General features: G+C 45.4%; 57 protein-coding genes (1 of these 57 running past the window's edge). 35 read left to right on the forward strand and 22 right to left on the reverse strand.

Translation table 11 applies throughout. The features are described from left to right. Positions 1–52 precede the first annotated feature (52 nt). Positions 53–466, reverse strand: coding sequence for a metallothiol transferase FosB (gene fosB / locus N288_RS07835; RefSeq protein ID WP_022543648.1), 414 nt, complete (start codon positions 464–466; stop codon positions 53–55). A 338-nt stretch (positions 467–804) separates the two neighbouring features. On the opposite strand from fosB, the gene N288_RS07840 reads away from it, so the two are divergent. Then, the gene (locus N288_RS07840; protein WP_022543649.1) at positions 805–1,041 is read left to right on the forward strand and encodes an aspartyl-phosphate phosphatase Spo0E family protein; all 237 of its coding nucleotides are present in this window, start codon (positions 805–807) and stop codon (positions 1,039–1,041) included. Between the two features lie 251 nt (positions 1,042–1,292). Here N288_RS07840 and N288_RS07845 read toward each other — a convergent pair whose 3' ends face one another. Beyond that, the gene (locus tag N288_RS07845) at positions 1,293–2,024 is read right to left on the reverse strand and encodes a ZIP family metal transporter (protein ID WP_009794266.1); all 732 of its coding nucleotides are present in this window, start codon (positions 2,022–2,024) and stop codon (positions 1,293–1,295) included. Between the two features lie 203 nt (positions 2,025–2,227). Further along, positions 2,228–3,466: an MFS transporter gene (locus N288_RS07850; protein WP_009794267.1), complete on the reverse strand. Its 1,239-nt coding sequence runs from the start codon at positions 3,464–3,466 to the stop codon at positions 2,228–2,230. A 140-nt stretch (positions 3,467–3,606) separates the two neighbouring features. Here N288_RS07850 and N288_RS07855 point away from each other — a divergent pair, with 140 nt between their 5' ends. After that, complete coding sequence (locus tag N288_RS07855) at positions 3,607–4,602, forward strand: phosphotransferase enzyme family protein (RefSeq protein ID WP_035402786.1); 996 nt, start codon at positions 3,607–3,609, stop codon at positions 4,600–4,602. 61 nt (positions 4,603–4,663) lie between these two features. On the opposite strand, the gene N288_RS07860 is transcribed toward N288_RS07855, so the two are convergent. After that, positions 4,664–6,157 carry an ATP-binding protein gene (locus N288_RS07860; RefSeq protein WP_009794269.1) on the reverse strand — a complete coding sequence of 498 codons (1,494 nt, stop codon included), beginning with the start codon at positions 6,155–6,157 and terminating at the stop codon, positions 4,664–4,666. A gap of 143 nt (positions 6,158–6,300) precedes the next feature. Here N288_RS07860 and N288_RS07865 point away from each other — a divergent pair, with 143 nt between their 5' ends. The 3 genes from N288_RS07865 (at position 6,301) to N288_RS07875 (ending at position 10,217) form a co-directional block, all read left to right on the forward strand. Beyond that, positions 6,301–7,899, forward strand: coding sequence for a bifunctional metallophosphatase/5'-nucleotidase (locus tag N288_RS07865; protein WP_009794270.1), 1,599 nt, complete (start codon positions 6,301–6,303; stop codon positions 7,897–7,899). A gap of 72 nt (positions 7,900–7,971) precedes the next feature. Continuing rightward, a complete protein-coding gene (locus N288_RS07870) occupies positions 7,972–8,412 on the forward strand; it encodes a MarR family winged helix-turn-helix transcriptional regulator (protein WP_009794271.1) in 441 nt (146 codons plus the stop codon). A 110-nt stretch (positions 8,413–8,522) separates the two neighbouring features. After that, positions 8,523–10,217, forward strand: coding sequence for a M3 family oligoendopeptidase (locus N288_RS07875; RefSeq protein WP_009794272.1), 1,695 nt, complete (start codon positions 8,523–8,525; stop codon positions 10,215–10,217). 269 nt (positions 10,218–10,486) lie between these two features. Here N288_RS07875 and N288_RS07880 read toward each other — a convergent pair whose 3' ends face one another. Both N288_RS07880 and N288_RS07885 read right to left on the reverse strand, forming a co-directional pair. Next, a complete protein-coding gene (locus tag N288_RS07880) occupies positions 10,487–12,076 on the reverse strand; it encodes a two-component system sensor histidine kinase NtrB (protein ID WP_009794273.1) in 1,590 nt (529 codons plus the stop codon). Between the two features lie 145 nt (positions 12,077–12,221). Continuing rightward, entirely contained in the window at positions 12,222–14,348 is a 2,127-nt protein-coding gene (locus tag N288_RS07885; RefSeq protein WP_009794274.1) for an ATP-dependent Clp protease ATP-binding subunit, read from the reverse strand. A gap of 185 nt (positions 14,349–14,533) precedes the next feature. Here N288_RS07885 and N288_RS07890 point away from each other — a divergent pair, with 185 nt between their 5' ends. Then, positions 14,534–15,577 (forward strand): YkvI family membrane protein, encoded by a 1,044-nt coding sequence (locus tag N288_RS07890; RefSeq protein WP_009794275.1) that lies wholly within the window; start codon positions 14,534–14,536, stop codon positions 15,575–15,577. Positions 15,578–15,618: 41 nt separating this feature from the next. Here N288_RS07890 and N288_RS07895 read toward each other — a convergent pair whose 3' ends face one another. Together N288_RS07895 and N288_RS07900 are read right to left on the reverse strand one after the other, a co-directional pair. After that, positions 15,619–16,314 carry a hypothetical protein gene (locus N288_RS07895; protein WP_022543651.1) on the reverse strand — a complete coding sequence of 232 codons (696 nt, stop codon included), beginning with the start codon at positions 16,312–16,314 and terminating at the stop codon, positions 15,619–15,621. Between the two features lie 85 nt (positions 16,315–16,399). Further along, on the reverse strand, positions 16,400–17,011 hold the full coding sequence (locus N288_RS07900) for a CPBP family intramembrane glutamic endopeptidase (RefSeq protein ID WP_009794277.1): 612 nt from the start codon (positions 17,009–17,011) through the stop codon (positions 16,400–16,402). A gap of 208 nt (positions 17,012–17,219) precedes the next feature. Here N288_RS07900 and N288_RS07905 point away from each other — a divergent pair, with 208 nt between their 5' ends. Further along, a complete protein-coding gene (locus tag N288_RS07905; RefSeq protein ID WP_009794278.1) occupies positions 17,220–17,888 on the forward strand; it encodes an NAD(P)H-binding protein in 669 nt (222 codons plus the stop codon). A gap of 64 nt (positions 17,889–17,952) precedes the next feature. On the opposite strand, the gene N288_RS07910 is transcribed toward N288_RS07905, so the two are convergent. Continuing rightward, the gene (locus N288_RS07910; RefSeq protein WP_009794279.1) at positions 17,953–18,141 is read right to left on the reverse strand and encodes a YkvS family protein; all 189 of its coding nucleotides are present in this window, start codon (positions 18,139–18,141) and stop codon (positions 17,953–17,955) included. Between the two features lie 220 nt (positions 18,142–18,361). Between N288_RS07910 and N288_RS07915 the strand changes: the two genes are divergently transcribed. Together N288_RS07915 and N288_RS07920 are read left to right on the forward strand one after the other, a co-directional pair. Continuing rightward, entirely contained in the window at positions 18,362–18,556 is a 195-nt protein-coding gene (locus N288_RS07915; RefSeq protein WP_022543652.1) for a hypothetical protein, read from the forward strand. A 55-nt stretch (positions 18,557–18,611) separates the two neighbouring features. After that, positions 18,612–19,352, forward strand: a complete 741-nt coding sequence (locus N288_RS07920) for an SDR family NAD(P)-dependent oxidoreductase (RefSeq protein WP_009794281.1) — start codon at positions 18,612–18,614, stop codon at positions 19,350–19,352. Between the two features lie 203 nt (positions 19,353–19,555). Here the strand turns inward: N288_RS07920 and N288_RS07925 are convergent, their stop codons facing one another. Then, positions 19,556–19,936 carry a PilZ domain-containing protein gene (locus tag N288_RS07925; RefSeq protein WP_009794283.1) on the reverse strand — a complete coding sequence of 127 codons (381 nt, stop codon included), beginning with the start codon at positions 19,934–19,936 and terminating at the stop codon, positions 19,556–19,558. A 174-nt stretch (positions 19,937–20,110) separates the two neighbouring features. Between N288_RS07925 and N288_RS07930 the strand changes: the two genes are divergently transcribed. The 9 genes from N288_RS07930 (at position 20,111) to N288_RS07970 (ending at position 29,123) form a co-directional block, all read left to right on the forward strand. Further along, positions 20,111–21,046 (forward strand): AAA family ATPase, encoded by a 936-nt coding sequence (locus N288_RS07930; RefSeq protein ID WP_009794284.1) that lies wholly within the window; start codon positions 20,111–20,113, stop codon positions 21,044–21,046. Between the two features lies 1 nt (position 21,047). Then, positions 21,048–22,241: a DUF58 domain-containing protein gene (locus N288_RS07935; RefSeq protein WP_009794285.1), complete on the forward strand. Its 1,194-nt coding sequence runs from the start codon at positions 21,048–21,050 to the stop codon at positions 22,239–22,241. After that, the gene (locus N288_RS07940; RefSeq protein WP_009794286.1) at positions 22,242–23,528 is read left to right on the forward strand and encodes a hypothetical protein; all 1,287 of its coding nucleotides are present in this window, start codon (positions 22,242–22,244) and stop codon (positions 23,526–23,528) included. Between the two features lie 54 nt (positions 23,529–23,582). After that, the gene (locus N288_RS07945) at positions 23,583–23,864 is read left to right on the forward strand and encodes a hypothetical protein (RefSeq protein ID WP_009794287.1); all 282 of its coding nucleotides are present in this window, start codon (positions 23,583–23,585) and stop codon (positions 23,862–23,864) included. 360 nt (positions 23,865–24,224) lie between these two features. Continuing rightward, positions 24,225–24,491, forward strand: coding sequence for a phosphocarrier protein HPr (locus N288_RS07950; protein ID WP_009794289.1), 267 nt, complete (start codon positions 24,225–24,227; stop codon positions 24,489–24,491). Beyond that, positions 24,491–26,206: a phosphoenolpyruvate--protein phosphotransferase gene (gene ptsP, locus N288_RS07955; protein WP_009794290.1), complete on the forward strand. Its 1,716-nt coding sequence runs from the start codon at positions 24,491–24,493 to the stop codon at positions 26,204–26,206. The genes N288_RS07950 and ptsP overlap by 1 nt, the downstream gene beginning before the upstream one ends. 491 nt (positions 26,207–26,697) lie before the next feature. Then, entirely contained in the window at positions 26,698–27,480 is a 783-nt protein-coding gene (locus N288_RS07960; RefSeq protein WP_009794292.1) for an SDR family oxidoreductase, read from the forward strand. A 123-nt stretch (positions 27,481–27,603) separates the two neighbouring features. Continuing rightward, entirely contained in the window at positions 27,604–28,062 is a 459-nt protein-coding gene (locus N288_RS07965; RefSeq protein WP_022543654.1) for a hypothetical protein, read from the forward strand. Between the two features lie 182 nt (positions 28,063–28,244). After that, positions 28,245–29,123 (forward strand): NAD(P)-dependent oxidoreductase, encoded by an 879-nt coding sequence (locus N288_RS07970; protein ID WP_022543655.1) that lies wholly within the window; start codon positions 28,245–28,247, stop codon positions 29,121–29,123. 66 nt (positions 29,124–29,189) lie between these two features. Here the strand turns inward: N288_RS07970 and N288_RS07975 are convergent, their stop codons facing one another. Further along, positions 29,190–30,344 (reverse strand): aminotransferase A, encoded by a 1,155-nt coding sequence (locus N288_RS07975; RefSeq protein ID WP_009794295.1) that lies wholly within the window; start codon positions 30,342–30,344, stop codon positions 29,190–29,192. Positions 30,345–30,584: 240 nt separating this feature from the next. Here N288_RS07975 and N288_RS07980 point away from each other — a divergent pair, with 240 nt between their 5' ends. Next, positions 30,585–31,118, forward strand: coding sequence for an RDD family protein (locus tag N288_RS07980; protein WP_022543656.1), 534 nt, complete (start codon positions 30,585–30,587; stop codon positions 31,116–31,118). A 122-nt stretch (positions 31,119–31,240) separates the two neighbouring features. Next, entirely contained in the window at positions 31,241–31,711 is a 471-nt protein-coding gene (locus N288_RS07985; protein WP_009794297.1) for a DinB family protein, read from the forward strand. 34 nt (positions 31,712–31,745) lie between these two features. Here N288_RS07985 and N288_RS24260 read toward each other — a convergent pair whose 3' ends face one another. Then, a complete protein-coding gene (locus N288_RS24260) occupies positions 31,746–32,342 on the reverse strand; it encodes a TetR/AcrR family transcriptional regulator (RefSeq protein ID WP_009794298.1) in 597 nt (198 codons plus the stop codon). 272 nt (positions 32,343–32,614) lie between these two features. On the opposite strand from N288_RS24260, the gene N288_RS07995 reads away from it, so the two are divergent. After that, entirely contained in the window at positions 32,615–33,952 is a 1,338-nt protein-coding gene (locus N288_RS07995) for an MFS transporter (protein ID WP_009794300.1), read from the forward strand. 81 nt (positions 33,953–34,033) lie between these two features. Continuing rightward, positions 34,034–34,939: a chemotaxis protein gene (locus N288_RS08000; RefSeq protein ID WP_009794301.1), complete on the forward strand. Its 906-nt coding sequence runs from the start codon at positions 34,034–34,036 to the stop codon at positions 34,937–34,939. A gap of 342 nt (positions 34,940–35,281) precedes the next feature. Here the strand turns inward: N288_RS08000 and N288_RS08005 are convergent, their stop codons facing one another. From N288_RS08005 to N288_RS08025, 5 genes are all read right to left on the reverse strand, one after another. Continuing rightward, a complete protein-coding gene (locus N288_RS08005; protein ID WP_009794302.1) occupies positions 35,282–35,749 on the reverse strand; it encodes a YkyB family protein in 468 nt (155 codons plus the stop codon). 146 nt (positions 35,750–35,895) lie between these two features. After that, positions 35,896–37,170: an MFS transporter gene (locus tag N288_RS08010; protein WP_009794303.1), complete on the reverse strand. Its 1,275-nt coding sequence runs from the start codon at positions 37,168–37,170 to the stop codon at positions 35,896–35,898. Next, complete coding sequence (locus tag N288_RS08015; protein ID WP_022543658.1) at positions 37,171–37,782, reverse strand: PadR family transcriptional regulator; 612 nt, start codon at positions 37,780–37,782, stop codon at positions 37,171–37,173. Positions 37,783–38,168: 386 nt separating this feature from the next. Further along, positions 38,169–38,681, reverse strand: a complete 513-nt coding sequence (locus tag N288_RS08020; protein WP_009794306.1) for a L,D-transpeptidase family protein — start codon at positions 38,679–38,681, stop codon at positions 38,169–38,171. A 66-nt stretch (positions 38,682–38,747) separates the two neighbouring features. After that, positions 38,748–39,614 (reverse strand): metallophosphoesterase, encoded by an 867-nt coding sequence (locus tag N288_RS08025; protein WP_009794307.1) that lies wholly within the window; start codon positions 39,612–39,614, stop codon positions 38,748–38,750. Positions 39,615–39,850: 236 nt separating this feature from the next. Here N288_RS08025 and fadH point away from each other — a divergent pair, with 236 nt between their 5' ends. Then, the gene (fadH, locus tag N288_RS08030; RefSeq protein WP_009794308.1) at positions 39,851–40,612 is read left to right on the forward strand and encodes a 2,4-dienoyl-CoA reductase; all 762 of its coding nucleotides are present in this window, start codon (positions 39,851–39,853) and stop codon (positions 40,610–40,612) included. 40 nt (positions 40,613–40,652) lie between these two features. Here the strand turns inward: fadH and N288_RS08035 are convergent, their stop codons facing one another. Further along, positions 40,653–41,411, reverse strand: a complete 759-nt coding sequence (locus N288_RS08035; protein WP_009794309.1) for a C39 family peptidase — start codon at positions 41,409–41,411, stop codon at positions 40,653–40,655. Positions 41,412–41,604: 193 nt separating this feature from the next. Here N288_RS08035 and N288_RS08045 point away from each other — a divergent pair, with 193 nt between their 5' ends. The 3 genes from N288_RS08045 to N288_RS08055 all read left to right on the forward strand — a co-directional run bounded on the left by N288_RS08045 (position 41,605) and on the right by N288_RS08055 (position 44,252). After that, positions 41,605–42,819, forward strand: a complete 1,215-nt coding sequence (locus tag N288_RS08045) for an EAL domain-containing protein (RefSeq protein ID WP_009794312.1) — start codon at positions 41,605–41,607, stop codon at positions 42,817–42,819. A gap of 69 nt (positions 42,820–42,888) precedes the next feature. Next, entirely contained in the window at positions 42,889–43,128 is a 240-nt protein-coding gene (locus tag N288_RS08050) for a hypothetical protein (protein WP_009794313.1), read from the forward strand. A 464-nt stretch (positions 43,129–43,592) separates the two neighbouring features. Then, positions 43,593–44,252 carry a DUF3993 domain-containing protein gene (locus N288_RS08055; protein WP_022543661.1) on the forward strand — a complete coding sequence of 220 codons (660 nt, stop codon included), beginning with the start codon at positions 43,593–43,595 and terminating at the stop codon, positions 44,250–44,252. Between the two features lie 32 nt (positions 44,253–44,284). On the opposite strand, the gene N288_RS08060 is transcribed toward N288_RS08055, so the two are convergent. Together N288_RS08060 and N288_RS08065 are read right to left on the reverse strand one after the other, a co-directional pair. After that, positions 44,285–44,521, reverse strand: a complete 237-nt coding sequence (locus tag N288_RS08060) for a glutaredoxin family protein (protein ID WP_009794315.1) — start codon at positions 44,519–44,521, stop codon at positions 44,285–44,287. A 69-nt stretch (positions 44,522–44,590) separates the two neighbouring features. Next, on the reverse strand, positions 44,591–45,559 hold the full coding sequence (locus tag N288_RS08065) for an MBL fold metallo-hydrolase (protein WP_035402799.1): 969 nt from the start codon (positions 45,557–45,559) through the stop codon (positions 44,591–44,593). Positions 45,560–45,879: 320 nt separating this feature from the next. Here N288_RS08065 and N288_RS08070 point away from each other — a divergent pair, with 320 nt between their 5' ends. Together N288_RS08070 and cbpB are read left to right on the forward strand one after the other, a co-directional pair. Beyond that, positions 45,880–46,116, forward strand: a complete 237-nt coding sequence (locus N288_RS08070; protein ID WP_009794317.1) for a YkuJ family protein — start codon at positions 45,880–45,882, stop codon at positions 46,114–46,116. A gap of 333 nt (positions 46,117–46,449) precedes the next feature. After that, positions 46,450–46,896 carry a cyclic-di-AMP-binding protein CbpB gene (gene cbpB, locus N288_RS08075; RefSeq protein WP_009794318.1) on the forward strand — a complete coding sequence of 149 codons (447 nt, stop codon included), beginning with the start codon at positions 46,450–46,452 and terminating at the stop codon, positions 46,894–46,896. 53 nt (positions 46,897–46,949) lie between these two features. Here cbpB and N288_RS08080 read toward each other — a convergent pair whose 3' ends face one another. After that, positions 46,950–47,681, reverse strand: coding sequence for a sulfite exporter TauE/SafE family protein (locus N288_RS08080; protein WP_009794319.1), 732 nt, complete (start codon positions 47,679–47,681; stop codon positions 46,950–46,952). 110 nt (positions 47,682–47,791) lie between these two features. Between N288_RS08080 and N288_RS08085 the strand changes: the two genes are divergently transcribed. The 3 genes from N288_RS08085 (at position 47,792) to N288_RS08095 (ending at position 50,674) form a co-directional block, all read left to right on the forward strand. Next, positions 47,792–48,676 (forward strand): LysR family transcriptional regulator, encoded by an 885-nt coding sequence (locus N288_RS08085; RefSeq protein WP_009794320.1) that lies wholly within the window; start codon positions 47,792–47,794, stop codon positions 48,674–48,676. Positions 48,677–48,746: 70 nt separating this feature from the next. Continuing rightward, on the forward strand, positions 48,747–49,457 hold the full coding sequence (gene dapD, locus N288_RS08090) for a 2,3,4,5-tetrahydropyridine-2,6-dicarboxylate N-acetyltransferase (protein WP_009794321.1): 711 nt from the start codon (positions 48,747–48,749) through the stop codon (positions 49,455–49,457). 95 nt (positions 49,458–49,552) lie between these two features. Next, on the forward strand, positions 49,553–50,674 hold the full coding sequence (locus tag N288_RS08095) for an N-acetyldiaminopimelate deacetylase (protein WP_022543663.1): 1,122 nt from the start codon (positions 49,553–49,555) through the stop codon (positions 50,672–50,674). 91 nt (positions 50,675–50,765) lie between these two features. Here N288_RS08095 and N288_RS08100 read toward each other — a convergent pair whose 3' ends face one another. Further along, positions 50,766–51,650 carry a mechanosensitive ion channel family protein gene (locus N288_RS08100; RefSeq protein WP_009794323.1) on the reverse strand — a complete coding sequence of 295 codons (885 nt, stop codon included), beginning with the start codon at positions 51,648–51,650 and terminating at the stop codon, positions 50,766–50,768. Between the two features lie 197 nt (positions 51,651–51,847). Here N288_RS08100 and N288_RS08105 point away from each other — a divergent pair, with 197 nt between their 5' ends. The 4 genes from N288_RS08105 to N288_RS08120 all read left to right on the forward strand — a co-directional run. Further along, positions 51,848–53,602, forward strand: coding sequence for an ABC transporter ATP-binding protein (locus tag N288_RS08105; protein ID WP_022543664.1), 1,755 nt, complete (start codon positions 51,848–51,850; stop codon positions 53,600–53,602). Between the two features lie 12 nt (positions 53,603–53,614). After that, positions 53,615–55,432: an ABC transporter ATP-binding protein gene (locus N288_RS08110; RefSeq protein ID WP_009794325.1), complete on the forward strand. Its 1,818-nt coding sequence runs from the start codon at positions 53,615–53,617 to the stop codon at positions 55,430–55,432. Between the two features lie 460 nt (positions 55,433–55,892). Then, positions 55,893–56,798 carry a DUF4349 domain-containing protein gene (locus tag N288_RS08115; protein ID WP_022543666.1) on the forward strand — a complete coding sequence of 302 codons (906 nt, stop codon included), beginning with the start codon at positions 55,893–55,895 and terminating at the stop codon, positions 56,796–56,798. Positions 56,799–57,026: 228 nt separating this feature from the next. After that, positions 57,027–57,671 carry the start of a cytochrome ubiquinol oxidase subunit I gene (locus tag N288_RS08120; protein WP_022543667.1) on the forward strand. The gene runs 702 nt beyond the window's last position, so only the first 645 of its 1,347 coding nucleotides appear in the window; it begins with the start codon at positions 57,027–57,029; its stop codon lies off the right edge, out of view.

A 57,671-nucleotide genomic window follows, 5' to 3' on the forward strand; every position in this document is an offset into this window, starting at 1 on the left:
AAACTATGTACGAAACTAAATGCTAATCGTAATTATGGTCTCTTGAGTTCCCTCAATAAAAAGTCATATAGGGTTTTTCCTTGCGGTAATAATCAAGACGATCCTGCAGGGTTCCGGTGTGATATTCGAATTTATGCCCATCCGGATCCTCAAAATAGATCGACCGGCCGTCTTTTTCATGCCTGCTTCTGCCTGAAAGAATGACAGCCCCGGCTTTTATAAGCCTTTTTTCCAGCCCTGCCAATTCTCCTTCTTCTGCATGAAATGCAATGTGAGTATAAGAATCCTTTATTTCTCCTCTTGGTATATCTTTTTCTTCATTTAAAGCTATCCACAGCCCATCTAAATCAAAGTAGGCAGTTGTCCTGCCGGAAATCAGCAATTTTGCGTTGAATGCTTCCTGATAGAAAGAAATGGATCTCTCAAGATTTGAAACAGAAAAACAAAAATGGTTAATTAGCTGCATTCCTTTTCCCGCTTTCTTTACTTTACCGTCAGAATAAAATCTGCAAAATAAAAAGAAATTTGTCGAAACGATATATTTCGGATTGTGAAACAACATTTTTTCTTGAAGAATTTGTCTAATATTGCGAATCTATTTACTTTTATAGAAATTCTTGTAATAATGCTTCAAGTGGCCTATTATTCCTTGGCATTCCGCAGATGATGTCAAATAGAGAAGGGAAGCTGGGGAAATCGCCTCTGTTTTTATTATTATATAAAGAGAGACATAATTAAAGAGGGAAGATAGAATGATTGGATTATAAAAAAAGGAATGGGACACGGATTAGGAGGAAAAGAAAGTTGTGCCAGTCAAATGAATATTTAATGAAAGAAATCCAGGTGAAAAGGGAAGCGATGATTAAGATTGCAGAGAGAGAAGGAATTTCAAGTGCGGCGACGATCCGCTGCAGCCAGGAGCTTGACAAGCTGATTCTGGAGTTTCAGCAAAGCATGAAGAAAGAGAGCAGAAATCATGAAACTGTTAAGGGACCCTATAAAGAGATGATCCTTTGGCCGAGGGAGCTTGCTAAAGTCTAAGCGGCAGATTTGACAGTTGTCAGCTCTAAAAAGGATTATCCGGGTTCTGCCCAAACATTATTGCGTATCTTATTACTTCAGCCAAAATACTCGCAAATTACACTTCACAGCTATTCTCCTCATAGAAGAAAACAGCACAGCATAAACATTTGGAAAAGCATAGGCTCTGCGGCGGGATCTCCCGGGGCTGATCAAAATCCGTTGAAGAGGGGCCTGTTTTATAAGAGCCCCTCTTCATTTTTACCCTGCAGTTAAAAAATATTGATCAGAAAGATCATGAAGAGCAAGCCTATGATGAAGGAATAAGTGGCAGTGCGTTCGTTTCCGTCTCCATGGCTCTCAGGGATCAGCTCTTTATAAATAATGAACAGCATGGCGCCTGCGGCGAAAGCAAGGCCATAGGGAACAAGAATGCTGATAAATGATGTAAGATAGAATCCGAGAAGCCCGGTGACGATCTCTATCGCACCTGTCAGGGTGGCAATAATAAATGCCTTGAATTTGTTTATTTTCTGGTTTACCAGAAATAAAGCCACAAGGAATCCTTCAGGGGCATTTTGCAATCCAATGGCAAAGGCGATCAAATTGCCTGTATCTTCTGTGCTCGAAGCATAGCTGACCCCTACGGATAACCCCTCAGGAATATTATGCAGTGTGATGGCTGCGATGATCAGCATTGCCTTTTCATCAAATTCGAGCCCTTTCTTCGAATGCTGAAGATCAATATGAGGGATATTCTTCTCCAGCAGCGTCAAGGAGAGAACACCGAGGAAAACACCCGCAGCCAGCGGCAGAAATCCACCCGCAGCCAGCGCTTCCGGAATAAGCCCCATCATGGAGGCTGCCATCATGATGCCTGCTGTGAAAGCCAATAGGATGTCTCTCCAGCTGTGGGTGATGCTCCCGTGCATAAACAGTATGATCAAAGCCCCAAGTCCTGTTGAAAGGGCAGACAGTACGCTCCCGATAATTACCTCGCTCATGGTATAAAGCTCCCCGCCTTTCCTTTAAAGCATGATGAGCACCATGCAATCTGGTCTAACCGTATTTATGGGCTTAACGCGCAATACTAATATATACAGCAGAAAGAAAAAAGTTCCCCGTAAAATAATTGTGCAGCTAAAGAATATGAAAAAGGCTGTCCAAACCGGTACCAGGGTTCGGACAGCCTGCATAATAGCTGATCTTATATATCTTCGGCCTGCATTTCTGCAAGCTGGCGGTCTGATGGAAGCACAGCCGATAAAAGGCCTAATAGAGGAAGGAAGCCGGTGACAGCCAAAGTCAGGGGAAGGCCGATCATATCTGCGAGCCATCCGAGCGCAACCGAACCGATTGCTCCCATGCCGAAGGCCAGGCCCACTGTGAGACCGGACATGGTGCCGATTTTTCCAGGCACCAGCTCCTGCGCATACACTACAGTAACCGAAAAGCTTGCCATCAGAATAAAGCCGGTTAACAGCAAAAAAATAAAAGCAAGTTCTTTTGGCATATACGGCAGCAGAATTGAAAATGGTGCAGATGCAGCCATTGAGACAAAAATGATTCTCTTTTTTCCAAACCGGTCAGATAATGGGCCGCCAAAGAATGTTCCTGCAGCGCCTGCTGCCAGGAATGCAAATAAAAATACTTGTGCCTGCGTAATCGTGAAGGAATACTCCGTTATCGCGTAAAAAGCGTAGAAATTGGTGATGGCTGATATATACCAGGAACGAGCAAATATCAGGAAAAGGATGACGGCCAGTGAAAGTACTATTTTGTTTTTTAGGGCAGTTTGCCGTTTTTTGCCGGCCCTGGATTTTTTCAGCCCCAGCTGCTTTTCCTCCTTCAGTCTTCCTGAATACCAGAAGGCGATATAAACAAGAAGGCCGGAAGCGAGGGCTGCAGCCAATGTAAACCAGGAAGCTCCTCTTTGCCCCAGAGGCACAAGAATGAGGGCTGTAATGAGCGGTGCAAGTGCCTGTCCTGTATTGCCTCCCACCTGATAAATTGACTGTGCCAGTCCCCTTTTTGTCCCTGCAGCCATATAAGCGACGCGCGATCCTTCAGGATGGAAAATGGCTGAACCAAGGCCAATCAGCACAACAGACAATACTATTGAAAGAAAATTCCCGGCCAAAGCGAGGCCGAGCACCCCGGCCAGTGAAATGGCCAGCCCAATTGGAAGAGCGAATGGCATCGGCTTACGGTCAGTCAGTATGCCAGTAACCGGCTGGAGGAGCGAAGACACGATGTTAAGGGAAAAAGCAATGAATCCAAGCTCCGTATAAGTCAGCCCCATTGACTTTTCGAGGATGGGAAACATGGCAGGCACTACAGCCTGGATCGTATCGTTCAACAGATGGCAGAGCCCGATGATGAATAAAACTTTATAGGCTGTACCTTCGTTATATTTTTGCTTTTGGACTGCTGCAGGGTGTCCCATTGATTTCCCTCCTGGTGTTTATTTGCCGATAGAGTTCTTGATTGAAATAACACATAATAAAATAGCATAATATATTTTAGTAGATTTATCCATGATTCATTTACAATGGATCTGGGAGGATGTCATTTTTGGAGGCAAATATGGAAAAATATATTCAGGAATTGCTGGATGGCAGCTCCATCCTTAAAGACATGAAGAATACTTATGGACTTGAAGAGGATTGCAGACTTCTTGGGGATTTTGAGAATTTTGTTTATGAAGTAAATAAGGGTGGAACGCCCTACATTCTCAGGCTGACTCATCAATCGCATCGGTCTTTTCACAATATTGCAGCCGAGATTGACTGGCTAAATCATTTATTCTCTGAGGGTATTCAAGTTCCTGAGGTGATGATGGCTTCAGGAGAAAGGATCATAACCGCCGGGTGCAGGGATGGCAGCAGTTTCTACGCCTGTCTGTTTTCGAAAGCTCCGGGCAGGCCAATCAAAGTAACTGATAGAGAGTTTGACAAAGATCTTTTCAGGTCATGGGGCAGGATCATTGCCCAGATGCATGAAGCAACAGCCAATTATAAGGCAAATGCTGAAATTGGAGCAAGGCCGGGCTGGGATGAGGAAGATGTCCTTTTCCCTGAAAGGTATGTTCCCGCAGAAGGGCATGCAAGAATCATTGCGAACAGCAGGGAGCTCATCAGCAGGATTAAAACGCTGCCTGCAGGAAAAGACAGCTTTGGGCTTGTACATACAGATCTTCATTCAGGCAACTTCTTTTTTGATGGAAAAAAGGTCTATCCGTTTGACTTTGATGACTGTGCCTATCACTGGTTTGCCTCAGATATAGCCATCCCGGTGTATTACTCGGTCCTTTACCGCTGCAAAAACGGAACACAGCAGGAGAAAAATGCTTTTGCAGCAGGATTTCTGAAGGAATTTGCTTCAGGATATGAGGAAATCAGGCAGCTTCCTCCCGGGTGGCTTGATCAGCTCCCGCTGTTTCTGAAGCTTAGGGATGTTGTCCTCTATACTGTCCTCCATAAAAAGATTGCGCCTGAGGATAGAAGCACTGGACTGCTTTCAATGATGGCTGATTTGAAGGGCAGGATCGAGGACAAACAGCCGATTTTCACCCTTGAATGAGTAAAGCAGAGCACCGTATGGTGCTCTGCTTTACACGTGTTGATAAATTGGGCCTGACACCTTAGTCTTTTACAGGCAGCAGGATCTCAGCTTTTGTGCCTTCATTCACTCTGCTTGAGATGGTGATGCTGCCTCCAAAGGACTCAATGATCCTTTGGCATACAACAAGGCCTAGCCCAGTTCCCATATCCTTTGAAGTGAAAAATGGCGTGAATACCTTCTCAAGGTCTTCCTCACGGATGCCGGAGCCTGTGTCTTCCAGTATGATACTGTGCCATTTGCCGCCGGTGTGCAGGGAGATGGAGAGCCGTCCCCCGTCCGGCATTGCTTCAAAAGCGTTCTTTGCAAGATTGAGAAGTACCTGCTTCAGCTGATCCTGGGTACCCTCGGCAATCGCCGGGTTATCCGGCAGATGGTAGGTGCACTGTACATCTGCCAGGGACGCTTCTGATTCGAAAAGGGGAATCAGGTCAGAAATGATTTCTTTCAGATTGATTTTCTCCAATTTCAGGGCAGCAGGTTTTCCCAGGATCAGAAACTCACTCACAATTTCATTGATTCTGCTTATCTCCGTGTCAATCACTTTAAAGAAGTACTGATCGTCGGAATGTGTGTATTTTTCACTGAGAAGCTGGACAAGCCCTTTTATTCCGGTCAAAGGATTCCGGATTTCGTGGGCTGTACTTGCTGCAAGGGTGCCGACCAGCTCAAGCTTCTGCAATTCGTTTTTCTTCTTTTCCTCTGCCGCCTGCTTTTTAAGCATGAAATATTTGATAAAAAAGAAGATGATATGGAAGATGATCAGCAGTCTTGCAATAAATCCCGCAGCCTCTTTAAAGATTGCTGCGTTATCTCTGTCAGGGACTGCTGTTTTGATCGTCCAGGGGAGTCTCTCGATCGGGATCATGACTGTCTGCTTATTGCCAAATGAATCGGAACCGGCCATATTAAAGCTCATGATCGGCGCATCCTCCTGGTTGTAGACGACCAGCCTGGCATCGGGCGTCAGCATGGTCAATATATTTTCAATGTGGTCTACCCTGATCTGTGCTATGGCAATTCCGGCGATCTCCCGGTTCTCTTTAAGCACCGGCGCTGCCAGGCCAATAACCTTCTGGCCGTTTTCGAGCGTTTCCTGCCTGGAGGAAATGACGATATCCTTAGCATCCATCGCTTCCTGTATATAATTTTTTTCGAGCATATTTTTGTTGTCAAACAGAGAGTTTGATCCTGCGATGACTTCTCCGCCGGCATTGGCTACATATAATCCCCCATAGCGTGAATCCATCAGATGGATGCGCTGAAGCAGCGGTGAGATTTTTGCAGGATCCTGCATTTCCGCAGAGGCCGCAATAGAAAGGACCTCAAGGGTAGAAACGGTTTCCGAGATAAAGTCATCCCAATGCCGCTGGTGGATGGCTGCCGTCCACCTGGCAGCTTCCTGGCGGTCGCTGATATTCTGATCCAGCAGCTTGTTCATATAAAAGAGGCTGGAAATGACAGCAGGGATCATAACGGCTGCGAGATACAGAATATAGTTCTTTGGTTTTTTCATTTGTATGTACCTCAATAGATATTTGTATAATTGAGAAGAGCGCCTCGTATCCGGGCGGGCTTATTTGTTATTATACCACTTATGAACAATTCAAGTTTAACAGCAGCCAAGAATGATAAATAGGTACTAAAGGGAGGAGTTAGATGAAAAATAAAGAGATAGTATCGTTCCTGATTACATCTGATTTGCATGGCAGCATCTATCCTTATGATTACAGCACGGGAAAAGAACAAGCAGCGGGGCTTGCCAAACTGGCATCAGTGATCAGGCAGGAGAAGGCGAAGGCAGACCATACACTCCTTCTGGACAATGGCGACCTGATCCAGGGCACGCCGCTTATGTACCATTATTCCCGGTTCTTAAAGCACCGTGTCAATCCCATGGTCCAGGTCCTGAATAAGCTGGAATATGATGCTGCTGTAATCGGCAACCATGAATTCAATTATGGCATCGAAATGATCAAGAGTGCAGCCAGCGAATCCAATTTCCCCTGGCTGAGCGCCAATGTGCTGCACCGGACAACGAAGGAGCCGTATTTCGGAGTGCCCTATATGATTAAGGAAATGAATGAGCTTAAGATTGCGGTCCTGGGGATTACAACAAGCCATATCCCGAATTGGGAAAGGCCTGACTATATCCAGGAACTTTTCTTCGATTCTGCAATTGAGACCCTTGCACGCTGGATTCCTTATGTAGAAGAAACTGAAAAGCCCGACTTCCTGGCGGTCGCTTATCATGGAGGCTTTGAACGGGATATGGAAACAGGCGCCAAAGCGGAGGAGGAAACAGGAGAAAATGAAGCTTACAGGATCTGCATGGAATTTCCGGAAATCGATCTGCTGATTACCGGCCATCAGCATAGGAGGCTGTCTGGCAAAGAGGTGAACGGGGTGCCGGTCATCATGCCGGGAGCCCATGGAAGCCATTTGGGCAAAGTAGAAGTGACTTTTGAAAAGGTCCGCCATGAATGGACAATCGCCGGCCTCGATTCATCTTTGATCAGCAATGAAGGTGAGTGTGATAAGGAAATCATCCACGATGCAAGCTTTTACGAGAATGAAACGCAAAAGTGGCTTGATGAAGAAATCGGCTCTCTGACAGAAAGTATGCTGATCACAGATCCACTGGAAGCCAGGATCAGGGAGCATCCATTGATTGAACTGGTTAACCGCGTCCAGATGGATGCTTCCGGGGCAAAGATATCCTGTACAGCCCTGTTCAATGAAGGAGCACCCGGGTTCAGCAGCACGGTGACCATGAGAGATATCATGACCAATTATATTTATCCAAACACACTTGCTGTATTGCAGATAACAGGCCAGGACATTAAAGATGCACTGGAAAGGTCTGCCTCCTACTTCAGGGTCGGTGAAGATGGGGAAATTGCGGTCAATCCGTCATTTTCAAAGCCTAAGCCGCAGCATTATAATTATGATATGTGGGAAGGGATCAAATATGAACTGAATCTATCCCAGCCTGAAGGAAGCCGTGTCACTGTTTTGGAGCACAGAGGAGAGGCCATGAAAATGGATGAAGTGTTTGAGGTGGTCATGAACCACTACCGTGCAGGTGGAGGAGGCGGCTACTGGATGTTTAAGAACAAACCTGTTATCCGGGAAATCCATAAGGACATGACAGAACTGCTGGCTGAATATATCAGGAAAGAACAGCCTGTAAAGGCAGAAGTGAATGCAAACTGGAAGGTTACAGCCAATTCTCATTTATTGCAGCCCAAAAATTGACACAAGAGGCAAGCTTCCTTATAATAATGCTGAATTTGAGATAAAATAACGTGTTAAAGGATCTGTTTAAAAATGGGGAATGAACAGGTAAATCAATCATTAAAGCTTTTTATCGTTTTATCAAGGGCCTGCAGGGCTGTTAATGAGAATGTCAATAAGCTGATTCAGACATACGGATTGAATCCGACTGAATTTGCGGTGCTTGAGCTGCTCTATCACAAAGGAGACCAGCCGCTGCAGCAAATCGGCGGCAAAATCCTGCTCGCAAGCGGCAGTATTACTTATGTTGTGGACAAGCTTGAGGAAAAAGGGTACCTCCGCCGGGTGGCCTGCCCGACAGACCGGCGCGTGACATTTGCCCAGATTACAGAAAAAGGCAAAGCGTTCATTGAGGAGATCTTTCCGTCTCATGAGCAGTTCATCCATGAACTGATGTCAGAGCTATCTAATGAAGAAAAGCAGACAGCGATCGATCTTTTAAAGAAGCTCGGCTTATCTGTCGGAAGATTTTAAAGCAAAGCACAGTGATCTTGCTGTGTTTTTTGTTTTTTAGGAGGATTTTCCTGCTGGATGTCGAATCTTTAGTATGGTTTTTTAAAATAAAGCTATTCGGGGGGAAAAGAATGAAATTCAGTGAATATACATATGTCCGTCCAGACATGGACGAAGCAGGAAGGAAATTTGAAGCTGCACTGGAGAGGTTCAGGGGGGCAGCAAGTGCCGATGAACAGAATGAAGCGATGAAAGAGATCAATCAGATTCGCAACGATATCGGAACAATGTTCAACTTATGCTATATCCGCCATTCAATTGATACTAATGATGAATTTTATAAAAATGAACAAGACTATATGGATGAAGTACAGCCGCAGCTGGAAGGGTTTGTAACAGATTACTATAAAGAACTGGTAGATTCCAAGTTTCGTTCAGAACTTGAAGGAAAATGGGGTAAGCAGCTTTTTGCGCTGGCAGATGCCCAGCTGAAGGTATTCAAGCCGGAAATCCTGCCACTTATGCAGAAGGAGAATAAGCTATCTTCTGAATATACGAAGCTGATGGCCTCCGCCAAGATCGATTTTGAAGGGGAAGAGCGTACACTGGCCCAAATGGAGCCATTTACTGAGTCGACCGACAGGGAAATGAGAAAGAGGGCTCAGGAGGCACGTTTCGGATTCCTTGCTGACAATGAAGAGGAGCTTGACCGTATCTATGACGACCTTGTAAAAGTCAGGACAGAAATCGCACATAAGCTTGGCTATAATAACTTTGTAGAGCTGGCTTACTACAGAATGTACCGGACGGATTATAATGCAGAAATGGTCGCCAAATTCCGCGGACAGGTCAAAGAGCATATAGTCCCGATCGCGACAAAGCTAAAGCAGCGCCAGCAGGAAAGAATCGGACTTGATGAATTAAAATACTATGATGAGCCTTTCCAATATAAGACGGGCAATGCAGCACCGAAGGGAAGCCCTGAGTGGATCATTGAAAACGGCCAGAAAATGTATGACGAACTCTCAGAAGAAACAGGCAGATTCTTTTCTTTTATGAATGAAAATCAGCTGATGGATCTTGTGGCGAAGAAGGGGAAAGCAGGAGGCGGCTACTGCACCTATATTGAAAACCATAAAGCACCTTTCATCTTTTCCAATTTCAATGGCACTTCAGGTGATATCGATGTGCTGACACATGAAGCCGGCCATGCTTTCCAGGTATATTCCAGCAGCCATTTTGAAATTCCTGAATACAACTGGCCGACATATGAAGCAGCGGAAATACATTCCATGAGCATGGAGTTCTTTACATGGCCATGGATGGAAAATTTCTTTAAGGAAGATACAGATAAGTATAAGTTTTCCCATCTGAGCTCTGCATTGCTTTTCCTTCCTTATGGCGTAAGCGTAGACGAATTCCAGCATTGGGTATACGAAAACCACACTGCTACTCCACAGGAACGTAAGCAGGCCTGGAGGGAAATTGAGCGGAAATATCAGCCGCATAAAGACTATGAAGGAAATGAGTATTTGGAGAATGGCGGTTTCTGGCAGCGCCAGGGGCATATCTTTAATTCTCCTTTCTATTATATCGATTATACACTTGCACAGATTTGCGCTTTCCAGTTCTGGAAGCGTTCAAGGGAAAACCAGGAAGAGGCATGGAGTGATTATGTCAAGCTGTGCGGATTAGGCGGAAGCCTTCCTTTCACAGAGCTGGTCAAGGAAGCCAATCTTCTTTCGCCATTCGAGGAAGGCTGTGTAGAATCCGTGATTGGTGAAATTGAAAGCTGGCTGAATTCTGTAGATGACAAAAGCCTGTAAAATTAGATGAGCCGGGGATTCCCCGGCTCTTTCTTGCTGTTCAGGAAATTTTAAATCGTATATCCTGGGGATTATTTTCAATTCCTGATCAATGTCCGGCAGCTGCGCCGGGATCACAAACCAAGCCTCCCAAAAAGTCAAAGAATTCCTTTCCGTGAGGCACCCAGGAAGCTGGCCATGCCGACGTTGCCACAGGACTTGGCGTTCTTAGTCTGCGTTCCTAAAGGTGATCAAGGCTCTTGCGCTTTTGTCCTGCAGATATTACTATTTTACTGGTTGCTGTCCAGATCTTCTTTAAAAAGGGGGAGATGGATTTCGGCTGTTGTGCCGGAGCCCATCCTGCTTGTAATCGAGAGCCTGCCTTTATGCTGCTGGATAATCTGCTCTGTAATCATCAGACCGAGGCCAGTACCTGATTCCTTTGTGGTAAAAAAAGGTTTTTTGATATTTTGCAAAAGTTCTTCGGGCATTCCGCATCCGCTGTCTTCGATTAAAATTCTTGCTTCACCAGTGCTGGTCTGTCTGCATGAGATCTTTACAACACCGCCCTCCGGCATAGCGTCGATGCTGTTTTGGACAAGATTGATGCATGCCTGCTTCAGCTTGCCGGTGTCGCAAAGGACAGTTCCGCATCCAGGAAGAATATCCTTCAAAAGGTGCACATTTTTATAATGTGCCTCAGATTCAAACAGGAGCGCTGTTTCATTTAGCAGCGGTTCCAGCGGCTGAGGCTTCATGTTTGGTGTGTGCGGTTTGGACAGATATAGAAATTCATTAATAATTCCGTTCATCCGCTCCAGTTCTGAATGGATGATTGAAATATATTGCCTATAGTCATTCTCCTTTTCACCAATCATTTGTATAAATCCTGATATAACGGTTAATGGATTTTTAATTTCATGGGCGACGCTCGCTGCCATTTCACCGGTGACCTTCAGTTTTTCAGAATTCCGCAGATACTCTTCCAGCTTTTTCTTCTCAATAACATCCCTTATGACCATCGATACTGCAAAAATTTTATGCTGAGCATTATAGACAGGGGATACGGTCGCCTCTAGCACGCTCGGCTCATCACTGACACCCGGAAAGGAAAGTTCAGCTCCGGAAATACTGCGGCCAAGAAGCGCCGAATCCAGCATATCCGAGATTTTACCATTTTCATCCGCTATGATGGTTTCAAGGCTGTCCCCAGGCTCTGGAGCTGTGGAGTGAAACAGCAGGGAGAAACTGTTATTCATTCTTAGAATCCTTTTTTCTGCATCTGCAATTACAATGGAATCGCTGGTATTGTCAAAAAAAGCGTCGATATAGGATCTGGTCGATTCCAGGTCTTTCCTTGCAGCCATTTCGCTTCTCTCTGCTTTTTCCCACAGCCTGTTCGCGTGTTTGATCATGAAAAACAGCAGAATGCTTGTGAGCAGGGCAAAAAGGAGGATATAAGGCAGGTCCTCAGGGCCGGACATTTCTGCAATTAAATGTCCATTTGCTGCATTCAGGATGATAAGGGCTGCAGCAGCCAGCGAGGTGGAAATGCCAAGCGCAAGATAACTCTGATAAAAGGCTGATAAAATGATCCCGAACACCAGAAAAATATAATTGACCAGATAAGGAAGCTGCAGGTTCAGGTAAAACAGATAACTGTATATACTGGCCAGGATTACAATCATCATGAAGTGAGGCTTTGGCTTAAGATAATAGAGGCCGGTGAGCAGCAGGCAAAAGCCAAGGCCGACAGGCGGCCACAGCAAATCATAGCGCTGATCGACCAATGTGTAAAAAGCTGTATCGATTATGTAAAACAGCCAGAGCAGCTGTATCAAAAGCAGATTCCGGCTTTCTATCAGGCTTGTTTTGTTCATGCTTAGGGTGCCTTTCGGTTAGTATATTAACCAATTTTATCACAATTTGTCAGATTTTGTTGAGCGACTTTCATGTCTAACAGAAAAAGACATACAGTAAGCCTGTATTAAGCTTCTGTATGCCTTTCGCAATTGATTTGTATCTTTATTTTCCAGTAACCACAATATTTCCATCCAAAAGGTCTGCATGCAGCTGTGTGCATGATGGATCTTCCAGAATAAAGTCCGCAATTTTGTCTTCCAGCTGCTCCTGGATTGCCCTTCTAAGCGGACGGGCTCCAAACGCCGGATGATAGCCAAGCTCGGCCAGTTTTTCAACTGCTTCATCAGTAAAAGTCAGCAGCATATCCTGTTCTTTGAGTGCTGTATTCAGCTCTTCCAGCATCAGCTGCACAATTTTCAGCAGGCTGTCTTTTTCAAGCTGTTTGAACTCTATGATGCTGTCGAATCTGTTCAGGAACTCAGGCTTGAAGAAACTGCCCAGAGAATCAAGAATTCCTGATTCCTTGACAGCTTCGCTGCTGCCGAAACCGACCTTGATTTCCCTGTGTCCTGCACCGGCGTTGCTTGTCATGATGATAACAGAATCCTTAAAGCTGACGGTCCTTCCCTGGCTGTCTGTCAGGCGGCCGTCTTCGAGAATCTGGAGGAACATATGCTGTACGTCAGGGTGGGCTTTTTCTATCTCATCCAGCAGAATGATGCTGTATGGATTCCTCCGCACCTTCTCAGTCAGCTGGCCTGCTTCATCATGGCCGACATATCCCGGAGGGGAACCGATAATTTTTGAAATGCTGTGTTTTTCCATATATTCGCTCATATCAAGCCTGATCATGCTGTCTTTAGAGCCGAAGAGCTCTTCAGCAAGTGTTTTTGTCAGTTCGGTCTTACCAACACCGGTTGGTCCGACAAATAAGAAAGAGCCGATTGGGCGGTTTTTGGATTTTAATCCAGCTCTGCTTCTGCGTACTGCCTTTGCGACCTTTTTAACAGCTTCTTCCTGGCCGATCACTTTTTCGGAAAGGGATTTTTCAAGGTTCTTCATCTTGGATTGTTCATCCTGCTGAATTTTGCCGACCGGAATGCCGGTCTTTCTTTCAATGATCTCCTGGATATGTCCCGCTTCCACTACCGGCCTCTTTGCCGAATCATTGTTCAATGCTATTTCAAGCTTGATTTCCTGTTCACGGAGCTTGGCCGCTTTTTCATAGTCTTCTTTCTTCAGGACTTCTTCTTTGGCAGCTGATATTTCAGCCAGCTTCTGCTCGATTTCTTCCCCTGGTGTATATTCTGCTGTCAGATTGATTTTTGATCCTGCTTCATCCAGCAGATCTATGGCTTTATCCGGAAGAAATCTGTCCTGTATATATCTGCTTGATAGAGTGACGCATGCCGACAGCGCCTCTTCCGAATAGGTGACTTCATGGAAGTCCTCATATTTGGACTGGAGGCCTTTCAGGATTTCTAAGGCTTGTTCCTGTGTTGGCTCCTGAATGTGAACAGGCTGGAAACGCCTTTCAAGCGCAGGGTCTTTTTCAATCTGGCGATATTCTTTTAAAGTTGTCGCACCGATTACCTGAAGTTCGCCGCGGGCAAGAGCAGGCTTCAGGATGTTGCCTGCGTCCATGGAGCCTTCGGCGGATCCTGCTCCGACAAGAAGATGGATTTCATCAATGAACAGGATAATATTTTTCCTTTCCTGCAGCTCTGTGATAAGCTGTTTCATCCGTTCTTCAAACTGTCCGCGAATGCCGGTATTGGCAACAAGCGAAGCGACATCAAGAAGATAAACTTCTTTATTCAGCAGTTTGCGGGGTGCTTTCTTTTCAGATATTTTCAGTGCCAATCCTTCTGCAATGGCAGTTTTCCCGACACCGGGCTCTCCGATCAGTACTGGATTATTTTTATTTCTCCGATTGAGTATTTCAATGACACGGTCAATTTCTTCATCCCTGCCAATGACAGGATCTATTAAGCCTGCATTGGCTGCATTGCTCAAGTTCTTGCCAAACTGTTCGATAAAGCCGTTTGGCTTTTTGCCTGGCTGCTGTTTCATTCCCTTGCCGGCACTAGCTTCACCGGCGCCCATTTGTTTGAACAAGTCTTCCATGCCGGAAGCCTCGAAGGGATTCTGGTAACCGAAGGAAGCGTTCATTTTTTGCTTTTCGGTCTGATAGCAGCTGCTGCAGAGATGTGTTTCTATTTTATTTCCATTTATATTAAACCTTAATTGGATGGTTGCCTGGTTTTGTTGACATTTTTCACAGTTCATCAATCAATGCCTCCTATATGTTGACTTTGACTATCTTTGACTAACTTTGATTTTATTATACTTTGACCTTATTTGACTTTCAAGCAATAAGACTTGGAAATTTAAGCCAAAGGAATGAATAGTTTTGAAAAGCTCGTCTTTGTTGGAAAAGCCGGTCATATACATGAAGGGGAGGAGGCGGTTTCGTGAAAAATTGGACTGGAGCCTTGCAGATTGCTGCTGTCTATGTTGGTACAGTAGTCGGGGCGGGTTTTGCAACAGGCAAGGAGATAGTAGAGTTTTTTACCCGGTTCGGGTTTATCGGGCTGATCGGAATTCTGATGAGCGGATATATATTTATTATGCTGGGAACAAAGCTGATGAGGATCTCAGCACGGATACATGCAAAGTCCTACCAGGAGCTGAATGATTATCTGTTCGGCAGATATTTCGGAAAAGTGATCAATGTGCTGACATTAATTATGCTCCTTGGCGTATGTGCTGTCATGCTGTCAGGCGCAGGAGCTGTATTTCAGGAGCAGCTTGGATTGTCCAAGCTCTCAGGGGTGCTTGCAACAATCATATTATCGGTGGTTGTAATGATTCTCGGCATTAAAGGGCTGTTTGCTGTGAATTTGTTTGTAGTGCCTATGATGATTGCCTTCAGTTTTATCTTAATGTTCATTTCTATAAAGCTCCCGGGCTTTAAGGAGCAGATGCTGTTCATTCCGTTTGCGGAGGATGGGTGGAAAGCTGTAGCCGCGCCATTTTCCTATACCGCGCTCAATCTGGCCCTGGCACAGGCGGTGCTGGTGCCTGTTGCAGCTGAAATAAAAGATGACCGGACCATCAGGATGGGAGGGTATATCGGAGGGGCGGCATTGACCATCATCCTTTTATCAAGCCATCTGACTCTTGTAATGCTCCCTAACCTGGAAGTATATGAAATACCAATGGCAGTCATCATGAAAAATCTTGCATCCGGTTTTTACGGCCTGTTTGTACTGGTCATTTATGGAGAAATTTTTACCTCAATAATAGGAAATATTTTCGGGCTGGAGAGGCAGATAAGGCAGTATATTTCAATCCCGGCGATCTGGTCGGTCGGGGGAATTTATCTAATTACCTGTTTAATCAGCATGATAGAATACAGTACTCTGCTTTCCTATCTTTATCCGATATTCGGATATGTCAGCATTCTATTTATTGTCCTGCTCTGGATAAAACCTGCAGAAGAAAAAGAAGCATGAAAAAAAACAGGCCGATGAGGTGTTTCATCGGCCTGTTTTCCTTATTTCTCTGCTGAAATGGTTTTTGCCATTTGAATAAATGCATCAGTGTGATCAGCATCATTTTTTGTGTAGATGCTCAGCTTTAAGGGCTGTCCACCGTTTTTAATCAGGTATACCGCTGCTTTATCTTCTTCTGAAGCTGCTTCGTAAATGATTGCATCCTGCAGGAATTCATCATCAGAAGCCTCCGCAGATTGCACCTCACTGCTTACCGCTGTCAGCTGGGATTTTGCGTTCTCTTCAGCCATTTCCCAATCTGTATCTTCCGGCAGCAGCTCAATCCTCATGAATACTTGATCATTATCTGTCAGATAGAGTACATCTTTATTAGGCTCTTCAGCTGTCAGTTCGTATGAAGGAAGGACATACATAGAATAATTCTGGTTGTCGCTTTTTTCAAGGACTGCAGTTTCTTCCATCGTTTCTCCATTCACCTGGTATGACAGGGATTTTTCCTGCTCCATTTCAGAGCTGCCTGTCTCCTCGTTTTCTTCTCCTTCAGACTGATCATCCGTCTGCTCTATGTCTTCACCATTTGAATTGTCACCGGTTTCCTGGGTGCCGTCTGTTGTGCCCGCTGTTTCTTCTGTATTGGTTCCATTGTCTTCACTTCCTGTGTCCTCTGTAGTCCCGCACCCGGCAAGTGCAAGTGAAAGGATCCCTGTAGCCAGCAATAGTTTTTGAAGTGTGTTCATTTTGGCATTCCTCCTGTATGTCATGCAGTTTTATAATAGAGTAGACGATGTTATCTGCAGAAAGTTACAAATTTTGCTGATTTCATCAGTTGAATGGCAAGATAATAAAAATTAATAGATCGAATATGAGATGAGAGACAATGACCAGGGGCAGGCTTTTCTTCCAGGCATACAGATATCCCCAGAACAGCCCGGCTGCAAATGCTGCAAGGGCAAGGACCGGATAGCCGGAATAGAAATGGACGGAGGCGTAAAGCAAAGCAGCTGATATCACTGCCCATCCTGGTTTTATGTAGCTTTGCAGGCGTTTTTGGACAAAACCCCGCCAAAAAATTTCTTCGCCCGGAATGATGACAAGGATCAGGACGATATATTGCCAGATTACTTCCGGGGAAAGCCGGCTGTACAATCTCCCGATTTGGCTTGCGAATGGCAGGTTCAAAATCTCTATCAGAAAATGGCCTGTCCAGAATAATCCATAGAGGAGTACCCCGGAAACTGCTCCAAAGAAAAGGTAAGACCGGAAAGAAGCCTCATCCTCCACTTCTTCTGCCATAATTGAATAGCTGATCAGAAACAGCATGGAAGCGGTGAATATATACCAAAATACTGCCCTGTCCTGAAAAGTGAAAAACAGTAACAAATGGGCAATCATGATCCCCAGGATCAGTTTTATATCAATTGAGCCAATTTTCATTCATGATCTCCTTTCAGCCAGGTGGAAAATATAAATGCGGGTTTACGGTGCAATGCTTCTTGTGCTGTATAATCAGTAAGTAAGCTGTTGGCTCGTACAATTTATTGGTGTTCTAACAAACCAATCACTATTTTATCAAAAAATGAAAGTACTCTGCTACTACTTTTGTTCATACAACTGTTTTTAACAGCATACAGGAGGGAAAAAGATGCGAAAAGCACTAATTTTAGGAGCTACCGGCTTGACAGGGGGCCATCTTTTGGAGCTGCTCCTGGGCAGCGGCCAGTACTCAGAAATAAAAGTGATCAGCAGACGCCCGCTCAGCATAGAACATCCTAAACTGACGGTATACATTGGGGGCTTCAGCAGGCTGGAGGAGATGGGGGATGCCTTCAAGGCTGACGATATATTCTGCTGTATTGGCACAACGATTAAGAAGGCGGGAAGCAAAGACGCTTTTCGGGCAACCGATTTAGAGTATCCCTTAAAGGCGGCACATCTTGCACAAGAAGCAGGTGCAGCCAGATTCCTGATTATATCGTCAATGGGGGCAGACCCGGATTCTAAGTTTTTTTATAATAAGGTAAAAGGACAGATGGAAGAACAGCTTAAGACACTGAATGCTTTCAGCCTCCACATTTTCCGGCCGTCCCTTCTTGTCGGCGATAGGGCGGAGTTCAGGCTGGGGGAAAAGGCCGGCGAGGTTTTCTTAAGGGCGGCAGGGCCGTTTATGAAGGGAAAGCTTCAAAAGTATAAATCCATCAAGGCATTAGATGTGGCAAAAGGGATGGCAGCGGCCGCAATCCGTGATAAGGAAGCCCGCAAGGCTGCAATGATATATGAATCGGATGAAATAGCCCGCCTTGCAGGCAAATAAAAAAACTCCGCCTGGCAGCGGAGTTTTTTTTACTTTATATTATAGCAGCGCTTACATTTTACGATTAGAATACCGATTCTTTAATGACTTTATAGTTTTTATGGTTAACAACAGTCCTTTGCTCTAACTCAAGATCACGATAGTCATCCATGTATGTAAGATCGACAATCACCGAATTTTCGTTCACTTTTTCAACTATGCCCTTCAAGCCTTCCCTGAATTCAATCACGTTTCCGACTTCTGCTTTCTTCATACATCCTCTCCCTCTCCCGTGTTTGTTTCTTCTCTAAAAGCTTATTAACATTTTGCACTACTTTTTGAATTTCGTAAAGAATTTTGAACATTTTTAACTGAAACTTCCATTTTTCGGATTGAAACATAAGGGTATTGCATAACTGTGTTCTGCAAGTATTTCCGTGGAAATTCTTATAGTAATTTGGTATACAGTAAGTATGTGAAAAGGAGGTATTGGCTTGGAACAAAACTTGGTGAATGAATTGCTAGATAAGCTCAAAGACGGTGAACTTGCGGAGTACTATGTAAAAAAGGAAGACTTCCTTGAGTTTCGCAGGGTGCTTGTCAGCCGCCCGGACTTTAAGCATTTCCGCGGCATTGGCCAGCGAGGCGGAGATGTATTGTATCAATATCTATCTGAGCCCCGCAGCTGAAGGCTCAATATATATCTGAAGGCTCAATATATATAGGAAGGGAGTCGATGGAGCAATGAAGTTTAAAGACAGGACAGTGTTCATAACCGGTGGTGCAAATGGGATTGGCAAGGGCATTGCCAAGTCATTTGCTGAAGAAGGTGCAAAGGTAGTTATTGCAGATATAGCCGAAAAGGAAGGGGCTGAGCTTCAGGAGAAGCTGGTATCCGAAGGCAGGGAAGCCTTTTTTGTGTATACAGATGTGAGAGATGAAAGAAGCATTATAACTGCCATGGAAAAGGCAGCCGCTCAGTTTGGAACTATAGACATCCTTATCAATAATGCCGGGATTTCAAAGTTTATTTCATTTACGGAGATGACATTGGATGAATGGGATGAGATCCTCCAGACTAATTTGCGGAGCGTTTTCCTCTGCAGCAGGGAAGCAGTGAAGCTGATGAAAAGTGGAGGCTCAATCGTAAATATGGCTTCGACCCGGGCGTCCATGTCTGAGCCTGACACAGAGGCTTATTCTGCATCCAAGGGAGGGATCACGAGCATTACCCACGCTTTGGCAAGAACCTTGGCAGGCAAGGGAATCAGGGTTAATTCCATCAGCCCGGGCTGGATTGAAACAAAGCATTATGATGAATTGCGGGAAAAGGACCATAAGCAGCATCTTTCAGGAAGAGTAGGTAAACCGTCTGATATAGCGCGCTGCTGCCTCTACCTTTGTGATCCGGAAAACGATTTTGTAACGGGCGAAAACATCGTGGTCGATGGGGGAATGACCAGGAAAATGATGTACGAGGAATAGCAGGATTCCTTCTAGTTTTTCCGCAGCAGCAGGATGCTGAAAATGAAAATAGTCCCAACGAAAATCAGGCAGCTTAAGAGATGGGAAAACATATGAAGCCTCCTCAAGTGGTTTATTCCATCATATAGGTGATTCATAATGTTTCCGTTGCATGAACGTAAAGTTCCAGTAAAAAAAACTCCAGCAGAATGCGCTGGAGTTTTTTATCTTGATTTGTAAGAGCCGGCAGCCTTTCTGGCATACTCTTTAAGCTGCTGGATAATCTCAAGGCTTTTTTCGCTGCCTTCTGCAGATACGAAGCCATAGGTGCTGCTATTCCATTCGTGCTTTTGCCATACCGGCTCACCGGTCATGGTGATAAGAGAATCGTTAATGATGAAAGACATTTCCATCATCAGCTTTTTTTCTCTTACCGGAAGGTCCATGGAAGCCTTGAAACGCAGGCCGTTCGGGCTCAAATCCATTATCTCCGCTGTGCCTGGCCTTGCCTCAACCGGTTTATCGTCAATTTTTATAATCCTGAAGGACCCATGGAGCGGCTTAGGGAATTGAAACCGGAACGGCTCATCCCGTTTATATCTCATATGATCACCTTCATATATTTGTTTGTTAATTCTTGTAAGTTTATTGAATCACCAGACCGCCTTTTTTGCAACCATTTTCTCTGCTGAGTCTATTTCTTCCAATCACTTGCTATGCTTGTATAATTTCATGTTATATTTAAAAAGACAAAATATTAGAATAATAGAGGTGTGCAAATGCTTGATCAAATAGAAAAACTGAAAAGAGAAATAGGAAAGGTGATTGTCGGCCGGGATAAAGAAGCAGAGTTGCTGGTGATTTCGCTCATCTTCAATGGCCATGTGCTTCTTGAAAGTGTGCCTGGAACAGGCAAGACACTCATGGCAAAAACATTCGCTGAAACATTTGGAGGAAAGTTCTCGCGGATTCAATTTACACCGGACGTACTTCCGAGTGATATTACAGGAATCCAATTTTTCAATCCGAAAAACCATGAATTTGAGTTCCGCCCAGGACCCATCCTTGCCAATATTGTACTTGCTGATGAAATAAACAGGGCTACCCCGCGGACACAGTCAAGCCTGCTTGAGGCCATGGAGGAACGCCAGGTAACGATTGACGGACATACATTCAGGGCGGAAGAACCCTTTATGGTCATTGCGACGCAGAATCCGGCAGAGTCGCAGCAAGGGACCTTTCCGCTGCCGGCAGCACAGCTTGACCGCTTTTTCATGAGGGTTAAACTGGGCTATCCCAGCCTTGAAGAAGAAAGGATGATAATAAAGGGAAAAAGGAGGCAGTCAGCTGCCGTAAAACAGGCTGTAAGCCGGCAGGAACTCGCTTTATTGAGGGAGGCAGCAGCACAGATACATATATCGGAAGAGCTTGAAGGTTATCTGCTCGAAATTGTCAGGAAGACGAGGGAAACCCCTGCCATCGAACTTGGGGTCAGCCCAAGGGGGTCGCTTGCCCTGCTGAGGGCTGCAATCGGTGCTGCACTGATAAAAGGCAGAAAATATGCCGTCCCGGAGGATATCAAGGAAATGGCTCCATATGTGCTGGCACATAGAATCTATCTTACCGCCGAAGCATCCCTTACAAGCACAGAGGAAGAAGTGATCAAAAAAGTTATTGATTCCGTTGAAGTCCCTGTTGAAGCAGGTGCCCGCTAGAATGGAGTGGAAAAAGTATACGGTCGAAAACAGGTCCTTGCAGATTATGTCTGCACTTGCCCTGCTGCTGGTTTTGCTTAGCCTTTATCTGACCTCGGCAATTTTGTTCCTGATGTCCAGTTTGTTTTTTTGTGTCCTCCTTGCCAATAATTATTATTTGAAGAAAATGGGGGAAGGAGTCGAATTTGAAAATAAAGCTGTCAGGAAACGGATGTTTATTGAAGAGCATCATGAATGGGAGCTGGATTTTGTAAATAACGGACTTCCCATTTTGAATGCACGGCTCTACGTCTATTTCGATGATATTGTAATCCCCTTGAAAGGGGTTCAGCAGCCGAGATTTTCAAAGTACGAGCTATCCATCCCATTCACTCTTCCAAGAAAAGGGGAATATTCAGTCCGGATTCCATTTTCAGCCGGCAGGAGGGGGCTTGCGAAAATCCGCAGCATGGAGCTTCGGATTCCCCATTTCTTCGGTTTTGGCGAGACAGTGCTGGAATACAGGACAATGATGGCTCAGGAAGCGCTCATCTATCCGAAAAGGCTGCCTGTAGAAAACAAAGAACAGTTTGTATCAGCAAAACCAGGAAATGAGGCTGCCAGGCATACACTATTTCAGGATGTTTTGTCTCCTGCCGGCACGAGGAATTACGTGCCCACCGACAGCTTCAATCAAATTCATTGGAAAGCAACGGCAAGGAGCCGGAGCATCCAGACCAAGGTATATGAAAATGTTTCTGAAAAAGGCCTGCTGCTTTCTTTGAATCTTTCCGAAGGATACTCCATTACTCCGAGGCTTGAGGAGCTTCTGAGCTGTTCGGCCGAGCTTGCATACACAGCTGTAAAAGAAGGGATTCCCTTTGCGGTTTGCATGAATATCCGGACAGCAGGACCCGTCCCTTTTCAATATATTCCCGCCGGGACCGGAAAGGCGCATCTCCAGAAGGTGCTGGAAAGCTTTGCGGTTGCAGGCTATCATTCTGTCCTGTATCCATATGACAAGATGGCTGCCCATTATACAAGGCATTTTGCCCTGCAGCCTTATATTATCCATGGAGGCTTAAAGCCGCAGGCTGGAGATAAGTATTTTAAAGAATTGGAACAGAAAGGTTTTACAGTGCTCGAAATGCAGCTGCTGGAGCAAAAAGCCTGGATAAAGCCGTTTCCGAAACCCATTCATAAAGAGGTGATTTAATTGCCCGGAATCACATGGCATCCCTATATGACGCTCATTTCGGAGGCTGCTCTTGCAAGCATGCTGCTCTGCCCAGTGTTTATGCCCTCAGGCGACATGCTGCCGGTGTTATATTCGTTTTCTCTCCTGGCATCATCAGCCGTGCTGTATTTCTTCCTGCTGAATGCCGGCGGCAGCAGAGGGAGCCTGCTGTTTTTTGCCGCTGTACTGCCTTTTATATTCATTGCTGGAACCCTTCTGGGCTTCTCCTGGTTCGCACTGCTATGTTTCGGGGTACTTGTATTCTGGAGGACAGAAGCTGCCTATAAAGACCCTGAAGGAAGTTCTGACAGCAATCTCTTCCTGCTGGTTTTCGCGGGGGGCTTTGCCGTTATCCTGGCGGCTGTTTTCCTGGATCGCACATGGATTGGCAAGTTGGTTTGGATGGTCGTCCTGCAGGAAGCCTTTATTATTGTAGCAGGATTTTTTTCAAGATTGGCTGCCTCCGGAACTTCCCGAAAAAACAAAGGGCTTCTGATTCGTGATTTTGTACTTGCCATGCTGGGGGTTTTTGCAATTGGAGCGGCGGCTGTTGCTGCTATTCCCGCTGTCACCGGGCTGTTCTTTTCTATGATGAGGGGCGTTGCTTATCTTTTTGGCGCAGCTGCATCCCCATTTTTCCAATGGGCCGAAAAACGCGACTGGAGCGTTTCTTTAAATGAAGAGCCTGAAAGCCAGGATCAGCAGCTGGGTGAGAGCAGGGAACAGCCTTTAATGGAAGAACAGGGCCAGGGATTTGAAATGGTGCTGGCAGCAGCTGCTGCAGCCAGTCTTATTTTTATCATGTACTATCTATATAAAAAAAGAAAGAAAACTTCCGGAAATGCGATGCAGGATAAAGAGAAATCATATATCACTGTCGAGCGGGAGCCTGGCAGTAATGGAGGCATGGACCGCGGAAAAAAACGGACAGAGGCGCCTTTAGACCCTGTCAGGAGGGAGATATACCAGCTCGAATCATACAGTGATAAACTGCAGCTCGGCAGAAGGCAGTCCGAAAGCTTTCCGGAGTGGATGAACAGGATCGGCCTGCATGTTGACCCCATTACCAGCAGCATATATGAAAAAGTAAGATACGGAGAAAAGCTGGCTGATGCCGCTGAAGCTGCTGCTTTTCTAAAAGAGATTGCCTTATTGAAAAAAGATCTGAAGCGGATCCATTTGCATCTTGTTAAGGAAGGGGAACTATCTTCAGCGAGGTTTCTTGGCATTTTCCAAAAAAAGCAGCTGAAAGGACGTAAATCCTAACATCTAAAGAAGCCTCCGGCATATAAATCTAAAAAGCACGGAGGAGGCGGCGGAATGGAATTAACAAAACAAGAACGTCTGAACAGGATCGTGGATCTTGCAGATTCAATACTGGAGCAGCTGGTCGAAGACCGGACTGAATTCAGGGCGAAGGATTTGAAGCAGGCAGCCGAACTGCTTGCAAGATGCGTAAAAGAAATCGCTAAGCTGCAGTCCCATGGGACAGGGAACACCCTATATGAATATGAGGCTGCCATTAATAAGCTGAGAGTAAGTTATAATATCCTCTTTTTGGGTAAAGAAAAGAAAACAATGGCAAATGAAAGCGTTTCATAAAAAAAATACCTGCAAATCCTTAAAAAATAAGGCATTAACGTTGTCTAAGACGGGAGGAAATGCTATTCTTTTTTTTGAGATGTTGGTTGTCTGATGACTTGAAAAAAAGGCGACTAAACTATACTTAATTTCATACATGAATAAACCATAGATGGAAAAAATACTATTGCGTAGATAAATAACTGCAATATGTACTGGCGCTTTTGGCCTGTTCCATTTAGAACGGGATGCGGCTTTTATGGGCGTTTCCGGCAACTGCTTAGTCGTTTTGGCATAAATCGGTTAGATTAAGTTAGTAGGCAACAAACTCATATACATCTTGCTATAATTATTAATTAATTCTAAAGGAGACTGATCTCAATGGTTGAAAAACAATTCAAAGTAACGGCTGAAACTGGAATCCATGCTCGTCCAGCTACATTATTGGTTCAAACTGCAAGCAAATTCGATTCTGATGTGCATTTAGAATATAAAGAAAAAAAGGTTAACCTAAAGTCAATCATGGGTGTTATGTCTCTTGGTGTCGGCCAGGGCGCTGATATTAAAATCATTGCTGAAGGAAACGACGAAGCTGAGGCTGTAAAAGCACTTGAAGACACTCTAACAAAAGAAGGACTTGCTGAATAATGAGCTTTCTACAGGGAATTGCAGCTTCAAGCGGCATTGCGATTGCTAAAGCATACCGTTTGGTAGAACCTGATCTGTCTTTCAGCAAAAAGACGGTTGAGGATGCAGACAATGAAGTCGGCCGCTTTCAGCAGGCTTTGGCCACTTCCAAATCAGAGCTTGAGGCCATCAGGGAGAAAGCGGAAAAAGACCTGGGCGCAGATAAAGCGGCCATCTTTGATGCACATCTCCTGGTACTCAGCGATCCGGAATTAATATCACCCATCGAAGACAAGATCAAGACAGAAAAAGTGAATGCTGAACAGGCATTGAAGGAAACAGCTGATATGTTCGTCAGCATGTTCGAACAAATGGACAATGAGTATATGAAGGAACGCGCAGCAGACATCCGCGATGTCACCAAGCGTGTGCTTTCCCATTTGCTTGGAGTCCAGGTCGTCAACCCTAGCATGATTGCCGAAGAAGTGATCATCATTGCAGAAGACTTGACGCCATCTGATACTGCGCAGTTGAACAGGCAGTTTGTTAAAGGGTTTACAACTGATATCGGCGGAAGGACGTCCCATTCAGCCATCATGGCCCGTTCAATGGAAATACCTGCGGTTGTCGGCACTAAGACAGCTACAGAGGAAATCCAGAATGGCGATATGGTGATTGTTGATGGTCTTACCGGCCAGGTTCATGTAAATCCTACACCTGAGGCGATTGAAAGCTACAAAGAGCAAAACGCTGCCTTTGAAGCTCAGAAAGCTGAATGGGCAAAGCTTGTCAACGAAAAGACGGTTTCTGCCGACGGACATCATGTAGAACTGGCAGCCAATATCGGAACGCCTAAGGACCTTAAAGGAGTCATCAATAATGGCGGTGAGGCTGTAGGCCTCTACCGTACAGAATTCCTTTATATGGGCAGGGACCAGCTTCCGACAGAGGAAGAGCAGTTTGAAGCCTATAAAGCTGTCCTTGAAGGGATGGAAGGAAAGCCTGTTGTTGTCCGTACACTGGATATCGGCGGGGATAAAGAGCTTCCTTACCTGAACCTGCCGAAGGAAATGAATCCTTTCCTAGGCTTCCGTGCGATCCGCCTTTGCCTCGAAGAACAGGATATCTTCCGTACGCAGCTGAGAGCCTTGCTTAGAGCGAGCTCTTACGGCAATCTGAAGATCATGTTCCCAATGATCGCCACTCTGGATGAATTCCGCCAGGGGAAAGCAATCCTTGAAGAGGAAAAGCAAAAGCTTTCATCTGAAGGCGTGAAAACAGCTGACAAGATTGAGCTTGGCATCATGGTCGAAATTCCATCGACTGCGGTCCTTGCCGATCAGTTTGCCAAAGAGGTTGATTTCTTCAGCATCGGCACGAACGATCTGATTCAGTATACAATGGCAGCTGACAGGATGAATGAAAGGGTATCTTATTTATACCAGCCATATAATCCGGCTATTCTGCGCCTTGTAAAAATGGTGATCGATGCAGCTCATAAAGAAGGCAAATGGGCTGGCATGTGCGGTGAGATGGCAGGGGACGAGACTGCCATTCCGCTTCTGCTCGGCCTCGGTTTGGACGAGTTCTCCATGAGTGCCACTTCCATACTGAAAGCACGCTCGCAAATTCTTCGCCTGTCAACGGAAGAAATGAAAGAGCTTGCCGAAAAGGCGCTTCAGATGGGGACTGCAGAGGAAGTAGTGGCAGCTGTTAAGCAGGCCACACAAAAATAAAAACTTTTTTAAAAAAAGGTTTTAACGGGATAATCACGGGGTATATGCAGAGTAAGCACTTAAGCAAGATGTAAGTAAGCTGATCATTCTCATTTTCCCCCCTTACTGACCGACTGGCAATGCCAGTCGGTATTTTTTTGTCCATAAACCTCCGCCATAGGAGGAGAAAGCATTCAGACCAGAGGATGAGAAAAATCCATCCTCTTGATTGTTACTCATCCGTTTCCAGGTTTTTATAATTAAAACATAAGAAACGGAAGGATGCTGATAAAAATGATTAGCATGATCATCAGCTTTTTTATTCAGGATAGATATCGCCAATTGAAAGAAAAACAGAGGAATGAACTGTATATTTCACAAAGCCCCTTTTTAAGCAGGGTCCTCCATTGAGCCGGACAGAGTGCCGGCAGGATGCCTGATGCACAATCTGTGTAATTTGCCTGTATATTCTGTATAATATTGCTATAACTACATGTACAGGAGGCTGACTAATGGAATTGAACCTAAAAGGAAAAACAGCGCTTGTCGCTGCTTCCAGCCAGGGGCTGGGAAAGGCAATCGCAAAGGCGCTTCTGCAAGAAGGCGCGAATGTTATGCTGGCAAGCAGGGATGAGGGAAAGCTGAAGGAAGTTAAGTCAGAGCTTGAGAATCTGGGCGGTGAGGTAGAGTTCATACGTGCAGACGTCACTTCTGAAAACGATATAAAGAATATGGTGAAAGCTGCAGCTGAACGTTTTGGAGGAATCGATATCCTGGTTAATAATGCAGGAGGCCCTCCTTCCGGCTCTTTTGAAACTCTTTCAGATGAAGAATGGTTCCAATCTTTCGAACTGAACCTGCTCTCATATGTGCGAAATATAAGGGAAGCACTGCCGTACTTGAAGAAAAACGGCGGGAAAATCATCAATATTGCCTCTTCCTCCATTAAAGAGCCGATTCCTGGCCTTGTGCTTTCCAATACATTCAGGACAGGGATAGTCGGGCTTTCCAAGACTTTGGCACAGGAATTTGCTCCATACGGCATCCTTGTGAATACACTGGCTCCGGGGAGAATTGACACGGACAGGGTGAAGCATCTGGATCAGGTGAATGGGGAAAAAGCGGGTGTCTCACCTGAGGAGATGAAGGAGAAATCAGAAAAATCCATCCCGCTCAATCGCTATGGGACTCCTGAAGAGTTTGCAAAAGTTGCCGTTTTTCTGGCTTCGGATGCAAATAGCTATATGACAGGAAGTTCGTTTCTTGTGGATGGGGGCATGGTTAAATCAATCTAAAGAAAAAGCCGGGAGAGAATCCCGGCTTTTTGATTGGTCTGAAATGACGGAATTTCCCTTTTTTAAAAATTAGCGTTTAAGACAGCAGACTATAGGAAATGGTAATGGCAAGGAGGTGTGTTTATGAAACTATTGATGCCGCTCCTCTTCCTATTGTCTGCGGCCATCTTGCCAGGCTGCATGCCTGCAGACGACAAGGCGATTGTAAACAAGCATGCAGAAGCTTATTTGACGAACCAGAATGAGCTTCAGTTCCGCTTTAAGCTTAACAGCCAGATCTTAAGCGGGGAAGAGCTGTTCAAGGTAAAGGTATTAATACATAACCAAAAGCTTGCAAAGGCGCTCGGTACAAAAGAAATCATTTACGGCGCAGAATCTGTTTATGATGGAGAGTATATGGAAGCTGAAGAAAATGGCGAAGAGAAAATGGTTTATATGGAACCAATCCCTCTTAAGCAAGATTTGCTCTCCTCGGATATTGAAAGGATGGTCTCCATGGATCAGGCTGTATCGGTCGAAGTGTATAATGATCAAAAAGTCATTGCGGAAGCATATCTGACTAACTTTTCAACACAATTTTAGGGTTTGCGGTCCCATATAGCGGGTAAAGAGCTTTACGCGCATAAAATTGGGGATAGGCCGGGCAGGAATTGCCCGGTCTTTTGTCATTTAACAGAACAGAATGTGTCAGGGCTTCTGCAAAGCTGATTTTATGCCAATATGCTACAATCTAAATGCAGATATAAGCAGAGAGGGGAATGAAAATGGTGTCACCTGAAAAAACAGCCATCGGCTTCATTGGTACAGGGGTTATGGGGAATAGCATGGCTAAGAACCTGATTGCGGCAGGCTATTCACTGGCTGTGTATACGAGAACAAAGTCCAAGGCGGAAGAGCTTTTGGAACTGGGCGCCCAATGGGCAGAATCCCCCCGGAAGATAGCCGAAACGTCTGATATCATCATTACAATGGTCGGCTACCCGAAGGATGTGGAAGAGATTTTTCTTGGGGAAGAAGGCTTGATTGCTCATGGGAAAAAACATACATATTTGATTGATATGACAACATCTACTCCGACTTTAGCCAAAGAAATCTTTGAAAGAGCCCGTCAGAAGGGGCTGAGAGCCATTGATGCACCTGTCTCAGGCGGCGATATCGGCGCGCGGGAAGGCAGGCTGTCCATCATGGCAGGCGGGGAAAAGGATGACTTTGACACTTTGCTTCCTTTGCTGGAGGTGCTTGGAAGCAATATTGTCCACCAGGGACCGGCTGGAGCGGGCCAGCATACGAAGATGTGCAATCAAATTGCCATTGCATCCAATATGATCGGTGTCAGTGAAGCGATTGTCTATGCAGAAAAGGCAGGGCTTGATCCAGAGACAGTGCTGAAAAGCATTTCTGCAGGGGCAGCCGGCAGCTGGTCGTTGTCCAATCTGGCACCAAGAATGATTGCAGGGAACTTCGAGCCGGGATTTTACATAAAGCATTTTCTGAAAGATATTTATATCGCCCTGGAAGAAGCAAGGAAAATGGGCATGGATACTCCCGGACTTGCTCTCTCGGAATCGCTCTACAGGGAGCTTGCTGAAAAAGGGGAAGAAGACAGCGGAACACAGGCCCTGTACAAGCATTGGAACAAATAAAGAAACTTAAGGCCAGGATGGTGCAGCAAGGAACCCGCAGTCTAAGGACTGCGGGTTTCTCCAATTCTACCTGTCCAGCCTGCCAAGATAGGCTTCAAGCCTATCCAGCCCTTCTTTAAGCGTATCCTTCGAATAGGCAAAGGAAAGGCGGAAATAACCTTCTCCTAACTCCGAAAAAGAGCTTCCGGGAACGAAAGCGACTCCTGCCTCGTTTACAAGCTTCAGGCAAAAATCAAAAGAAGTAATATTCTTCTCCGGAATTTTGACGAAAATGTAGAAGGCGCCGTCGGGTTTGACAACGTCCAGCCCCATGTTTACCAGGCGGCCGTACACATAATCCCTTCTTGACAGATACTCTTCCCTCATCGGAACAGCATCATCGATTCCCTCTGTCAGAGCCTCCAGGGCGGCCATCTGGGAGATGGAAGAAGCACAGGTAACATTATACTGGTGGACCTTGAGGATATGCTTTGCTATGGCTTCCGGCGCAAACAGCAGGCCGATTCTCCAGCCTGTCATGGAGTGGGATTTAGAGAGTCCGTTAATGACGATCGTCTGCTCCCGAAGCAGGGAGGAAATCGATGTATGAGGCCTGCCATAGTTCAGCTCGCTGTATATTTCGTCGGCCAGTATAAAAATGTCCCTGCCTTTTACAAGGTCCGCTATTTCTGCCAATTCTTCATCGGTGAGGCTGACGCCGGTCGGATTGGAGGGGTAAGGCAAAACAATGCAGCGGGTCTTCGGGCTGAGATGCCTGCGGATAACTTCTGCAGTAAACCGGAACCGGCTGTCCCTTATATCGGCGTGTACCGGCACGGCACCGCACAGTCTTATAATCGGCTCGTACCCAGGATAGACCGGCCCGGGGAGGATCACTTCGGCTCCTTCCTCAAGAATGGTTCGGAACGCAATGTCGATCGCTTCGCTGGCGCCAGTTGTCACAATCACTTCATTTTCAGCATTATAATCCATCTTGTATTTTTGCCGGACAAAAGAGGCAGCCGCTTCTCTCAGCCTAATATCACCGGCATTATGGGTGTAGGATGTAAAGCCGCTGTCAATCGCTTTTATTGCAGCATCCCTGACATGAAGAGGGGTAGGGAAATCAGGCTGTCCAATGGTGAGGGAAATCATGTCCTTCGTCCCTGCAACCATATTAAAGAATCTCCTGATGCCTGATATTTCAATTTGCTGCACGTTTTTATTGATCAAATGTTCCAAAATATGTACCTCCTACAGAAAGTGCTGGAGAGAAGATGATGCCCAGCTGTGGTATTCAATAGCAATATTTTATCAGATTTAATGAATTGTAACCATGCAGGCTGTTTCAGATATTTAGCTTCGGGGTAAAAGGTGGTGGTTCGATATTCCAATTATGGCTTATTTAAGGAAAAAACAGCTATTGAATATCGGCAGGGAAACCTTTAACATGAAATTGATAATGGTAAGGGAGGTATTTTGGTGGAGGCAGCATTTGAAAAACAGAATTATTCAGAACCAAAGGAGTATGGGGGTTTTTGGCTCAGATTCGGGGCCTACCTGATTGACGGCATCATAGTGGGAATTCCAATCGGCATTATAACAACGATCATCTTTGTCGTCTTTCTCGGCACCTCAGATTCAGTCATGTCCTCATTCACTGACCCGGCCTATATGGAATCCGGAGAGATGACAGAGGCAGAGACTATAGACTTTATCAGCCGCTACTTCGGGGCGCTGCTGCTGACATTACTGATCGGCACTGTAATCGCGGTAGCATATTTTGCAGGAATGCACGCATCTAAATGGCAGGCGACTTTAGGGAAGAAGCTTGTCGGCCTGAAAGTAACAGACCTTCAAGGGAACAGAATTACTTTCTGGAGAGCGCTTGGCAGATATATGGCACAAGCCTTTTTATCGCAAATTTTGCTGATTGGCTATATTTTGGCAGCTTTTACGGAAAGAAAGCAGGCTCTGCATGATATGATTGCCGGCACGGTTGTTGTAAGAAATTGAGAATGATAATGCTGGGGAAAAGGTGGCGCAAGCAATTGCGGCTGCCTTTTTTTTTTTAGGGAAAAAGGATTTTATGAGTAAGCTGATGAATGTATTAACTAGTAAGAGGAGGTGCATCTCAGGTGAAGAAACAAGATTTGATAGAACATAATGAAAGTATTTCAGAATGGGTTCTTTCTCTGGAAGAAGCGGGTGATGAGGCATGGCTTGCACCGACAGCCGAGGGTAAATGGCCGCCGGCTGCTATTGTCAGCCATATGCTGTTCTGGGATCAATATTCCTTAACTGAAAGGTTTCCGTACTTTGCAGAAGGGGCTAAGCTTCCCGGCTTTCCTGATTTTCAAAAGATCAATGATGAAGCAGAGGCTTACGCCCTGAGCGGGACCGCCAAAGAGGAGATTCTCCGCCGGTTTGCCGAAACGAGGGCCAGAATCATTCAAATGCTTGCAGGCCTGGAAGAAAGCGACCTGGATAAGGAATTCTTCATTGGCGGCAATAAACTTTCGGCAAGAGAATATTTCATTGATTTTGCTGAACATGATCTGCACCATAAAGAGCAGGTGGAGCAGTTCTTGAATGCCCGAAGCAGCTGAGCCTCCCAATAGCCAAAGGAGATCAGCCCCTTCGCTAATGGTGTGAGCTCTTCAATCTGAAAAGATAAAGCCCAGCCATGCCGGCCATCAGTTCTTCCAGTGATTCCTGCTCATAATGATGGACCCAATGAAAAAGGGTTCCGAAGAAAGAGTTGACAATCATCTGCGCAAAGGGCTCCGCATCTATGGAGCTGGAAAACTCGTTGGATTCCTGGCCTTCCTTAATCATGCTGGCCAGGAACTCCTTGAAAAATCCGGTCATTTTGAGCTCAGAATGCTGAAAGTCTTTCTGAACCGTCATTATATGAAAAATAGATAGCAGCAGATTCGGGCCATATTCTTCATTGACGGCTGCCATTTTGCTGAAGAGCGCCATAAACGCCGCCTCGATGCTTGTACAGGATTCGTATTCCGATTTAAAATCCTTCAGCACAGCTATTTGATGTGATCCAATTGCGTGCAGCGCCGCTTCTTTGGATGTGAAATAATTAAAGAATGTCCCCTTGGCAACCCCTGCATGATTGCTGATTTGCTGAACGGTCGTATTTTGAAATCCCTGCTTTTTGAATAATTCGATCGCACTGTCAAATAAAAGCTGTTTTGTCTGTTCTTTTTGTTCCTTCCTCCTCATCGTTCCCCACCTTTAAATTAATTCCTGTCATTATACCATATTCGTCCTGAATAATTATTGAAAAACTTAAATTAATATGAGTTGCGTTTCCTTGTAAATTAATTGTAAAAAGAAAGGTATTTTGTACTAAGAGATTGAATATATGATGGGTGGAGAGAGGGGGATAAAAGAGAAAGAGGCTCTGCAGCCTGTTTACCGGCAAGTCAAGCAGGTATACAATGAAACTGGGAAAAGAAAAAGAGAAATGAAAAAAGAAAAAAGGGGTTGTAAGGATGCCTGCACTGGAAAAGAAGCAGACAGCTAAGGCAGGAAGCGGCATAAGCCCATGGAAGCTGTATTTCACACTTCCTGTTATATCCTGGGCTTTATACGATTTTGCCAATACGATATTTTCATCCAATATCATTACTATTTTCTTTCCGTTTTATCTGGATGAAGTGGTCGGAACGAGCGAAGTGCTCGATCAGATTGCCAGCACTTTTATCTCTTATTCAAACGCAGTAGCAAGTTTCTTTTTAGTTTTATTTTCACCGCTGTTCGGTGTCATGATCGATAGGACCGGAAGAAAGAAGAAATACATTGTCATATTTACGCTCATTTCCGTGGCGGCCATCATCCTGATGGGAGTTTTTGCAGGAAGCAGCATGGACAGTACCCTATTCGGGCTGCCAATGTCCCTGGCGCTTGTAGTGGTTTCCTTTGTGATAGCCAAGTTCTTCTTCCATTCCAGCCTGGTTTTCTATGATTCTATGATTACGGATATAGGGACCAAGGAGAATATCCCTCTCATTTCCGGCTTTGGTGTTGCTGTCGGCTATATCGGTACTTTAGTAGGGCTCACTGTCTATCCTTTTATAGGAGATGACAATTTTCATGAAGCCTTCATTCCTACCGGGATTTTATTCCTTGTATTTTCCCTGCCGCTATTCTTTTTTGTAAAAGATAATCCGAAGCCTGCGGCTAAATTAAAGAAAGAATCTTTTTTGTCGGGATACAGGGAAATCTATCAGACTTTTAAAGAGATGAAGCTGTATAAACCGGTCTTTACCTTCATGATTGCTTATTTCTTTTTGAATGATGCGATAGCTACAACCATTGCCATGATGGCTATCTATGCAAAGGCAATAATTGGCTTTTCCACCGGCCAATTCATCCTGCTATATCTGGTGTCCACCTTATCAAGCATCATCGGTTCATTTGTTTTCGGGTATATCACGAAAGCAAAGGGAGCGAACAAGGCTGTCAAATTTGTCGGCATATTGCTTCTGGCAGCCCTTATCATAGCCACTTTTGCTGTCAACGAAGCGATGTTCTGGGCAGCCGGCAGCATGTTTGGCATTTCCCTGGGAGCCATGTGGGTGACAACGAGGACCTATATTGTTGAGCTGACACCCGAGGACAAAAGAGGCCAGTTCTTTGGGCTGTTTGCTTTTTCCGGGAAGGTTTCCTCCATCATCGGCCCTTTCCTATACGGCAGCATCACACTCATTTTCGCGGACTGGGGAGATACTGCCAGCCGTATGGCTCTTGGATCACTCATGATTCTTACTATCATCGGCCTTATTGTCCATTCGAAGATCCAGCAGCCAGATGAGGTAAAGCAGGGTTGATATCCGGAATGCTAAACTGAGACGTTTTCTTGCCGATATAAAGAATGAGACCAGTTTTTTTGAAGAGGGCAGGAGATTAAAATGGAATCTAATAATGGTATTTTGCTGGAAAGCGGCACAAATGAACTTGAAATCGTCGAGTTTACAGTTGGAGGCAATCAATTCGGAATCAATGTCATCAAGGTGAAGGAAATCATCAATCCTCTTCCTGTTGTGCAAATTCCGCGTTCACACAAAAATGTAGAGGGAATCATTGAGCTGCGCGGAGAGGTGCTTCCAGTCATCAATGTAGCGGAAGCTCTCGGGCTTGCCGCGGGCGGGAGTCCGGAAACCGATAAATATATCGTGGCAGAATTCAACCAGCAGAAGGTTGTATTCCATGTCCAGAATGTTACCCAGATCCATCGGATATCATGGGATAAAATTGAGAAGCCGTCAGAACTGTACCAGGGAGCTGAAAGCCAGATCATCGGGGTCGTTAAGATAAATGGCGGCATGGTATTATTGCTCGACTTTGAAAAAATAGTCGTCGATATCAACCCTGAATCAGGAATCAATGTCCAAATGGTGCAAAAGCTTGGTGAAAGGGAGCGCAGCACGAAGAAGCTTATTGTTGCCGAAGATTCTCCCCTTCTCCGGAAGCTTCTGCATGATACCCTGGCGGAAGCAGGTTTTCAATACGTGGAATTCTTCGAAAATGGGCGGGATGTACTCGAATATCTCCAGAAGCTGGAAAGTGATGGAAAGAATCTCAAAGAAGAAGTCCAGCTGGTCATAACGGATATAGAGATGCCGCAGATGGACGGCCATCATTTAACAAAGCGGATCAAATCAAGCCAGTCCTTCGGGGAGCTGCCTGTGATTATATTCTCTTCGCTGATTACGGATGATCTGCGCCATAAGGGGCAAATGGTAGGGGCAGATGCCCAGGTGAGCAAGCCGGAGATTGCTGAGCTCGTTTTATTGATCGATAAACATGCATTATGATGGGAAACAAAAAAGACATCTGCGGATGTCTTTTTTGTTTGCGCAGGACTTGGTGCTTTTGGTCCGTGCCTTTATTGAGCGAGGTTTTTCCGCTTTTCTGCAGCTCCGGTCGCTAGCCCCTCGAGTCTTAAGCCACTCCAGGATTGAAGGCAAAGAACGCCTTCTATCCTGGAGCGTCTTATGCTTGTCGGGGCTGAACAAGCGCCCTCCGCTTTTCGATTTGTCCAGCTCCGGGCGCTAGCCCCTCGAGTCATAAGCCACTCCAGGATTGAAGGCAAAGAACGCCTTCTATCCTGAAGCGTCTTATGCTTGTCGGGGCTGAACAAGCGCCCTCCGCTTTTCTTAGTAGCTTTCTCCCAGTTTCTTGAATACCGGTTTTTGGTATTTCTTCTTTTTATCATGCTGCTGATTTTCCGATTCTTCCTTTAATCCTGTATAAGAAGACAGGAGTTTTTTTGCTTGTCCGAGTGGAAGCCGGGTTTTTGGATTGCGCACGGCGGAATCAAGCTTCCCGAGGTGGGGAAGGTCCTCGAAATCCTTTTTGGCAGGAGGGATGTGGAAGGTATAGCTCCCGCACTCCACCAGGACGTCTGATTGCTGCTGGCTGTATCTTGGATTGCCGGAATAGTGAAGGCCGATTTTACGGGCATCTCCGTTTTTAATCAGCTTCAGGATTGCTTCGTGCTTCAGTTTATATAAAAATTTAGGGTTTGTCGCTGTTTTCGCATGGCGGTTCACAGTGAAGATGGCTTGAGAGAGGTTTTCAACCGTTGAATGCAGCCGGGGGGTCTGACTCTTGTCCGAATTCAATGTTTTGGCTCCTTTCTAATCTTTAAACATAATAGAAAACATTGTACCAGCTTTTTCCGCAGATTAAAAGTCATGTCTTCCATAAAACTGCCAGAGGAAGAGATATAATTCATTATACCTCTTCCTTCTGGTTTTTGGAAAGATTATCAGACGGAGTGGCTGATTGATTTCTCCGGAGCTGACGCTTTAAGCTTCTTAAGTACGTAGAGCAGCACTAGAGCCCCCATTAGGCAAGTGGCGCTTCCTGCACCAGCCATAACATAAGATACACCCCATAATTTGGCCAGAAGGGCTCCCGCAGCAGGTGCAATCAGCATCGCGAAGGTCTGCAGGCCCATGGCTGCAGCAGATACCCTGCCCATCATTTTCTGCGGTGTTTCGGACTGCAGCACATAACCATATGGAACAGCTTCACCTGCTCCGAAAAAGCCGAGCAGGAAGGCACCTGCAAGCCAGACTATTTGGGGGAGATCAAGGATGCCGAAGCTGCCCAATCCGACCAGGATAATAAAAAGTCCGCTGATAAATGCTGAAGCAGACATTAAATGGATCGGACCCTTTTTCCAGAAAGTCCATTTTCCAAGCGCCAGTGACCCGGCAACACTCCCAAGTCCCACAGCACTGATTAAAAAGGTGAAACTTTCTTGCGTGAATCCGAGATTTTTTGCGACAAAGATAAACAGTCCATCATATAGGAAGATGATGAAAAATGCGGCAGAAGACAGCAGAATAGAAATCTTCAATAGCCGTGTGCCGGCAATATGCCTGATGCCAGCTGCGAAATCTGTCCAAAAGCTTTGCTCTTTCTCACCGGTCCTTTTTGCGGTTTCTGCATCGGCAGGCAATCCTTTGGATGCCGGCAGCGAGGCCAAAAAGAGGATGCTGACCAGAAAACCGGCCGCTTCAAACAGAAACGGGCTCTTGGTACCGAATACGGCCATGAGGAGGCCCCCAAGCGCAGGACCGGCAATTTTCATGGTATTCACTGACAGCTGGCTCAGCGTCACAGCCTCCGGCAGCTTATCTTCGGCCACAATTGCCCGGATCATGCTTTGCCTTGCCGGGTCATAAAGAGCAGCAGCAGTCCCTTTTAAAAAGACAAACAGCAGCAGTACATACAAATTTGGCGACCAGAAAAGTCCTGCGACAAATACAATTTTGCAAAACATGCAAACCATCATCAAAGTTTTCTTTGGCAGTCTGTCAACAAACACACTTGCAAACGGCCCGATCAAGACCCAGGGAATACCAAGAGTGATGATAACGGCAGCAATGGCAGATTCGCCAAGCCCCCAGTAATAGACAACAATGACCTGCAATGCCACAAAATCCAGCCAATTACCTAAATCGGAAAAGACCTGCGCCCCAAAAAGGGAACGGAAGGCTTTATCTTTCAACGGGGAGAAAATGCCGTTTTTCATTTATTCATCCTCCGATTTCAGTCCGAGCGATTCCCTGCGCCTGGACAGCAATTTTTTCTCTGCCCCGGTTGGATCCTGGCCTTCGGGCAATTCCCCGGCTTTTAATATGGATATGCTCTCGTCGATCCATCTCAGCTCCGTCTCCAGCCGCATCTCTGCATAGCGGATCGTCAGCATGCCTATACTGCTGACATAGGAAATCCCGTTCCTTGGCCATTCTTTCACGAAACCAAGGATATCTTCGGATTCGCGTTTTCTTTTCTCGAGATGGCTGATTAAATGGCGGGTATCCATATCCTTGTGCCAGGTGCTCATTTTCATGAATAGTTCATCTTTGACTGCCGGGTATGCTGGCGGGGTGCACAGCCACTCTTCAAATTCCTGCCACCCTTTTTCCGTCAGTTCATACAATTTTTTATTCCGTCCATTTTCCTCTTTTTCCATTGAGTATACATAGCCCTCTTCCTCCAGCTTTTTCAGCTTCGGATAAATGCTTCCATAGCTCATGCCCCAATAAAGCCCTGCTGCTTTATGTTCAAATTCTGATTTAATATCATAGCCAGAGCTGGGCCAAAAGCTTAGTACTGCAAGTAAGCTGTGTTCAGTTGACAAGATAATCCCTCCACATATCATATTGATATATCGACTTGATATATCAATATGATACATTAGATGGAAGAAAATCACAATAGGCTTTTTTATATTTTGGCTGTGTTAGTGTACCTTGTTGGTTTTGGGCTCATTTTTAGCCAGATATTCGTCCTGCGGCCAAAAAAGCGAGATTTCTTTCGGCAGGACGAATATCTGGCTGCAGAAATGCGCGCAAACGAGAGTTTCACACGATGAGCCCAAAATCAACAGCAATGTTTAACAAAGCCTATTTTTTGATTTGTTTGAAAATCCGGCAGGAAGAAACTAATAGAAAGATTACGGGCAGCCAATATTTCTAATCAAAATGGAAAACCCCATCCTGCCAATCTTTGCAGGATGGGGTTCTTTCAATTTCTAATCATAACCCGTGTTCCATTTGGTACAATTCCGGAAAGTTCCAGTACATCCTGGTTATTCATCCGCACACAGCCTTTGGAGACTGCCTTGCCGATGGAAGCAGGGTTATTGGTGCCATGGATCCCGTAGCCTGCTTTTGATAAAGAAAGCCACATGATGCCAAAAGGACCGCCAGGATTGGGTTCGCGATTAACAATTACATAATCGCCTGGCGGTGTTTGTGTCAGCATCTTGCCGATGCCGACAGGATAGGTTTTTTGTAGGATTCCATTTTTAAGGAGAGACAAGCGGCGGGTGGATAACGTAATGCTTATTGAATACGGGATTGCTGAAGGCTCAGGAAGTCCGGGAATCATCACTCTTTGCCCTTGATAAATCTGATTGGGGTTGCTGATTTGCGGGTTTGCGGCCAATAACTGGGCAATCGGGCGGCGGTAGTCCATTGAGATGCTTGTCAGGGTTTCGCCTTGCCTTACTGTATGGTAGATAAGCAGCCACTCCATTCACAGGTTTATTACAGCATATGCACCAGCGGCTGTATTTTTCCTCCTGAGTGCAGATGTCTGCTCTCAGGAGGAATGGAAGGTGAAAAGTGTCAGCTCAGGCTTGGATAAAAATCTGAATGGAAGCCTTGTAGTGCCGAGCCCTCGATTGACATAAAGAGTCAAAGGGTCTGTGTCGCCGATTGTATAAAAGCCTTCATAGTATTTTTGTCCATAAGGCGGGGTGACCAGTGCCCCAAAAAACGGAATCTTAACCTGTCCTCCGTGGCTGTGGCCGCTCAGCTGAAAGTGGAAGGAATTTTCATATGCCTTGTCTGCCAGGTCCGGAGCGTGTGACAGGAGGATGCTGTAGTGTCCTTCCGGAATGCTTCCTGCCGTTTTTTTCAAATCGGGCCTTCCGAGCATGGCATCATCAACTCCCGCTATATAAATGCTGTTCTCTCCAAGCTTCACTTGATGAGACTCATTGAGGAGGAGTCTGAAGCCGCTTTTTTCAATGATATTTTTATAGATATCGGACCCGTAACCGCCGTGGTCATGGTTGCCGTAAACGGCAAATTTGCCGAAAGGGGCATTAAGCTGCTCAAGGATTGAGACAATCCGCTCTGCCTGCAAGAATTTATTAGGCTCATCCATCAGATCCCCAGTAAAGAAGATGATATCCGGCTCCAGGCTGTTTATTTTGCCGGCGAGTTTTTCAAGCTGGCCGAGCGTGTACTGGAAGCCTATATGGGTATCGCTGAATTGCACAGCCCTGAAATTATTGAAGGCCTGCGGGATGGATGGATCTATTATCTTATGGACGGCCGTGTCCAGTAACTTCGGTTCAATCTCCCGCGCGTAATAATAGCTTCCGGAGCCTGCCGCCAATGCTGTCAAAAGAGACCCGGCAGCTGTTTTCAGAAATGATCTTCGTGATATTTTTTTAGTCATATATCTACCAGCCTATCTATATATGAATATACGTATTTATACTATCAGACAAGTGCGGGGAAAAGAAGGCGGCAATTCGCAGCAAATCGAAGAACAAGGTGACATTAAAGGAAAAAATTAGAAAAAACTCTGTCCAAATCTCTTTCTAATAATTTTATATTAAAAATATTAGAAAATTCTCCATTTATGTTAAAATAGAATAATGAACGACTATTCATTTTTTGAGGGGGATTTTCATGGAAGGCAAAACAGTCATAGTGACCGGCGGATCGAGCGGGATGGGCAAATATATGGCAAAAAGATTCTCGGAAGCTGGAGCAAATGTCATGATTACCGGCCGCAATATGGAAAAGCTGGAGGAAGCTAAAAAGGAAATCGAAACGAAGGGAGAAGTGCTTCCTTTTCAAATGGATGTCAGGGAGCCTGAGCATGTTAAAGCGATGGCGGAAAAAGCACATGATACTTTTGGCAGCATTGATTTTCTTGTCAATAATGCTGCTGGGAACTTCATTTGCCCGGCAGAGAGCCTGAGCGCCAATGGCTGGAATTCCGTCATTAATATCGTTTTAAATGGAACATTTTACTGCAGCAGCGAAATCGGAAAGTATTGGATTGAGAAGGGCATTAAAGGCAGCATCATCAACATGGTTGCCACTTATGCCTGGGATGCCGGGCCGGGGGTGATTCACTCGGCGGCTGCTAAGGCGGGGGTTCTTTCAATGACAAGGACGCTTGCTGTTGAGTGGGGCAGGAAGTATGGCATCCGTGTTAATGCAATAGCGCCAGGTCCTATTGAAAGGACAGGCGGTGCAGAAAAGCTTTGGGAGTCAGAGGAAGCAGCGAAAAGAACCTTGAACAGTGTCCCTTTAGGCCGGCTTGGAAAGCCGGAGGAAATTGCCGGGCTTGCGTTCTTCCTCTTTTCTGAACAAGCTGCCTATATTAATGGTGAATGTATTTCAATGGATGGGGGCCAGTGGCTCAACCAGCATCCTTTTTAACTGCTATGAGAACAGCGGCCTATCAGGCCGCTGCTCTTTCTTATTTATAGCTAATTGCCCTGGATTTCAATGCAAGCCATGAGGATTTGAATTTTTCTTTTGTGATGCGCACCTGTTTTTTCCCTGACAGCGGGTCATTTATATAAACAAACCGTGTGTCATAGCCTACAAGGGTTACCGCATGCAAATCGAGCGGCGTTTTAATTAACTCTCCTTCATGCGTCCAGGATTCCCATCGGTCAGGAAGCCTGTAATCACCTGTTGTCCATACTACTGCAGGATAGCCCTGGCTTACGTGTGACAGAATGTCTTCAAAGGATTTCCCCGTCAGATTCACTGCTCTGCCAGGAAGGTACTGCAGGGCCAGTTCAAAGATCGGTTTATCAAAGGCTGCATAGCCCGCTTGCTTTCCGGTCATGTCCCCGACAAACCCGTGGGCAGGATTTCCCCATTGAACAATATCCCTGTTTGATTTTATAATTGGATCAGGATCTTTTTTTATTTTGTGATAAAGGTCCATTTTATCAGCCTTGACTCCTGCGTATTGGAGCATCATGGCAAGGCTCGTCACTTCACAGCCATATTTCAGCTCAGGATTCTGCTTTATCAGCGGAACATCCAATATAACCTTCTCCCTGCCGGCAGCATTTTCAGGCTGCCCGGCAGTCTCCTTGCCTGCTGACAGGTTTTCTTGTATCTCACCCGAAGACTGGCCCTTCATTGCAGACTCCTGTTTGTCGAGGTGGCTGCTGCAGCCCAGCAGCGGAAGCATTAAGATGATCATATACATATTTTTCAAGGCTGGCCCTTCCTTCTATCCGGCGTTCCGAAAACAGGCCATGCCAGATCAAGAAACGGCTCCAGTTTTATTTTTATCATGGCTGGCCAAAGTTATTCCGGCGGTGTTGAACTTGGCCATATGCCTGCTGCGGGGAGTGCTTACATCCTGTTTGGCAGGCTCCAATAATTAAAATGAAAGGCGGGGAAAAGCGATGGATGCATTGGATATATTAACAGAACTTGACCGCGTTATACCGCATTTCCAGGCCATATTCAGTGCTGACGAACATAAGGTTATCGGTTATGAGGTATTGGGGAGATTTACTGCCGGCGGCTCGGCCGAAAGCCTTGGCCCGTTTTTTCTGGATGACAGCATCCCCGAAGAATACAGGCTTGAAGTGGATAACACGGTCCTGATGAAAGCACTCGATCATTTTGCCGGCAGGAAAGGGGAAGAGCTCATTTTCATCAACCGGGACGCCAGTCTTCTCATGCACGATTCCGGGGAGCATTTCCTGCAGCTCCTTTTGCAATACCAGGATAAAGGCATCAGCCCCGAAAGAATTGTACTCGAGATTACCGAAAGAAATTACAAGGGAGATCTTGAACACCTCGATCACCTCCTTAATTACTACAGGACGTACGGAATCAAGATAGCCGTTGACAATATGGGGAATGACAGCAGCAGGCTTGACAGGATCGGCCAGCTTTCCCCTGATATCATTAAAGCGGACCTAAAGGGTCTCAGGTCGAATGCGTCAGCTGCATCCTACCGTGATATTTTGTATTCTCTTTCCCTCCTGGCAAGAAGAATCGGGGCGACTCTCCTGTTTGAAAATATTGAAATGGTGTACCAGCTGCAGTTCGCCTGGAAAAATGGCGGAAGATACTACCAGGGATTTTATTTGTCCACACCCCAGGCTGCTACTATCGAGAAAGATTACCTGAAGGAAAAGCTGAAAACTGAATTCCATCGTTTTATCCTCCATGAAACAAAGAAGCTGGAAAAGATCCATGCAGCTGCTGAAGGATTTCAGACTAAAATCCAGGAGCTTTTGTCCAAGTACAAGAAAATTCAGGATTATGAAGAGCTTCTGCTGGCATTGTCGGGGGAAATGGATGGAGTTGCTTTCAGGATGTACGTATGCGATGTGGAAGGCTTCCAGCAGTCCCCCAATATCTTCAAAAAGGATGGAGACTGGATCATCCAGCATAAATATTACAGGAAGAACTGGAGCTGGCGCCCATACTTCCTTGAAAACATAGTGAGGATGAGAAATGACCAAAAAGGAATCCTGTCTGATCTGTACAGTGATATTGAAACAGGGGAAACCATCAGGACTTTTTCTTTCCCTTTGCATTCAAAGGATTACCTTTTCATAGATATTGCTTATTCTTTCTTGTATGACCAGGAAGGTCTGTTATAAGATTTTTCCTGTATAGTCCCTGAAGGTAAGTGGCACATTAGGAATACTACTTTCCCGGGGGGAGTTCAAATGAGCGCTTTTATGACCATCCTTCTGATCATCGCTGCAGGCATTCTGCTGACCGGCTTATTATATACGATGTCCATCGCGCGAAATCAGAGAGCGGTAAAGGGAGATATGGATTCAAGCATTTCCCGGCAGGTGCAGGATCATCCTTACATCCGGAATCCTGTCATTCTGACATATGCCATCTGCTTCATTCTTTTAGTCATCTTTATTGCCTACTACACAACTACAGTCAGCTGGTAGCTGATATGAAAAGGAGGGACTGCCGTTCAGGCAGTCTCTTTTTTATTATTTGGCTGTGTTAGTGTTCCCTGTTGATTTGGGGCTGTATTTCAGCCAGCTGAAATACAGCCCCAAATCAACAATAATGTTTAATAAATCCTATTATTCAAGAAATTATTAAACGTATGTCTGTGAATCATTTGGAATATTTTATCAACGTCCAGCAGCTCCGCCGAGGTCACAAGCCAAACTTCCCAAAAAGGCAAAGAACGCTTTTCTGGGAGGTTCGTCTAATGCTTGTCGGGATGATTAAGAGCTTGCGCTTTTGTTCTTCCAATAAATGTACAGGTGAAATTCCTTGAAAACTGTTAGTCCTTCCTTAAATCGGGTAATTTCTTTAATAAATGTAAGAACTGTTCTAAAAAAATTCATTTGTTTTTTAATTTCACGGATTATGACAAATAAACAATGAGGAGGAAGGATTTGTGTATATAAAAGAGATGATTATCCTGTCTGCTGCAGCCATTCTGGCGTTTATGCTTCCGAAGGCAGGTGCAGAAGCTGCTGAAGACCATGCTCTGGAAAACAGGGAAGAGGTGCTGCAGTTCCTGGAAAGTGCTTTTGAAGCGCAGACATCTCTGAGTGAGGAGCCAAGATCGCTGGAAGAGATAGAAGCTGTTCTTGACCCTTATTTTACAGACAGCTATGCAAGCCTCTTTCTGCAGGAGAACCTGTCAGAGGAAGGGAACGGGAATATTATTTACGGAACTGACTTTGGTTTGTATTATATACCGTTCTTTGAGTTTACGGAGGAGACGAAAGTGGTCATTGATCCTGGAAAAATTCTTGTTTTTGAATATTTTCCAGCAATGAACGAAGGTCCAACTGCTTATGCAGGACATTATGAAGGCATCCGGATCGAAAAAACTGATTCAGGCTGGAAAGTGGCAGAATGGCTTTATGATGAGGCGCCCCTGAATATATTATCAAGTGCGACTTCTGATTTAGTATACAAAGGATCCAATGACAGGACCGGATTCTCAAGGGATGCGGATAATCTTAAACCGATGGCCGGCAGCGTTTTGCCGGTTCCCGGCCTGACCCTGAGCTGCAGTGATAAAAGGCTGCTGCTGATGGAGGCATAAAGAAGAGAGCAGGCTGCAGCCTGCTCTTCTTCCTATTCGATATTCAGCTCTGCTTTTAACTTTTCCAGGTCAAAACCAGTTATGACGGTTTGATCGATCACAAAGGTTGGAGTGGAGTAGGAATTATATCTTTTGGTTAATTCTTCCCTGGCTTTTTTATCGGTGCTGATATCCTTCACTTCATATGAAAAGCCGTATTCCTGGAGGAAGCGCTTGGAAATCTCGCATGGCGGGCAGTCTGGCTGAGAATATAGGGTAATTTGCTTCATTTGAATTTGCTCCTTAATTTTCGTTGCACATCAAATATACCATATTTTAATGAAAGGCTATTATGCTCTTTACCGCAGTTTTTCCGTTTTATTGTCCCTTTTTGCCAAATAATCCGCAAGCCCCATCGCTGACACTTCTAAATCAAGTGACAGCAGGCTGTATATAGGATGGTCGTCCGCAATGCCCTTTTGGCTTAAATGGGCAAAGACCCTCTTTTTGAGGCGAGAGGCTATTTGGCCAGGTGCTTCATTATGTGAAGCGGCGTGAAAGGCTGTTTCTGCTTCTTCAATGAATATTTCAAGCCAGCTCCTGACCTGAAAATATGCTTCTGCAGGATTTCGCGATATGCCATAGTGCCCGAAGAAAAGGCAGTCAAGTTTTCTTGATTCATACAAAGAGATGGAAGCCAGCATTTTTTCAGGACTGAATTGATTTGGCGAAGTGGAAGGCAAGTAAAATTCAGTGCCCTCCCTATAAAGCTGAGGATAGAAGATGCCAGCCGTGTCGCCTGTAAACATTCCGTTTTCAGGGGGATAATAGACACTGAAGTGATGGTTTGCATGACCTGGTGTATCAAAAAAGGCTAGTGTACATGTATCGCTCAGCCTCAGCTCCCTTCCATCCTCCATTGCTTCCAGCCTGTCTGGCGGGATTGGGAGTATCGGATCAAAGAGAGCTTCAAATTGATCGCCGTATACGGCTTTTGCTCCGGCAATCAGGCGGGATGGATCTGCCAGATGTTTTTCGCCCTTTGGATGGACCATCACTTTTGCCTGCGGGCATGATTTGAGCAAAAGTCCAGCTCCCCCGGCATGATCAAGGTGAATGTGGGTGAGGATGATATATTTCACTTCTTTGACAGAGAGGTTTAACGCTTCGAGCCCATCAAGGATTCTTGTGACTGAAGGGCTTGCTGAGGTTTCAATGATGGCAAGGCTGTCTTCAGCCAATATGTAAGTTCCTGTCCGCTCTTCCATATTCAGGTCGTAACCATCGATTAAAAAAAGCTTTTCGGCTAACTTTGCCGGCTTTTGCAAAAAAATCACGTCCTTTTCCGAAGCTTTTGCTTGTACAAAGCATGTCATTATTTTATGCTGTTAATATTGGCATGTAAAGAATTACGGTTCGAATATTCTGATTTTAAATCTTTGGGATAGAAACATGCTGAAAGTGAAACCTAAGAGCAAGATGAAGGTTTGTATGAAGGAAAAGGAACGGAGCTTTCCCGTATGCAGGTTCGCCGGCTTAAGGATGGAGCAGCTCCGCCGATGCTGCCGATTGGAATTTGGTTTCCAATGTCCTTCATATATAATGGCGGCATATATTTGATTTGGTTTTGTTCGAAAGGAGAGGGAGCATGTCACAGCTTCAAGGTATATTAACACGTCTAAAGAATTTACAGGAACAGTCAGGCAGCGGGGAACCCGCCCAGCGTTTCTTTGAGGTGAATGGCGAAAGAAAATGCCAGGTTACTTATCATCCAAAAACAGAGACATACGAGCTGGAAGTATATAATGACAAAGAAAAGCCAAAAAGATACCAGTTTGACAATATGGATATGATTACAATTGAAATCTTTGATCTCATCCAATAACGCAATTCCCTTTAAAGGAACCCTCGAGGTTCCTTTTTTGCGTTTTCCATGAGTATGCCTGCCTATGCATCAGGATAAACTTCAAAAATCAGTCTATCCTAATAGATAAAAGGGGTGAATCCATGTTTCCGACAGTTGAATGTCCGAAATGCCATGAGGATGAAAGCATGGAACAGGTATTAACGGCACAATCCAACCAGAATGTTATTTATAGATGCCCAAAATGCCGTTTTACCATAAAAGATATTCCTACCAGCAAAGGGTAAGAAGGCCAGCGCCGAAAAAATATGATAAAATGAAAAAGTAAACACTTTCATTTGAGGAGTTTCGGCTATGATAAGTCTTCACAGTAGTGAGTATCTGGAAATAAGCATCAGGGACCTTATGATCCCTTCTGAAAGGGTAGCCCATGTACAAATTGGCAATACCTTGGAGCATGCCGTGCTTGTGCTGACCAAAAGCGGCTATACAGCGATTCCTGTACTGGATCCAGGCTATAAACTCCACGGCCTCATAGGCACTCCTTCCATCATGGATTCCATCCTCGGGATCGAAAGGATCGAGTTTGAAAAATTGGAGGAAAAACGGGTGGAGGCATGCATGAATCAAAATATTCCCCGCCTAAAAGCAGATTCGGATATGAAGCTGGCAATAGAGCTTTTGGTTGATCATCCCTTTGTCTGCGTCGAAAATGATGACGGCTTCTTTGAGGGAATATTAACAAGGAGAGCACTCCTTGACCGGCTGAACAAGCATGTGCGCAGACTGAACAGGAAATAATTTCAGCAGCTCCTGAGGGGGCTGTTTTTTTCTTTACAAAGAGTTTGGCTGCATCATTGCAGCAGTCTTGCTGACAGCTGGATGATCAGGAGAATGGTGATACCATGAAGAAGCCTTTTCAGGCAGCGGGGATTGATTTTACCAGCTGCCCTTACAGCGAGATGGGCACCGAGGAGAGATCCTGTCAGCAGACAGAGGGAAGGCCTGAGCTGGAAGTTTCCTGCTGCAAGATAGATTGTGAACGATGCAAAGCAGCTTATGAATGTCTGGAATCGGCTGAAAGCCACCGCCCTGATATAATTAAATCCCTTATTCAAAAAGGTATACATAAGCAGGGTTCCCTGGCCAGGTCCAAAGAGCCCGTCATATGCCCCTATAAAATAGATGGACGGAAATAATCGCGGTGTGATGCCTGACTCGCCGGCAGTTTCCGCCGGCTTCTTCAGCATTGTGATGACAAGCGCAAAAACCAGCAGGGAAGCTGCAAGCATCGTCATGGCTTTTTCCGGGATGCTGTTGGCCAGTAGAGCGCCTGTGGCTCCTCCCGCAAGCCCGAAAGGCAGAGTCTGTAAACAGTCTCTCAAACCAATTTCCCTTTTCCGCAGCAGATAGAAAAAGCTGGAGAAAGAACTGAAGATATTTGAAAATTTAGCCGCCGCAACTGCAGTGTGGACAGGAATGCCGAGCAGGAGCATGGAGGGCATTCCGATAAGTCCGCCGCTCCCGGCAAGTGTTCCGATAAAAGCAGACAAAAAACCTATAAATATTAAAAGAGTATATTCCATTTCATCCCTCCTTCGCTATCATTGTATTCATTTCATGTTCATAATGAAAATCGGAAATTTTTAAGATATAATATAAGAAAAAGTTATAAAGTGAATAAGGGGAAGATTATATGTCAGCACTTTCTGAATTTCATCTATTATCGGTCCTGGCTCAGGAAATGAATATGAGAAAGGCGGCGGAACGGCTCTTTGTCTCACAGCCTGCCCTGTCGCAAAGGCTGCAGTCGATTGAAAAAGAATGGGAAACCAAATTGTTTGTGCGTTCTCAGAAGGGTCTTACCCTGACCCCTGCCGGCGAGCTGGTGATTCAGTTTGCCAATGAGGTCATTGGAAGAGAAGAAAAGGTCAAAGAATCCATCGGGGCCCTTAACTCAGAGGTGCATGGGACTTTAAAGCTGGCCGTTGCTTCCATTGTCGGGCAGAACTGGCTTCCCCAGGTTTTGAAAAAGTATATCAGCCGGTATCCTCAGGCTAAAATATCCCTTATGACAGGCTGGAGCAGCGAAATTTCCAAATCTCTGTATGAAGATCAGGTACATATCGGCATCATTCGCGGAACTCCTGACTGGAAGGGAGTCAAAATCCATCTGTTCAAGGACAGCCTCTACCTTGTTGACAAGGAAATCACCCGGCCTGAGCAGGTGCTTGAAACAGACCGGCCATTCATCCAGTTCAAAAGCGACTCTAATTATTATCAGGAAATCCAGGACTGGTGGATGAGGCAATTCAAGACCCCGCCTAAAAGGACTGTTGTTGTAGATCAGATTGAAACATGCAAACAAATGGCCTTTAATGGCATCGGCTATGCCATCCTTCCGGCAATCACGCTTAACGGAGCAGAAAAGGATATATTTAAGATTCCGTTATTGGATGAGAACAATGAACCAATAGAACGGGATACTTGGCTGCTGGGCTATGAGTCTGCCTTCAGGCTGAAGCAGGTAAGAGCATTTGCGGAATTGATAAGAGAGCATGTAGAAGAGGGGGGAAATTAGGTTTTTTTCTTGTTTTCGGTGCTTTTGTTTGTTAAAGTAATGCTAGTTACATACATAGGAGGCCTGTCACATGAAAATGATGGACGCAAATGAGATTATCTCATTCATACAAAATAGCACAAAATCAACACCGGTTAAATTATACGTAAAGGGCGATTTGGAAGGATTGGATTTCGGTCCGTCTGCTAAAACCTTCTTAACCGGCAATACTGCAGTAGTGTTTGGAGAGTGGGCTGAAATCAGCCAGGCGCTTGAAGCAAATGCTTCACAGATTGAAGACTATGTTGTGGAAAATGACCGCCGCAATTCAGCGATCCCATTGCTTGACATGAAAAACATCAAGGCGAGGATCGAGCCGGGTGCCATTATCAGGGATCAGGTTGAAATCGGGGACAATGCAGTAATCATGATGGGTGCTTCCATCAATATCGGAGCGGTTGTAGGCGAAGGCACGATGATTGATATGAATGTGGTCCTTGGAGGCCGTGCGACTGTCGGGAAGAATTGCCATATCGGGGCGGGATCTGTTCTTGCAGGTGTCATTGAGCCGCCTTCAGCCAAGCCGGTTATCGTGGAAGATGACGTAGTCATCGGAGCAAATGCCGTTGTCCTGGAGGGCGTTACAGTAGGCAAGGGTGCTGTTGTTGCAGCAGGCGCCATTGTTATTGATGATGTTCCTCCATACACAGTAGTGGCTGGCACTCCGGCACGCGTCATCAAGGAAATTGACGAAAAGACAAAATCAAAGACTGAAATCAAGCAGGAGCTTCGCCAGCTGTAAAGGCAGGCTGGAGGACCGTGCCTTCCAAAAGGGAGACCGGTCCTTTTTTGTACCTTTTTTACGCAGGATTTTCACATTTAAAGGAGAGAGAACATATGAATCGGTTCATTCAGATTAGAAGGGATCTGCACCAGATTCCCGAGCTGGGATATAAAGAGTTCAAAACACAGCAGTATCTGCTTGATTATCTGGGGACACTTGACCAGGCCAATATGGAGATCAGAACATGGAAAACAGGCATTTTTGTGAAACTGAACGGGACAATGCCTGGCAAGCTGATCGGCTATAGAGCTGATATCGACGGCCTTCCGATTACCGAGGAAACGGGCTTCGGATTTTCATCCCGGCATGAAGGCAATATGCATGCCTGCGGACATGATTTCCACATGAGCATTGCCCTTGGCCTTATTGCCTATTTTTCGGAAAACCGTGTAAAAGATGATCTTTTGTTTATCTTCCAGCCTGCAGAGGAGGGACCTGGCGGTGCGGAGCCGATGCTGAAATCGGATATTATGAAAGAATGGCGCCCTGATATGATTGCGGCACTCCATATCGCTCCAGAATACCCGGCGGGGGCGGTTGCCGTTAAAGAAGGGCTCCTCTTTGCGAATACTTCAGAGCTTTTTATTGATTTAAAGGGAAAAGGAGGGCATGCCGCCTATCCTCATCAAACAAATGACATGATAGTCGCTGCATGCTCACTTGTCTCACAGCTTCAAACGGTCATAGCAAGAAATGTTGATCCTCTGGACAGCGCGGTCATTACGATTGGAAAAATCACCGGCGGGACGGTCCAGAATATTATCGCCGAGAAAGCAAGGCTTGAGGGGACAATCAGGACCCTTTCTGTGGAATCCATGGCAAGGGTGAAGAAAAGGATAGAGGCTCTGGTCAAAGGCACCGAAGCCGGCTTTGAATGCGAAGCGACGATAGATTATGGTGCCATGTACCATCAGGTCTATAATGACGAAGTGCTCACGAGGGAGTTCATGGACTTTTTGCGCACCGGAACTGAAGCAGAGGTGATTGAATGCAAGGAAGCGATGACAGGCGAAGATTTTGGCTATATGCTGAGCGAAATTCCGGGGTTCATGTTCTGGCTGGGGGCAGATTCGGAATTCGGTTTGCATCATTCCCGGCTGCAGCCAAAGGAAGAGGCAATAGAAAAAGCAATCTCTTATATGACGGCTTATCTGGAATATAAAGGGAACCAATAAAGCTGCAAGAAAGATAAAAGGATGATCCGATGAGGACCATCCTTTTTTAATATAAAATTTTGCAGCCCGATAAACATCTGCCCGGCCTTCTTCAATTACTGCTGTTTTTTTCAATATAGACCTGATGCGGATACGGGATTTCAATGCCGTTGGCGTCGAGCGCTTCTTTCAGCGCTTTGCGCAATTCCCGTTCAACGCCCCACTGCTCCATATTCTGCGTTTTTGCTATAATGCGCAGAACCACGTCCGAGGAGCCAAGGGACTGTATGCCTATCACATTCGGTCCGTCCATGATGCTCTCGTTACCCGCTTTCACCTTGTCGCATGCCTCCTGGAGAACCATGATTGCTTTATCGATGTCATCGTCATAGGAAATGCCAATATCGACAAGTGCTCTCATGTTTCCGCGGGAATGATTGCTCAGGCTCGTAATCTCCCTGTTGGGTACAAAATGGAGCGTTCCATCAAATCCCCTGATCTGCGTTGTTCTGAGGCCAACCTGCTCGACAATGCCGGAAAAGCTGGCAGCTGTGACATAATCCCCTACATCTATCTGTTTCTCAAGAAGCAGGAAGAAGCCTGTAACCACATCGCTCACAAGGCCCTGGGCGCCAAAGCCGATAGCAAGACCCACAACACCGGCACCAGCCAGGATAGCAGTAGCCTGGATCCCAAAAATCTGCAGGACGGTTACGGTAACAATAAAAATCAGTACATAAGAAAAAACATTGCTTGTCAGGCTTTTAAGCGTCTGGGCCCGTGCCGAAGAAATATTCTCCCGCTGTTCAAAAGTGTCGAAGCTCTTTGAAATAAGCCTGCCGCCTGCAGCTCTTACAATCAAAAAAATGATGAAGATGGCTGCAAGTTTTAGAATGGCTGCCCCTGCAGAGAAAGCGAGGGCTCCCCAATCAATATTTCCAAAATACTCTCCAGCTTCTCTTAAATTCAAAAAATCAATCCTTTCATATGTAAGCATTTTTTCATTCTAACAAACATACAGCGGGCTGAACAACAAATCCCCTTCCCGGCAGAAAAGAAAATCAGATTTTAAATAATCAAAAAAACTGGAAAATTCAGATTGAAAACTATAGATAATTATTTCGATAACCGTTATATTTAGTATTACGGTCTTTTATTTTTCAATTCTTAACAACGAGAGAGGGGGAAATGGAATTGGAAATATTTAAGAAACTTAAGGAATATTACTGGCCCTATAAGAAATATTTTATTTGGTCGATGGTATTCCTGCTGGCTGTGACAGGCATTACGGTGGTTTATCCGATGATTCTTCAGCTGACCATTGATGAGGTGGTGCTGGGAGGGAAATATGAATGGATTCCCTATTTAGCTTTCGGCTTCATCGGCATCATGTTCGTTAAAGGAATTGCAACTTATATTCATCAATATACTGGAGATCTATTTGGCATCACATCCGTATATAAACTGAGAAACTCACTGTATGAAAAACTGCAGTTCCTTCCATTCAAGTATTACGATAATGCAAAAACAGGGGATATCATGTCAAGGCTGACAGCAGATGTCGAGGGGTTCAGGTTTTTCCTGTCTTTCGGATTTTCAGAGCTGATCCGTTTCATCCTGCTTATCGGCATCAGTTTCTCTGTTATGTTTTATTACTCAGTGCCGCTTACCTTAGTGACACTTGCAACCCTGCCGTTTCTTGCTGTGGTAACCTTTAAATTTGATAAAGCTGTCCATCCTGCCTTCAGGGGCATCAGGAAATCGTTCGGAAAGCTGAATACAAAGGTGCAGGAAAATATCAGCGGCATCAATACGGTGAAATCCCTTTCAAGGGAAGACTTTGAAATAGGGAAGTTCAACCGGTCCAATGAGGACTATAAAGACAATTATTTATTCACCTCCGATATCTGGGCAAAATATTTCCCGCTTATGGAGTTCCTGGGAAATCTCAGTGTCGTTCTCCTGCTTTCTTATGGCGGGTATCTCGTAATAGACGGATCCCTGCAGCCAGGGGAGCTTGTAGCATTCTACAGTCTTGTATGGTATATAATGTGGCCGATTATGAACCTCGGATTTGTCATCAATCTATTTTCCCAGGCCAAGGCTTCGGGCGAGAGGCTGCTGGAGATACTGGAAGCAGAAAATGAAATCAAAGAGACTGACCATGCTGCCGAACCCGACAGGATCCATGGGGAGGTAGACTTCAAATCTGTATCCTTACAGTACACAAAGGAAGATAAAGAGGCGCTCCATGACGTTTCATTCAAGGCGCATCCTGGCAAGACAATCGGGCTCATCGGTGCAACCGGTTCAGGCAAAACAAGCGTAACCCAGCTGATGACGCGCTTTTACGAAGCATCTTCAGGGGAAGTGCTGATTGATGGAAGAAATGTCAGGGACTATTCACTTGAAGCGCTGAGAAGCGGAATAGGCTTTGTCCTTCAGGAATCTTTCCTGTTTTCTTCATCCATTAAAGCGAATATTTCTTATGGAAGACCTGAAGCTTCCATAGAAGAAATCATGGATGCTGCTAAACGGGCACAGGCGCATGAATTCATCATGGAACTGCCTGAAGGGTATGATACCATGCTCGGGGAAAGAGGAATGGGCCTGTCCGGCGGCCAGAAACAGAGGATTGCAATAGCCAGGGCGATCTGCACAGACCCCGGCATCCTTATCCTGGACGATGCTACCTCTGCAGTGGATATGACGACAGAATTTAATATCCAGCAGGCACTAAAGGAAGTCATGAAGGGGAGGACGACCTTCATTATCGCTCACAGGATTTCTTCCTTGAAGCATGCTGATGAAATCCTTGTTTTTAAAGACGGCCGCATTGCTGAAAGGGGCCGGCATGAAGATCTGCTGAAGAATAACGGTCCATATCAGCGGATTTACGATATTCAATACAAGGACCATCAAAAGGTCCTCCAATCTCAAATAAGCTAAGGAGGGGTGAGCTTGAAGGAGACAGCAAAAGAAACAGTATTGAAAAGATTCCATTACTCAACAGATGATGTCATTGAAAAACCGTTTAACTGGAAGCAGATGTTCCGGCTGTTCAGCTATATGAAGCCGTACCGCAAGAAGCTGCTCCCTTTGTCGATCCTTATGGTATTGATCACGACTGCAGTTAGATTGATCATCCCGATTATGATCGGGGTTTATACACTTGATAAGGCGCTGAAGGACAAAGACACAGGGCTGCTCACTACCCTCGTCATTATCATTGCTGCCTTATATACGAGTTCTTATATAGCTAATATTTTCAGGATCAAATGGATGAATGCCCTTGGCCAGAATGTTATCTATGATTTAAGGAAGCATTTATTCGCCCATGTCCAGACCCTGTCACACCGTTTCTTTGATCAGCGGTCTGCAGGATCCATCCTTGTGAGGATCATGAATGATATCAACTCCCTGCAGGAACTGTTTACAAACGGTGTCATTAACCTGCTGATGGACCTTATATTGCTTTGCGGCATTTTTGTCATCCTGTTCACGTTAAGCCCGCAGCTGACATTGGCCATTATGGTCATTCTGCCGATCATGTTTTTTATCTCGACGAGCCTGCGCAGGAATATCAGGAGGTCCTGGCAGACGGTAAGGCTGAAGCAGTCAAAGCTCAACTCCCATTTGAATGAGAGTCTGCAGGGGATCAGGGTTACCCAGGCGTTTACACAGGAAAAAGAAAATATGATGTTTTTTGATGGTGTGAACAACGAGAATTTCGAAAGCTGGAGGCAGGCTTCACAAAAAAATGCCATGTTCAGGCCGCTTGTAGAATTGACCAATGCTTTCGGTACTGCAGCACTGATCTGGTATGGAGCCCACTTGATACAGAACGGCAGCATCACCATCGGTGTGTTCGTATCTTTTGCTTTTTATCTGGGAATGTTCTGGGAGCCGATTTCAAGGCTGGGTATGGTCTATAACCAGCTTCTGATGGGTATGGCCTCATCTGAGCGGATCTTCGAATTCCTTGATGAAAAACCGATCGTGTCAGAATCTGAAAATGCGATTGTCCTGGATGATATGAAGGGCCAGATTCAATTTAAGGATGCAGAGTTCTCCTATGATTCCAAGAGAACGGCATTAAACAGGATCAATCTGGAAATAAAAGCTGGCCAGACTGCTGCCCTGGTCGGCCATACCGGGTCAGGAAAAACAACCATTGCGAATCTGATCAGCCGTTTTTATGATCCTACCGAAGGAGCGGTTTTGATTGACGGTCATAATTTAAGGGATGTTTCATTAAAGAGCCTGCGGGCTAAAATCAGCGTAGTGCTGCAGGATACTTTTATTTTTTCCGGTACAATTGCAGAAAATATCCGCTTCGGCAGGCCGGATGCCTCTGAGGAAGAAGTAATCCGTGCGGCCGAGGCAGTCGGAGCAGCTGATTTCATCCGCAATCTCCCTAAAGGCTATGAGACAGAAGTTGAGGAAAGGGGAAATATTCTCTCAGTCGGAGAAAGGCAGCTTCTATCCTTTGCAAGGGCACTGCTCGCCGATCCGCGCATCCTGATTCTTGATGAAGCAACTGCCAGCATTGATACCGAAACCGAAATGAGGATACAGGAAGCCCTTAAAACCCTTTTAAAGGGAAGGACAGCCATCATCATTGCCCACAGATTGTCAACCATACGCGATGCTGACAAAATCTTCGTACTGGACCATGGCAGCATCCTTGAAGAAGGAAGCCACGAAGAACTGATGAACAAAAAAGGCCAATACTTCCAGCTGGTAAAAGCACAATTTACAATGCTGGATGCTATATAGAAATGCGGAAAAGCCTCGATCAGCCCCGACAAGCATAAGACGAGCAGGACGGAAGGTTGTTCTTTAACCTTCTGGCCTGATTGGCTTATGACTCGAGGGGCTAGGCTTTGGAGCTGGACAGAAAGAAAAGCGGAGGCGGCTTGCCCAGAGCCGACAAGCATAAGATGCGGCAGAATAAAAGGCGTTCTTTGCCTTTAATTCTGGCGTGGCTTATGACTCGAGGGGCTAGGCTTTGGAGCTGGACAGATTAGAAATGCGGAAAAGCCTTGATCACTTAGGAACGCAGACTAAGAACGCCACGTCCTGTGGCAACGCCTGCATAATTCGCTTTATATTCATTTGAAAAAAAGTCACCATTTGGTGGCTTTTTGTGTTATTTGTAATAATCTTCATGAAAATGTAACTTTTCTGCAATCTATGCGTCTGCTAATAAAAGAGCCGATTTTAAGGGGGATATGTTATGAAGTGGAAAGTGGTGCTATTCATATGTTTGAGCTCGATGATTCTCTTCGGCTGCAGCAGCGGAGAAAGCAAAAGTGAACAAGCTTCCGATTCAGCTGGCAAATCTGAGAGTTCATATGAAAAAGCTGAGTCTGCCGCTGAGTCAGCTGAACAGGATGCTGAGTCAGAGATAAGCAGCGGCGGGAACGAAGCAAAGGGGGCGGATCAGAGTACAGCGGCTGATAGGATGGTTATTTACAACGCAGAATTGGATCTTAGGGTAAAGGACTTCATGAAAGCACAAACAGCACTCGAGTCAAAAGCGGCCCAGTACGGCGGGTTCATTGTGGAATCCAGCAGTTATCGGGATGATGAGAGGCAGCTTAGCGGTACACTGGTGATCAGAATCCCCCAGAAGAACTTTAATCAATTCTTGAATGATGCTGAAGGTACAGCCTCTAAAGTGGATAACAGACATGTAAGCGGCCAGGACGTGACAGAAGAATATGTGGATTTGGAGTCCCGCCTGCGGTCCAAGAGAGTTGTTGAAGAGCGGCTGATCTCTTTTATGGAAAAGGCTGAAAAAACTGAAGATCTGCTAAAGATTTCACAGGACCTTGCCGGAATTCAAGAGGAAATCGAACAGCTGGCCGGAAGAATCAACTATTTGAAGAACCAGACTGATTTTTCGACTGTAACGGTCAGCCTTTATGAGGATCAGACCCCTTCAATCGATAAAACCGATTTGAAAACGTGGGAGAGAACGAAAGAGCAGTTTACAGAAAGTCTTAGCTTCCTGCTTTCTGCATTTTCCGGGCTGTTTGTGTTCGTAGCCGGGAACCTTCCTGTGCTTATGCTCCTTGGAGTTATTGGGGTCATTTGCTATATAACTTACAGGAAATATAGACAGAAAAAGGATTCATGACCGAAAGACGCCGGAATGTGGTACATTCCGGCTTTTTCTTTTGAATTTGCACAAGCGGCTGGGATATTTTCAGGCTTTCTTTACATTTGAATAAGATTGCATCCATATGAATTAGGGTAAAAGACAGTCTGAAGCAGCTCAGGATAATGGACATACATACGGAATGAAAATGCTCTTATGGAGCCAAAGAAGCAAAAAATGAAAATATAGATGTCTGGAGGCTGGAAGATGGAATTGGATAGTGTCACATTGAGCAGGATGCTCACTTCTTTAACTCTTGCTTTTCATATTATTTTTGCCACCATCGGCGTTGGTGTGCCTGTGCTGATATCAGCAGCTGAATTCATTGGGATCAGGAAAAAGGATGATCATTATATCCTCCTGGCACGCAGATGGGCAAGGGGCTTCACCATCACAGTGGCGGTCGGGGTAGTAACCGGGACCTGCATCGGCTTACAGCTTTCTCTTTTATGGCCGAGCTTTATGCAGATTGCAGGCCATGTAATCAGCCTGCCGCTCTTCATGGAAACTTTTGCTTTCTTTTTTGAAGCCATCTTCCTGGGCATCTACCTTTATACATGGGACCGGTTCAAAAAGCCGCTTCATCATTGGCTGCTTTCAATACCCGTCATCATCGGCTCTTCTGCTTCTGCATTTTTCATTACTACGGTTAATGCATTTATGAATACTCCGCAGGGATTCAAGCTTGAAGGCAGGACCATCACGGAGATTGACCCGCTCGCTGCTATGTTCAATCCGGCAACCCCGTCAAAGGTGCTGCATGTCCTTACATCGTCATATATGACAGCTGCTTTCATACTGGCGAGCCTCGCTGCCTTTGCCATTCTGAGGGGCAGGGGGTCTGAATATCAC

Origin of the sequence: Bacillus infantis NRRL B-14911, assembly GCF_000473245.1 — a bacterium.
Classification (GTDB): domain Bacteria; phylum Bacillota; class Bacilli; order Bacillales; family Cytobacillaceae; genus Bacillus_AB; species Bacillus_AB infantis.

Bases quoted from the DNA above. Each gene is read 5' to 3' on its own strand.
- N288_RS07860 (WP_009794269.1), bottom strand. From the start codon at position 6,157: ATGAAAAAACCAAAGAACTATATTCTGTATCTCGCAGCCGTTATGATC.
- N288_RS08080 (WP_009794319.1), bottom strand. From the start codon at position 47,681: ATGGAATATACTCTTTTAATATTTATAGGTTTTTTGTCTGCTTTTATC.
- N288_RS07865 (WP_009794270.1), top strand. From the start codon at position 6,301: ATGAAAAATAAAGAGATAGTATCGTTCCTGATTACATCTGATTTGCAT.
- N288_RS07970 (WP_022543655.1), top strand. From the start codon at position 28,245: ATGGTGTCACCTGAAAAAACAGCCATCGGCTTCATTGGTACAGGGGTT.
- N288_RS07920 (WP_009794281.1), top strand. From the start codon at position 18,612: ATGAAGTTTAAAGACAGGACAGTGTTCATAACCGGTGGTGCAAATGGG.
- N288_RS08045 (WP_009794312.1), top strand. From the start codon at position 41,605: ATGGATGCATTGGATATATTAACAGAACTTGACCGCGTTATACCGCAT.
- N288_RS07880 (WP_009794273.1), bottom strand. From the start codon at position 12,076: ATGAACAAAACAAGCCTGATAGAAAGCCGGAATCTGCTTTTGATACAG.
- N288_RS08020 (WP_009794306.1), bottom strand. From the start codon at position 38,681: ATGGAGTGGCTGCTTATCTACCATACAGTAAGGCAAGGCGAAACCCTG.
- N288_RS08115 (WP_022543666.1), top strand. From the start codon at position 55,893: ATGAAGTGGAAAGTGGTGCTATTCATATGTTTGAGCTCGATGATTCTC.
- fadH (WP_009794308.1), top strand. From the start codon at position 39,851: ATGGAAGGCAAAACAGTCATAGTGACCGGCGGATCGAGCGGGATGGGC.
- N288_RS08070 (WP_009794317.1), top strand. From the start codon at position 45,880: ATGTCACAGCTTCAAGGTATATTAACACGTCTAAAGAATTTACAGGAA.
- N288_RS07875 (WP_009794272.1), top strand. From the start codon at position 8,523: ATGAAATTCAGTGAATATACATATGTCCGTCCAGACATGGACGAAGCA.
- fosB (WP_022543648.1), bottom strand. From the start codon at position 466: ATGCAGCTAATTAACCATTTTTGTTTTTCTGTTTCAAATCTTGAGAGA.
- N288_RS07895 (WP_022543651.1), bottom strand. From the start codon at position 16,314: ATGAACACACTTCAAAAACTATTGCTGGCTACAGGGATCCTTTCACTT.
- N288_RS07945 (WP_009794287.1), top strand. From the start codon at position 23,583: ATGGAATTAACAAAACAAGAACGTCTGAACAGGATCGTGGATCTTGCA.
- N288_RS07905 (WP_009794278.1), top strand. From the start codon at position 17,220: ATGCGAAAAGCACTAATTTTAGGAGCTACCGGCTTGACAGGGGGCCAT.
- N288_RS07850 (WP_009794267.1), bottom strand. From the start codon at position 3,466: ATGGGACACCCTGCAGCAGTCCAAAAGCAAAAATATAACGAAGGTACA.
- N288_RS07910 (WP_009794279.1), bottom strand. From the start codon at position 18,141: ATGAAGAAAGCAGAAGTCGGAAACGTGATTGAATTCAGGGAAGGCTTG.
- N288_RS07960 (WP_009794292.1), top strand. From the start codon at position 26,698: ATGGAATTGAACCTAAAAGGAAAAACAGCGCTTGTCGCTGCTTCCAGC.
- N288_RS08085 (WP_009794320.1), top strand. From the start codon at position 47,792: ATGTCAGCACTTTCTGAATTTCATCTATTATCGGTCCTGGCTCAGGAA.
- N288_RS08010 (WP_009794303.1), bottom strand. From the start codon at position 37,170: ATGAAAAACGGCATTTTCTCCCCGTTGAAAGATAAAGCCTTCCGTTCC.
- N288_RS07965 (WP_022543654.1), top strand. From the start codon at position 27,604: ATGAAACTATTGATGCCGCTCCTCTTCCTATTGTCTGCGGCCATCTTG.
- N288_RS07900 (WP_009794277.1), bottom strand. From the start codon at position 17,011: ATGAAAATTGGCTCAATTGATATAAAACTGATCCTGGGGATCATGATT.
- N288_RS07845 (WP_009794266.1), bottom strand. From the start codon at position 2,024: ATGAGCGAGGTAATTATCGGGAGCGTACTGTCTGCCCTTTCAACAGGA.
- N288_RS08095 (WP_022543663.1), top strand. From the start codon at position 49,553: ATGAATCGGTTCATTCAGATTAGAAGGGATCTGCACCAGATTCCCGAG.
- N288_RS08060 (WP_009794315.1), bottom strand. From the start codon at position 44,521: ATGAAGCAAATTACCCTATATTCTCAGCCAGACTGCCCGCCATGCGAG.
- N288_RS07930 (WP_009794284.1), top strand. From the start codon at position 20,111: ATGCTTGATCAAATAGAAAAACTGAAAAGAGAAATAGGAAAGGTGATT.
- N288_RS07870 (WP_009794271.1), top strand. From the start codon at position 7,972: ATGGGGAATGAACAGGTAAATCAATCATTAAAGCTTTTTATCGTTTTA.
- N288_RS24260 (WP_009794298.1), bottom strand. From the start codon at position 32,342: ATGAGGAGGAAGGAACAAAAAGAACAGACAAAACAGCTTTTATTTGAC.
- N288_RS07885 (WP_009794274.1), bottom strand. From the start codon at position 14,348: ATGAACTGTGAAAAATGTCAACAAAACCAGGCAACCATCCAATTAAGG.
- N288_RS07855 (WP_035402786.1), top strand. From the start codon at position 3,607: ATGGAAAAATATATTCAGGAATTGCTGGATGGCAGCTCCATCCTTAAA.
- cbpB (WP_009794318.1), top strand. From the start codon at position 46,450: ATGATAAGTCTTCACAGTAGTGAGTATCTGGAAATAAGCATCAGGGAC.
- N288_RS08025 (WP_009794307.1), bottom strand. From the start codon at position 39,614: ATGACTAAAAAAATATCACGAAGATCATTTCTGAAAACAGCTGCCGGG.
- ptsP (WP_009794290.1), top strand. From the start codon at position 24,491: ATGAGCTTTCTACAGGGAATTGCAGCTTCAAGCGGCATTGCGATTGCT.
- N288_RS07995 (WP_009794300.1), top strand. From the start codon at position 32,615: ATGCCTGCACTGGAAAAGAAGCAGACAGCTAAGGCAGGAAGCGGCATA.
- N288_RS07925 (WP_009794283.1), bottom strand. From the start codon at position 19,936: ATGAGATATAAACGGGATGAGCCGTTCCGGTTTCAATTCCCTAAGCCG.
- N288_RS08050 (WP_009794313.1), top strand. From the start codon at position 42,889: ATGAGCGCTTTTATGACCATCCTTCTGATCATCGCTGCAGGCATTCTG.
- dapD (WP_009794321.1), top strand. From the start codon at position 48,747: ATGAAAATGATGGACGCAAATGAGATTATCTCATTCATACAAAATAGC.
- N288_RS07935 (WP_009794285.1), top strand. From the start codon at position 21,048: ATGGAGTGGAAAAAGTATACGGTCGAAAACAGGTCCTTGCAGATTATG.
- N288_RS08000 (WP_009794301.1), top strand. From the start codon at position 34,034: ATGGAATCTAATAATGGTATTTTGCTGGAAAGCGGCACAAATGAACTT.
- N288_RS07950 (WP_009794289.1), top strand. From the start codon at position 24,225: ATGGTTGAAAAACAATTCAAAGTAACGGCTGAAACTGGAATCCATGCT.
- N288_RS08100 (WP_009794323.1), bottom strand. From the start codon at position 51,650: ATGCTTACATATGAAAGGATTGATTTTTTGAATTTAAGAGAAGCTGGA.